The sequence below is a fragment of the Pedobacter sp. UYP24 genome (assembly GCF_054057295.1).
Window position 1 is genome coordinate 115,343 of the sequence record NZ_JBSRZD010000004.1, and the last position, 57,671, is coordinate 173,013.

Sequence of the window (57,671 nt, forward strand, 5' to 3'; positions counted from 1 at the left end):
ACATTATTGCTATTGTAAGATTATATTACTTTAAGTGACTTTATTATTTATTAATGATATTTTTTATAAAAAAACAGACCTCATAACAAGTAATTTATTGAAATGAAAATTTAGTTCAATGAATGAATTTAAATAATAATAAAAGAGTTTTATATCCTTTGTAAAAATATTCCTTATATTTGTTCAATGGGAATTTTTTCAAAAACTTGTGAATATGGGATGCGTGCCGTATTTTTTATTGCTCATAAAACTGAATCAGGTGGAAAAGTGGGTCTAAAGGATATTGCAAATGGAATTAGTTCTCCGGAACACTTTCTTGCTAAAATTCTTCAAGATTTGTGTAGAAAAGGTATCGTTCAATCTGCAAAGGGCCCGAATGGAGGCTTTTATATTGATTCTGATAGCCGTAAACTGCGTTTGTCCGAGGTGGTAGAAGCCGTTGATGGCAACAGTTTATTTACTGGTTGCGGACTAGGTTTAAAATATTGCTCCGAAGTAAATCCTTGTCCTTTACATAATCAATTTAAAGCAATCCGGAATCAACTTCATCAAATGCTGTTAAATACTTCCATTGAAGAATTTAATGACGACCTTAATTTGGGAATAACAGCTTTAAAAAAGTAATTATACCTATATGAAAAAAGCATAATTAGATGTGATATATTTTATGAAAAAAAAAGTGTTTAAACTAGTAATGGTATCGGTGATATTGATATTCGGGCCTATTCACCCAATTTCCGCTCAACCATTTTCTCAATCTGCAATTAACGGTGTATCGTCGTCTGCATTATCGCTTATGTTGTGTTTTTTTGTATTATTACTTTTGGTCGTTACACTGTATCTTCATAACCAAACCAATAAAATTTCAGAGTATACAAGCAAAAAAGCATCATTTGATGAGAATCGGTTTCAAGAATATGTAAGCAAACTAAGCAGCAAGCAAATTGATGGCTATTTTAAGTTTCAAATAAGTAACCGTAAAAATCAAACCCGAGGCATTAAATCAGGAAGCATCAAAGCGTCGATCTTTATTCTGTTGCTAGGTTACGGCGGTAATGTAACAGCTCAAACAGTAAAACCGACCGGATCATTATTTGCTGGAGGAGGTATTATTATAACCCTTATTTTAATAATAATCCCGATAATTGCCGGCATTATTTTTATGATCGTCAAGATTAGGAGCGTTATAAGAACCTATCAAGACAAACAAAATCTCAATGAGGGTAAAAAACTAGCCGATTATTTAAGAAATGTTGATCCTGACGAATTAGAGCGGCAATTATTAAAACGAAAGCAGGCGTTAGACTTCGCTTTAACGAACAGTGAATTATCTGGAAGTAATATAGCGGATGATGACAGGGGATTAGTAAGTAGTGTGAATAGTACTATTGAACTCCCCATTGTTTCATCGAAAAAAAGAGCGGTAAAACGTCCGCAAATAGACCCGGCATTATCAAAATTAATAATCTGGTTTATCGGAACTGCCACATTTTGGCTACTATTTGGAACAACTGTAGGCGAATATTTAGGAATAAAATTTGTATCGCCAGATGTTGATCAAGTTAGCTGGTTAAGCTTTGGCCGTTTACGACCAGTACATACCAATGCGGTATTTTGGGGGTGGGCCTCATTGGCCATGCTTGGTTTGGGTTATTATATAGTTCCCCGTGTTGGAAATGCACCTCTCGCAAGCGTAAAAGCTGGCTGGTGGACGCTTTATTTGATTAATACAGCAATTGTCACCGGCAGTTTACTGCTTATGGCGGGCATTAATAACGGAGGCGGAGAATATCGGGAATATATCTGGCCGGTTCAGCTTCTTTTTGGAATAGCCTTGGTGATAACCCTTATAAATTTTTTGCAAACCATTGCCAAACGAAAAACGAAGGAAATTTATATTTCCAATTGGTATATCGTTGCTTCGGTGATGTTTGCTATTGTTATCTCCATTGTAGCATATGTACCAGCCTGGCAAAATGGATTAGGGGAAACCATAATTCAGGGGTACTATATGCATCAGGGAGTTGGCATGTGGTTTATGCTGTTTACATTGGGAATCGTGTATTATTTTCTTCCGCAACAGCTAAACAAACCTATTTATTCCTATAGTTTAGGAATCTTAGCCTTTTGGGCACAGATTCTTTTTTACACTGTTATCGGAACACATCATTTTGTTTTCAGTTCCATTCCTTGGTGGCTTCAAACCACAGCCATTATAGGCAGTGTTGGAATGATAATACCAGTTGCAGCTGGCACGGCTAATTTCATATTAACATTTAACGGTGCCTGGTACAAAATTCCGTCTAGCTACACTCTTCCCTTCTTTCTGGTGGGCATTATTTTCTATTTTACCGGTTCTCTCCAAGGCACCGCTGAGGCATTCCGTTCAACAAATCTGATGTGGCATTTTACCGATTTTACCGTAGCACACTCGCATATAACCATGTATGGTATTATCTGTTTCTTTTTATGGGCGGCTATTTATGCCTTACTTCCACGGTTAACGGGTAGAGAAGCTCCTCAAATAACTATCGGAACACACTTTTGGTTAGCACTAATTGGATTGATGTTTTACACAATCCCGTTAATGTATGGGAGCACCTTAAAAGGTTTAATGTGGATTGATGGAAAGCCTTTTATCGATAGCGTTGTTTTTATGGCCCCTTTCTGGTTATGGCGAGCAATTGGCGGTAGCCTTATGTGGCTATCTCATTTATTTTTCGCCTATAATATTTACAAAATGATACCGGTCACTACCACCATTGATGTGCAAGAAGTGGCAATTGAAAAGCTAAATGAATCTTATTCTGCTACAGAGCCTAATTTATAGAACGTAAAGCATATGGAATTTTTTAATAATCATACAAAATTATTTACAACGGCACTTCTCTTATTTTTGGTACTAACCCTATTTGTTTGTATTATGCCAGCTTTAAATAACCAGCTTATTAATGAGCCGTTGCCCAATGCCATCGCTCTAAGCGATGAAGCTGTGATGGGAAAAGCAGTATTTATTTCAAACGGTTGTGTTGCATGCCATACACAGCAGGTTCGTAATATTGATATGGATAAAATTTGGGGGGAACGGCCCAGCGTTGCAGCCGATTACGCAGATAATCACCGTCCGGATTTTTGGCGAAATACCGGTACGCTCATGGGGACCGAGCGTACCGGGCCAGATTTAGCAAACATTGGTCAGCGGCAACCAAGTATTGACTGGCACTTGGCCCATCTTTTTAATCCACGGATGGTGGTTAAAGAATCCATAATGCCACGATATTCGTGGCTATTTACCATAAAAGATAAGCTGGAAAAAGGTGATGTTGAAGTTAACATTCCTGTAGAATACCTGGATGGCCAGAAAGGTAGAGTAGTTGCCACCGCCGATGTACTTAACCTGGTAGCTTACCTAAAAGAATTAAAACAGCCAGAGCTACCCAAAGGCACACCGGAACCTGATTTTCTATACAAGAAAAAAGCTGGTTTAAATGAAGGTGGGAAGGCGGATGCAGAACCTGAATTAAATGGAGCTCTGTTATACGCAAATAATTGCCAAAGTTGTCACCAAACAAATGGCGAAGGGCTAAAAGGAGCATTCCCTCCGTTAAAAGGAAGTAAAATTGTTTTAGATGATAATCCACAATTGATGATAGATATTATTTTGCATGGTTACAATCCCCGAGAAGAATTCGGCGAAATGCCGGCGGTGGCAACAAACAACCATCTTAAACCCCAAGAAATAGCCGCTATTATGAATCATGAAAAAACCAGTTGGGGAAATAATGCAAAGAAAGTTACTACTAAAGAAGTGGAAAAAATTATTGATTTGTTAAAGGCTCAAAAGACAGCCAAATAACCTTATTGAAATATGAAAAGAGTTATTATGTTTCTGATATTTTCTACGGCAGGTGGCTGGCTTTATGCTTGCGAAGTGTGCCAAAAACAGCAGCCTAAAATATTGCAGGGTATTACCCATGGGGGCGGACCTGAAAGTCAATGGGATTATGTAATTGTATGGGCAGGATTACTTCTTGTGCTGCTCACCATCTTCTATTCTTTAAAATTTATTATCCGCCCAAGCGAGAAATCAACAGCCCATATTAAACAAACCATACTAAATAGTTAAGGTTATGGAAGAAAATAGCAAAATATATATATTCATTGATGAAGAGGCAAAACCTATAGCCGAACTCATGTCGCCAGTGAATTTTGAACTGGATACCTCTAAACTGATTGACGGCAAGCATACCCTTAAAATCGTGAGTAAGGATCCTACAGGTAAAGAAGGTATACGAGTTGTTCCTTTTGAAGTACGCAATGGCCCATCCATTGCTATAGAAGGCATAAAGGAAAATGCAGTTGTTGATGGCGTAATTCCTATTATGATAAATGCTTACGGAAAAGGCAATTCGAAAAATTTTATGATTGTGGGCAGTGAAACACCGCAAAGCATACCCTTTTGGATTTTTATTTTATTGATCTCTTTCATTGCTTGGTCAATCTTTTATAATATAGATTCTTCGTCTATTAATTTGTTTAAATAACCTTAGTTAGGGAAGAGAATTCAGTTTTAAATTATGAAACCAGACATTAAAAACTTCGACGATATCGTTCTTTTTGTAAATTCTTTTTACGTAAAAGTGCAGCATGATGATTTAATAGGCCCGATATTTAAGCATGTAATTTTAAATTGGCAGCCTCATTTAGAAAAAATGTATATGTTCTGGAATGCTGCTTTGTTTGGAGTTCCTGGATTCAAGGGCAACCCTTTTGCTCGGCATGCTCCGCTTCCAATCAATACAGAACACTTTAATCGCTGGTTAAAGCTATTTAAGGATACTGTTGACGAAACATTTGCTGGAGAGATGGCAGAGGAAGCGAAAAATCGAGCCGGATTAATGGCTGATATGTTTTTAAAACGCTTACATACTATGTCTAATGGGTCCAATAACGTAATTGTTTAGTGTTGAGTAGAAACACATTCGACAAATAGTAAAGGGTAGAAATATTTGGTGAGTGAAATATTGATTTTATGGAAGATACATATTCGAATGAGCGTAAAAAGAATATTAGCATTTGGGTTACTTACCTTGGAGAGGAACATCTCATCAAAACCTTTCCAAACGAATACCGCAGTTTGATGATGCTCATCGTAGATAATCTTCTTGTAGAAGATTTTGGGGATTGTTTAGGTATGGGAAAATGTGGAACATGCTTAATTAAAATAGATCATATTATTACTGAATTATCCTTTTATGAGCGAAATGAACAAACCACTATTAGTAAAACCAAAATTAAAGATGCAAACTGCCGCCTGTCTTGTCAGATAATTATTAATGAGAGGCTAAACGGTCTGAAAATTACTGTTCTATAATGAAGAAAAATCAAAAAGTGAAAAACTACTTGACAATCGTAATAGTCTCTTTCAGACTATCCCGCAATAAGAATAATAACACCCCCGCTATCTAAGTATTCCGGATAGCCCAAATGTCTAATTCCTTCTTTCGCTAATTCTGTTTGTGAAATCAATGCTGGTATTACGCCTTCAAATAATGCGATAATTGTTGCCGCTGTCCAGTAAATGATTTTGTCTTTCTTCATTCTTTTCTCATGTTTCTTTTAACAAAGATGAGGGAAAGTAGGTGGATCATAAAGGGGGTATAAGGACAACCTGCGGTACGATGAGGTAATTTATTAGGCTGAAAATTCAATAAAAAAGCAGTTCCTTCCCCTTCGGCACTTTCAATCCATATTTTTCCTTTAGCCGCTCGATCAGGTTGTGGCAAAGTATAGGCCAAGCCCTGTAGACCTTCGGAGCATACTTTAAATTCCCCAAAATTGCAATCCCCTACTTTCCCATAGGGGTTTTTCAGATAATCGGTATAGGTGATCAGGCCAACGGGATTGCTTTTTGCGTTCACAACAACCAGGTAATGGCCGGGCTGTAATCTTTCGGCAAGTAAGCCATATCCTCCTGATGGATACGGTAGGATAATCTATTTTTATGATATGGCTAATATTCATGCAGCTAATACTTAAAACAATATTGGCACAAGCTACGCTTATCCGAAAAAGAGGTACTGGTATACCCGAAACAGAAATAAGCACGCCCACCCCAAAGCATGAGCGCTGCGCTATTCCTCAGTTTTCATTGAAATTACCAGTTTCCTTTTTCGAGCGTTTGCGAAACGCAAAATTTTACAACACATCTCACCAGACGCTGGGAATGGAGATATTATTTTCGGAATAGCTAATGAATTTATGACAACTTAAGCAGCTGATTTGACAGTGCTTATGTATAGTGCTTCTGTGTAAGCTTTTACCTTAAATCATCTACAAAATAGACCCAAAAGGACGAGCTGCAGCGCATGGCCTCGCTTAGATTTATCTACAAAATATGTATCAGCCCGAAAGAAAAACATGTTGCAATGGGATAAAAAAAAAGATTACCAACGAAATTAATTAGACATTTACATAAAAAGAACATGACGAAAATTGACCCGATAATAGCCGTAAAAAATGTGGAAGTCAGTTCTAAATGGTATCGATCAATATTTGGATGTAGAAGCAAGCACGGGGGAAGGGAGTTTGATGTACTGATATCTGAAAATGCTGAAATTCTGATCTGTCTTCATAAATGGGGCGAACATGGGCATCCTACAATGGCAGATCCGGGTATCACTCCCAGTAATGGGATGATCCTTTACTTTAGGACTGAAAACATGAATGCTATCCGTCAGAATGTCGAAAAAACAGGGGGTATTATTGAACAGGACATTCACTTAAATCCAAACTCAACAAAAATGGAATTTTCAATTAGAGACCCGGACGGGTACTATCTGACCATAACCGAATTCCATAGGTACGAGGGTTAAAATAAGCCCTATTTAATAGAATGGATGTGCAGGCGGTTACGGATTGCAAACTTTTGGTGAATTGCTAAAATTCCTACTGAATTTAGCCGGGCATTACAACGAGCCTATAATTTGGTTTCGTTCAGCATAGGGCTTGCGCTAGCATTAACCTGATACGTAACGATCTTATCATCCTGATCAACCTCGACTATCCTATAGCCTTTATAAGACGTTCCCCAGTTTCCTCCGATATGTGCGTCAAAGAAATGAGGTAGCTTACCTGTATAGAAAACTGAGTCAAGGCTATGGTCGTGACCATGAAAAACGGCCTTTACATTTGGATAGCTGTGTAATAAACTGACTGTATGCGGACAATCTACAAAAGGGCTTTCAGGTACCCAAAAATGTGGCGGTATATGCAAGACAACAAAAACGGTTTTAAGTGCAGTTAACTTATCCAACTCTCTTTTCAGAAAGGTTTTATCCGGACACAAGTATTTCCCTTTGGTATCTGAAGTGTTGGCCAACACAAATCCCACCTCGTGTTTTACAAATGAAAAGTTATCCTCATAGCCAAACACACGTTTCCAATGCACGGTATCAGCCAAATCATGGTTTCCGGGCAGCGCATAAAATGGCACTTTCAGCTTATCATAGTGCTCTTTTTTAACGACTTCAAGTAATTCTGGCCTATCGTGAACCAGATCGCCATTTACAATCACAAAATCCAGCGGATTTCGGTCGTGCGCTTCATTTAACCAGCTCACCATATTATTATGATCTTTCGTAAATTCGGTATCCGGCTGACCATAATGCCCATCAGATACAATTGCAAAGCGTAAACGGCTTTTCCGATTTTCATCTTTGAGATGAGCAGGTTCAGCAGCAAACAAGGAAATTGCGGGTAAGCTAGTCAGCACTGCACCTGCAATACTGCTTTTAATAAATGATCTTCTGTTGGACATAATAAAATAAAAATAATTAAAAAAGCTCCAACATCCGTCAGAGCTTTTATTATTAACTAAACCGAAATCTATAAATACTAACCAAATATTTATAGCGCGAAGATAAGGTCGCACTATTAAAATTAGGTTAATAGAAAATCAATATTATGCTGGTCAACTTTTTGGCAGTAATAAGTGCATTGAGTGATCATATCTTATTCCATTTTATCTAACTAAAGCATCAGATAGCCCCTCTAATACAGCTAACGCCTCCGCCAATTTTTCTGCCGGTGTTGCTATTTTATATATTTAGTTTAATCCTGAACCAAAATCCCTTCTTATAAACCCGTGCTATTATCATAATAATCTAAAGCGCTATAATTATAATAATCAAACGTACTAAAATTATAATAATCGAATGTGACCTGAACGGCAAGATTAAAAATCGAAAAACCACAACAGGGAAGCGTAGAGAAACATGATACGTATTGCCTTACTCTCCCCAGGCAGTAACCAGGATTTGTCTTTGGCCTCCCTTGTTGCGATGTTCGCATAAGTAGATGCCTTGCCAAGTGCCGAATGCTAGTCTGCCATTTCGAATAGGTATGGTAACTGAGGCGCCAAGCAGAGCCGCTTTAAGGTGTGCTGGCATATCGTCAGATCCTTCATAATCATGTTCGTAATCGGGGTCATTCTCTGGGGCGACCTTGTTAAAATAGGCTTCAAAATCGATGCGAACAGTCGGGTCTGCATTCTCATTTATGGTAAGCGACGCTGAAGTATGTTGTATGAAAACCTGACATATACCCACCTTAATTTCCCCGAGTTGCGGCAATGCCCTTTCCACTTCTTCGGTAATCAAATGGAAGCCCCTTCTGCGTTCTTTTAACAATATGCCTTGCTGATAGATCTTCATCTTGGAGTGAATTTAAGTTTATAAATGCCTGACTTTAGCTCGTAAATTTTGAAGTTCTCCTGGTTACCAAGGCTTTTTACCTGCGCGATAGTACCTTCCATTTTACCTGATTCTTCCATTGGAATTTGCAGTGTTGCACTTGTGTTCGGGGGCACTGTGATTTCGTATTGGAGTGAGCCATTTTCTCTTTTCCAATATGTTTTGATCAGTCCGGCGGGTGCTTGGGTTGTGGCCTTTGCCCAGTTCATCTGGTTCGCTTTTAGCATCGGTGGTCTGATGATAAAATGCTGCATCCCCGCTTTATTCGTATCTTTTTTTATACCGGCCACACCATCTATATACCATGCACCGGGATATAAATAAGAGCTATGCAATAAAGAATGACCCGGTAAATCCTTCTCCCACATTTCCCAAATGGTAGTTGCGTCATTTTCTTTCATGTAACCCCAACTTGGGTAGGTAGTTTGTGCCGTCATAGAGTAAATGAGGTCATCGCGACCAGCGTCTCTTAATACTTTAAATAGCATCGCTCCTCCCGTAATGCCTACATTAATATGTCCTTTTCTATTGACCAATATTTCTGTTTCCAGCCGCTTCATAATTACTGGTCTTAAATTAGCCGGCATCACATCGCCTAATAATGCTGCAGCAAGATTGCCCATAGATTTGTCTGAGTAGCTATGGTCATCTGAATTGTAAAACTTGACATGAACCGCAGTACTGGTTGCATCGGCTTGTTTTTCCCATTCCTGTGCTTCGCTGGTTTTACCCAAAACTCTCGCAATCTTGGCGGCAGTGCGGTAATTGAAAACCATATAGCAGTTGTTTAAAAATAAGGTTTGAGGTTTATTGTTATTCATGCCCTCCGCATTTGCTCCAGGCCATAACCAATCGCCCAGAAAGTCCCAGTCGCCTCCAAAGCGTACCAACATATCATCTTTCGATTGACTTTTCAAAAATTCAAGCCAGTCGCCAATCAACTCAAAATTTTTGCTTAATATTCTCTGGTCTCCCTCCTGTTGGTATATAAACCAAGGAAGTGATACGACAATACCTCCCCAAGCAGGACCACCTCCACCCATATAAGTTGGGGCCGTATGCGGAAGAATACCTTTGTGTAAAGGTCTGCCACTCATCATGCCTTTATGTGCCCAGGCCGTATCGTACATATTACCTACTACCGATTCTGATCCTTTCACGTCCCGCCAGTCTTCCATCCACTTGGTGTAAAAGGCACCCATTTTATAATTTTGCATTCCAGTTTCGCAGGTGGCATGTGCATCTCCCCCGTAACCCAGGCGTTCGCGCTGCGGACAATCCACAATATATCCGCCTATAGAAAGGTTTTGAAATGTCCACTTAATGGTGTTGTACATCCAGTTCTGCAGTGGGTCTGAGCACTCAAATGTGGTTGCTTCTTTATAATTTGTCCTAACCATCCAGCCTTTAATATCGGATAGCGCAGGCTTATTCTTTAAACCTTTTATAGTTATCCAGCGACCGGAGCTGTAATTGAAACGATTTTTAAATATGCCTTTGCCTGTTTTACCGATGATATATGCGCTATGGAGGTTAAACGTCATGTCATCCTGCTCGCGCTCAGAGTACTGGAAGTCAATCCTGTCGCCCGGATTTCCAGCAAGCACCACACTGGTCCAGCCAGCGAAATTTACCCCCATATCAACCCGGTAGCTGCCATCTCCCCTAGCTATTACTGAAATTGGATTGATCTCGTCGAATAATTTATTGGCCTCTACCTGCTGTGCAGACAATAATAGATTGGGCCGATAAACAATTGCTTTTTTCCAGTCGCTTTCATCGGTGGTTATTGCATTCCAATCCGGTTTTTCTTTATTGCTATCGTAAAGTTCTCCGCCCATCTTGGCGAAGTCCCATGTACCCAATAGCTTATTTGGACTTTCATGAGTAAGCCATGTCTCATCCGTTTTAATCAACTGGTTAGCTACTTTCGCTTGAGCGATAACGATCGGAGTATTTGGCCTGCTCTTATCAATATAGGGACCGAAGATGGACCATGAGGTACCCAGCCAAATTGCAATACTATTCTTACCCGGTTTTAAAAGTTTTGCTATAGGGTAAGTAATATATCGTGCCCGCTTGGCATGATCAGACACCCCGGGTGACAACACGTCTTCATTAACTTTTCTGCCGTTTACATACAATTCATGGTACCCAACTGAGGCAACAAAAATATTTGCACTGGCAGGCACTGATTTAAGTGTAAATGTTTTGCGCAGCCAGGGATCCCATATATTGCAATCGCCTTGCTTAGGATCAAAAATTTGGTCGGTACCGATCCATTTGGCTTGCCAGTTAGACTGACTAAATAAACCTGTGGTCCAGAAAGCCGATTCGCTCCATTTGGAGACAATTCCATTTTCATCCTTAACACGAACCCTCCAATGGTAGGATTTATCAGATTGTAAAGTTTTGCCATTATAGGCAATCAGTTGCATTTGGCTTGTATTTACCCAACCCGAATTCCAAATATCCCCATTACCAGCACCCAGATCTTTTAAACTGCTGCTTACGATGATCTGATAGGCAGTTTGTGCCTGCCCATATTTGGTTTCGTCGCTAGCCTTCATTGTCCAGCTAAACCTGGGTTTCAATTCATCCAACCCTACTGGGTTTTCCCGGTATTCGCAACGCAACAAGCCTGGTGTTAAGCTTGCTAATTGCCCAGTTGCTTTGGCTGTTGCAGTTGCAGTAGCTGTTGCAGTAGCTGTTGCGGTTGCTGAAAACAAAGAAAATGCAATGGTTAATAAACACATGAATTTGCTTACAGGGGAACTCAGTTTCATACTATTGGTTTAAGATTGGTTACAATAAAGCTATGTAATTGAAAAATAGAAACCACTAAATTATTGTATGAAAAGACAATGCCATTTATTCCTTTAGGCTTGGTAAGTGTATACGCGGGAATATCGGGAACAGTAAATATTATTAAATAATTAATTTCATTAAATTTATCCCATGAAATTTAAATTGATCATCGCTGTATTGCTAACGGTAGCTTTTCAAAGCTGCCAAAATGAGAATAAGAGTACTAAACAGGCAAATGTTGCCCCTGCACCAGCTGAAATACAGAACATTGAGTTTAAACTTCAGAGCACCTTTCCTCATGATACACTATCTTTTACAGAAGGTTTCTTTATACACAATGGCCAGTTTCTGGAAAGTACAGGATCCCCAAGTGATCGTCCCAAGGCTAAATCACAAATTGGCATATTAAATACAAAAACCGGTAAACTCGACGTAAAAGTTGAATTGGATAAATCCATTTACTTCGGAGAAGGTATAGTAATCTTAAAAAATAAATTGTACCAGTTAACTTACAAAAATCAGCAGGGCTTTATCTATGATGCCAAAACTTTTAAAAGATTAGGTGATTTTAAATACGCCAACCCGGAGGGATGGGGCTTGACAACCGATGGCACCAATATAATCATGAGTGATGGCAGCAGCAGTCTTACCTATCTTGATCCAGAAAACCTAAAGCCTACAAAAATACTTACCGTAAAAAAATATGGCGAACCGGTAACCATGATTAATGAACTTGAATTTATTGATGGATACATTTATGCCAATCTATGGCTTACAAATTATATAGTAAAGATTGATCCGGCAACGGGAAATATTGTAGGAAATATGGACCTAAGCCCTATTGTGAATGTAGAACGGACAGATAACCCAAGGGCGATGGAGATGAATGGGATTGCTTACGATGAGGCCACCAAGAAAACCTACTTTACGGGCAAGATGTGGTCTAAGGTTTACGAACTGAAATTTTAACACGGTTCTCTTTTAAAAGCAAACGGCTTAATGCCTTTTACCCCAGGATTTTTAATATTGAACAGATTACCCGATTGCGGGTATTGCTGTAATTGATCGGGGCTTAAATTTTCTGATGCTGTGGTAACAACCAACTGATCCAGATTCTCTCCAACAAAACAACAATTGGTAACGTGGAGCGCCGGAATGTTTATTGTTTTAAGGAGTATGCCCGTTTTGGGATTCCAGCGACTAATAGCAGCACCGCCGTACAAAGCTATCCAAAGCATTCCTTCTTCATCAATGGTTATACCATCGGGTAATCCCATCTCTTCAGGAATTGTAATCGCCACTTGTCCGTTTACAATTGTTCCTTCAGCTATATTGTAATCAAAACTTTTAACAATGCGGGTTAGTGTATCTGTAAAATACATTCTGGTATAATCTGCCGACCATACTAATCCGTTTGGAATAGTAAGGTCGCTCAGCATTTTAGTGACGCTTAAGTCCCCATCTATTCTATAAAGACTACCGCAACCATCTGCACAATGGATGTCCATAACCCCTACAAAAAGTCGCCCTTTGTTATCGCAATGACCATCATTACACCTGCGGTCGGCCAAATCTTCCTCTAGTGGCAAAAGCATGGTTGTAAGCTGGCTGTTAAGACTAAAACTCATGAGCCCTCCTTGTGTACCAAGAATCAATTCATTTTCTTTACCCTCAACAATCAAAGACACCCGCCTTCCCAAATCCCACTGAACAACCTTTTTGGTGCTTAAAGTTACCTCCTGAAGTAAGTTTGCTTCTATGTCTACCCAAAATATACTTTTTCTTCCGGCATGCCAAAACGGAGATTCGCCCAAGGTATTTTGAGCCCTTACAAGTGTAGTTAAAGTAGTTTCCATCTTAAAATGGAGAGAGGCTTACTGCGCTCCATCCGCCATCAACAACAAGTGTCTGTCCTGTTATCTGACTGGCTTGCGGAGATGTAAGGAACAATACCGCGTTAGCAACGTCCTCTACTGTTCCTGCCCTACCCATAGGGGTAATTCTGGACCATGTGCTTTTGTAATCCTCATCTTCCAAAGTACGTTCTGTAAGTGTAGCACCGGGCGCAACAGTATTAACGGTAATTCCATAAGATGAAAGCTCTATAACCAGGTTTTTGGCTAGCATTTGCAAACCAGCCTTAGTCATAGCGTATGCTGCCAGGTCCTTATGGGCTTGCTGACCGGTTACTGAAGACATGAACAAAATACTTCCTCCGGAAGATTGTTTAATCATTTGCCTTGCACCACGCTGCGCCAGAAAGAAGCTTCCCTGCAAGTTCACATTCATTACGCTTTGAAAAGCTTCAGGCTCGTAAGTAAGAAAATCTCCAAAAAGAGTTATACCGGCATTAGCTACAATAATATTGACTTTCCCAAAAGCAGATACCGCTTCATCTACAAGGTGCTGTACCAATTCTATGTTTCCTGCATCACCTGCTATTGGCCGTACTTTATCTGGGTATATCCTATTGATATTTAATGCAGCATCATAGACTAGCGCTGCATCACTATCGTTGATAACTACCTGCGCGCCATTTTTAGCAAGCTCAAGCGCAATCTGGTATCCTATACCTTTGCCTGCACCGGTTACAATGGCAACCTTACCCTGAAAATTAGTTTGTTCCATAAATTGTATCGTATCAATGTGAATCTTTAACTACATCACTTCCTGAACTTCCTTTTAAAAAATCGAAGTCAGCACCTAAATGTGCTTGCTCTACATGCATCTGATAAAGATGGGTATATCCCCTTGGCGTTATCTTATCCGGTGCCAACCATTTAGCCTTTCGCATTGCAATTTCTTCATCTGTTACTTCTAAGTTGATGGTTCCTGCCAGCACATCGAGCGTAATTACATCTCCATTTTGCACAATGGCAAGTGTGCCTCCAATTGCAGCCTCAGGCGATACATGCAAAATAACAGTACCGTAACCCGTTCCGCTCATTCTGCCGTCTGAGATGCGAACCATATCTCTCACCCCTTTGTCGAGTAATTTTTTAGGAATGGACATATTGCCAACTTCCGGCATGCCGGGATATCCACGCGGTCCAACATTCTTCAAAACCAATATATCTCCTTCTTCTACATCAAGGTTTGGATCATCAATTTTATCTTTATAATCCTCAATATTCTCAAATACCACAGCTTTTCCTGTATGCTTTAGCAAAGATGAAGTAGCAGCAGATGGTTTGATTACCGCTCCGTTTTCACAAATGTTTCCTTTGATAACAGTGATGCCCGCAACCTCATTAAATGGCTTCTCCAAGGAGCCAATCACATCTCTGTTATAACAATTGCTATCGCGATAATTATCGGCCATTGGCTTGCCTGTAACTGTAATGGTTTCATAATGCAAATGCCGTTCTAGTTCTTTCATTAAGGCAGGGAGTCCTCCTGCATAGTAGAAATCTTCCATAAAGTATTTACCAGAGGGTTTTAGGTTAGCCATAAGAGGAACACCCCGTTCAGATGTATTAAAATCGTCGATGTTTAGTTCTACGCCTATCCGTGCGGCAATCGCCAACAAATGGATGATAAAATTTGTAGAACCGCCTATGGCTGCATTTACTGTTATCGCATTATCAAAAGCTGCTCTGGTCAATATATCTGATGGTTTTAATCCTTCTTTAACCATATGTACAATTCGATTGCCAGACAAATGAGCCAGTGCTTTTCGTCGGGAATCCGCGGCTGGTATAGCTGCATTGTCAGCCAGTGACATCCCTAAGGCTTCTACCATACAAGCCATGGTAGAGGCCGTTCCCATCACCGCACAGTGTCCCCTGCTTCTCGCTAAGCACGATTCTGCCACATATAACTCTTCTTCGCTCATTAAACCAGAGCGATTATCTTCAAAGAAATTCCATATATCTGATGTACCGATGTCATTACCCCGGTACTTACCCGTTAACATTGGACCTCCAGAAACCACTATTGTAGGGATATTTACACTACAAGCGCCCATTAGCAATGCGGGAGTAGTTTTGTCGCAACCGCAAAGCAATACGACGCCGTCCAGCGGATTGGCACGAATGGATTCTTCCACATCCATGCTTACCAGGTTGCGGTAAAGCATAGCTGTAGGTTTCATCAAGGTTTCACCAAGGGACATTACAGGGAACTCAACCGGAAAACCACCTGCTTCATAGATGCCGTTCTTTACAGATTCTGCAAGCTCACGAAAATGTGCATTGCATGGGGTAAGTTCAGACCAGGTGTTGCATATTCCTATAACAGGCTTACCCTCCAATTGATGGGCAGGAATCCCCTGGTTTTTCATCCAGGCGCGATAGATGAAACCATCTTTTCCTTTTTTACCAAACCAGCCCTGACTTCTGAGTTGTTTTTTATCCATTTTAGATCGATACTTGGTTAAGTTGCCTAATGTAATAATATCATTTAAAACTTATAGCCAATAGCGATAGTCATAGTCAGCATTTTTGTTTCCAAATTACTTCCGTTAATAGACGACCTGCTAAATACCGGCCTCAAAGTATAAGCACCTCTAAAATCAGCATAAACATGAGATTTTTGATCCCCTGCCTGTACACCAAAAAGTATATTGTTGTTTATTAGCCGTACATCGTTGAGTTCTCCATTTTCATTTGATGCCTTGTATCCATCTCCATCAGTATTTTTAGCATATCTTAACTTTGTTTTGCTGTGAATAGACATAGCTGGAGCTAAGCCGGCATATGCGGCAAGCCAAGTCCGAGCTGTTGATGGGAAGAAATTATAGTTTATCGTAACAGGAACTTCCAGATAGTCCGTCACATAAACAAACCTGTTTCTCGCATTTCTCGAGCCGTTGTCATCCACAACAACCACGTAATCATTTCGTTCAGAATACATCATACCTCTTGTGCTATAAAGAATTTCTGCTCCTATAGAAAATCCTTTAGTAAGCAGGAACTCTGCAGTAAGTCCAGCCATACCGGAAGACCTCACATCCCTTGTGTAATACTCATAGCGGGTACCGTTGGCATCATCAAACGGAGGAATAGTACTGGTGAATAATGATACGTTTACGCCTGCCTTAACCCCTAATCGGATCGGCTTGTCCTGTGCCTTTGTACAAAGGCTTAGCAGCACGAATGCTGCCGTGATTAATTTTTTCATTTGAGTTTATATTTAGTTTCATTGTGTGTGTCATAAATATAATTAAAAAAGAAACTAATTTCTTTCAAACTGATGAATCTTTTATGTCTTGTTTTTGTTATAGTATTAAGAATGAAGTCAAAATCCACGTCTCAGAAATCGATATACAGTGCACTTATCGCCAATTTATTAATTGCAATTACCAAGTTTGTGGCTGGAACGCTAAGTGGCAGCGCTGCCATGATCTCTGAAGGGATACATTCTGTGGTTGATACGGTAAATCAATTGTTACTTTTATTTGGTATACACCAGAGCAAAAAACCGGCTGATGCTTTGAGGCCATTTGGCTATGGCAAGGAACTCTATTTCTGGTCTTTCATCGTTTCTATTTTGATATTTGGGCTGGGTGGTGGTTTATCGATCTATCAAGGTATAACACACATCATCCATCCTGAAGAATTAAGAGATCCTACCTGGAATTATGTAGTATTGGCTTTATCAGTAATTTTTGAAGGTTCTTCACTCTACATCGCCTGGAAGGAATTTAATAAAACAAGGGGGACAGACAGCTTGTGGAAAGCAATTATAAAAAGTAAAAATCCTGCAAATTTTTTAGTACTTTTTGAAGATGGAGGCGCTGTGTTAGGCTTGTGCATAGTAGCCATATGTTTATTTATTGGGCACTATTACACCCTCCCATATATGGACGGACTAGCCTCCTTACTTGTTGGGCTACTGCTGGTTGCAATTTCCATTATTCTAGCCAGGGAAAGCAGAAGCTTGCTAATGGGAGAAGGGATCGCCCCTGAAACCCAGCAGAAAATCATCGCACTTGCACAAAAGGACGATTCAGTAATCCAGGCAAGGCACATTTTATCTACTTACCAGTCGCCGGAAGAGGTTGTACTGATGCTCATTATTGCTTTTAGAGATGATCTGGACACAGAAGACATTAATGAGGCCATCATACGAATCAGGAAAAGTATTAAAAAGGCATTTCCCCTGGTTAGCTTTATAATTATTCAGCCCGAAGCGGTCAGACCTTAATGGAGAAAGCGGTTGTTCCACTTTCGGTGGCTTTTAAAGAGAAATCAAACCCATGGTTTAAAAGAATTTCCCTTACCAATGTAAGTCCAATACCCTGCCCATCTTTTTTTGTACTAAAGAAGGGGCTAAAAAGCTGCTCACTAAGCGCTGCCGAAATTCCTATTCCATTGTCTTCTATGATAAGCATCCTTTTTAACGGATCAAGTTTAAAAATAATAATGACATTGTTACTTATAGCTTCCATGGCATTCTTAACCACATTGATAAGCACCTGTTAGTTTGGAACCAACACTATATAGTTGACAAACAACGAAATAACTAAAAAATAGTTTTATTAGAACGTCCGATATCGAACATTTGGTTTGATATCGGACATCCAAAACTAACTAACTAAAAACTTCTAATTTGATTTGCACTCTTGCCTGTTTAGCAGCAGCAATCATGTGCTCTAAAGAAGCTTCAGTTTCAGGCCATTTGCGTTTTCAGTCCACAGTCTGAGTTTACCCATAGATTTTGTGCCGGCAATAAGTCGGCGGCCCTTTCCAAAAGAGATACCATTTCTTCTGTACTCGGTACACGCAGTGAGTGAATATTTTATACACCTGGTCCAATCTCATTGGGGCACAGCTACATCCATTGCAGCAATATGTTCAATTATGCATACATCAGCTTTTGAAGGATTACAGGTTTTGTCTTGTTGCAGTAATAATTTCTCCGGTCTTGTTATCCTGAACAAATCCAATCAGTTCAAAATCGTCTACCTTAGATCCCGCCTCAAAATCAAGCGTTAACAATGATGAATTGTTAAGCAATGGTTTTATAGCTAACTCTTTTACAATTTGAACATGTGATAAGCTAAGTCCGCGGTTTTCGCCTCTTTGCACTTTGGAGAAACCATTTTTCTGTACCAATGCTACATTTACATTGTAATTATTTCCCAAATAACTGGTCTCAAAAACCACTTTGATCAAATTATTTTCTATAGTTGCCTTTATTGAAGGTTGCGCACTTTTTTTATTCGCCAAGTTAACTTTTAAACTATTACGAAGCATCTTTTCATCAGAACCAACAAACGCAGCTTTACCATTTACTACGATTTGAGGTGTATAAACTTGCCGTTCGTGCAAAAAATTGGAATATAGGTATTGTCGGGCAGACCAGTCGGCATTGCTAAATGGATCCTTCCAACCAAGGCGGTTCCAATAATCTACATGGAAGGCAAGAATGAAAACCTGCTGACCCCTGTATTCCTTCGCAATTCTGCTGACCAGTGCATCTGCCGGAGGACAACTGGAGCAACCTTCAGAAGTAAACAGTTCCACAACCGCAAAGCCTGGAGACTCAGTTTTTACATTTTTTTTATTTGATAAACCAGATGCAATTCCGAACAATGCGAAAAGTGATACTGTGGCTATAATGATTCCTATTTTCATGTTGTCATGTATAATTAACTGATAGAACCCTTTAAAGTCCTGAATAATAGTCGTAACCATGCTCTGCCCAGTAGTCTTTTGGCCTACTGTTGCTAAAAGACATAGTGCCAATTCTCTTGAGATTTTTAATTCCGTATTTCACAGGAATGATTAAACGTAGCGGTGCACCATGTTCGTTAGCCAATGGCTTACCATTCATTTCATAGGCCAACAAAGTTTGAGGATGAAGCGCGGATTGCATTTCCAAACCAATGTAGTATTTCCCATTGGGGGTTTGCAGCCCCATATATTGTTTTTTAATTTCTTCGTCCAGTTTAAAATGGTTCAAAAAATCGCTCAACTTAACACCACCCCAATGCTGGATTTGGTCCCATCCTTCTACACATTTAAAATCGTAAATGATCTCTGTTTTCGGGAGAGATTTGATTTCCGCCAAATTAACATTCAAGCTTTCTCCGTTTTTTATCAGTACACTCAACTTCCATTTTTGTGGATCAAAATCTGTATCTTCCTCTATTCCGATTAAACTATTTACGCGCACTTGTTTAGCAGCCATTTCGGTAGGATAGGTTTTCACCAGGTGATTATTACTGAAGAAATTTCTAAAGAAAAGTTCTGTCTTATTCAATGCCTTCCTTAACGGCACCCGTGTACCACCTGTAATTCCAAGAGTCTCTTTTGGAGTCTTTAAAAGCCATTCCCAGCTAGCAATAGCGCCAGTGCTGGCAGCAAAGAAAACACCAAAAGAAATGAAATTCCGTCTCTTGATCTTTTGGTCCACCGTAAGTGGAATTTTTGAACTTTCCTTAGATTTGTTTTCCATCGCTATTATTTGTTTGGGAGTTTTCAACTGCAATTTCTTGTTCAGTTTCTTCAACTGTTTCCACTACCTCAAATCCGGACACTACAGATCGAAAGTTATTCCATCCGGCAAGGACCACCTGCAAAACGTGGATGAGAAAAAATAAAACATAACCTATTGTGAGCGCAAAATGAAGAATTCTTGCTACATGATAACCTCCGCATAACCAGCAAATCCAATAAAACTGAACAGGTTTATATATGGCCAGACCGGTAAATACTGAACCGAAGCCCATCAAAATAATTGCCGTATACGCAATTCGTTGTGCAGCATTGTATTTTTTTTGGGGAGGAACAGTTGTCCTGATGTGCAGATCATGAAGCAAAACCTGCCAGGCTTCTTTAAATGAACCCCTTTTTGGCAGAAGTTCCCGCCATGCTCCAGATAGGACAGTATAGCCAATGTAAAGCAGCCCATTTATGAAAAAGAACCACATAAACAAAAAATGAAATGCCATTCCTTCTGCCAATCTCCGAGAAATATGAAAATAATCATAGAACCATTTAGGAAAGAATTTGAATAGGCTAAACCCAAAAATAGATATTCCATAGGCATCATTTGCCCAATAGATGAACAAACCACTCCAAATCATAACCGATAATACAGGGAAATTTACCCAGTGCGTCCAGCGCATCAGCAAAGGATGCTTTTCTTTAATTACTTTCATAGGTTGCAGTTGATCCCATTCATTATACCGTTAGACGATATTACCAATAATTCCTTACAAACAAATTTATATTAACATGTTATGCGCATAAAATCGTTACGAATTGATTTTGTTTTATATGAGCTGGATATGTCCTTGTACAATTTCTGGGTGTTTTCGGCCTTCTAGGGGTATGTTCTGGGTGAATACACCGAGCCAACACCCATCAAACACCCAGAACACACCCATTAAACACCGATTTTTATGCATTTCATATCGAAGAAAACCTTTTTGTCGTGACTGTGGATTCTACAAAAATGCAATTGGAAAGTCTTTTAAAAAAAAAGAGCATGTCCTAGCGTTTGGGCATACTCTTTTTTTATATGTATATTTTGAGTTAGGCTGCCACCCGCTGCAAAATAACCTTGCAAGGAAATTTAGAAGTAACCTGCACATGATGTTTCTTATGAAGGGGAATTTGAAAGTAATCTCCGGCTATTAAACTAAAGGCTTCCTGCTCTACGTAAATATCACAGCTACCTTCCAGGATCAAAAATCTTTCATACTCATGATCATGAACTTCTTGTGGTGCCATAGATCTAACCCAAACGATAGCTGAAATTGCCTCAGGCGTATAACTCATAACTTTTGCAAAGACATCTTCAAAGTCAGCAGGGGCCCGCATATCATCTCTTATAAGCCATTCTCCGTAATCCTCAGGCTTTGAGTTTTCATCCAATAATGGAGCAATAGCAATAGTTTCTCCTGATTTAATTCGTGTTGAATAATCGATTGTTGCCAATAAAAAAGGCCTGATGATGGGATCAGGATCAATTGAATAACTAAGTGCAAACTTTTCAAGCGCAACTTCAATCGCTACAATTTCTTTATGTATCTCAGGATGAACTGAGGCTAGGAGCTCGATAGTTGAATTCTGCTCTGCAGTGGTTTCATTTAAGACATACAATTCCAGTAACCCTGAATCAATCACTTCTTTCCAGTCTTTCATAGTGTTGAGGAGAAAAATCGTGCAAGGATAGTTATGATCATTTAAGGATTATGTTTTTTTATTGGTATTTACAAATGTAAAGATAATGTAATTACGAAAGATTACTGTTATCGGATGTTGAAAGATTACGCTTCTTCCCTGATTTCAATACCAGAGTACCCAATATACCTGCTAATATCGAAGCGATAAGTATCCCGTACTTAGCCTGATCTACAAACTCAGGATTTTTAAAAGCTAATCCGCTGATAAAAAGTGACATCGTAAACCCAATACCCCCAAGTAGTGCCACTCCAATAATGTGCCTCCAGTTTGCGCCTTCAGGCAACATACCCATTCCTGTTTTTACCATCAACCAGGTGAAGAATAAGATACCAATAAACTTACCTGCAACAAGCCCTACTGTTACACCAATTGAAACTGGGTTGATGACTGATGTAAGAAAATCAGCACCAATCACAATCCCAGAATTAGCTAGTGCAAACAATGGCATGATACCGAAAGCTACCCATGGGTGTAAAGCATGTTCAATTTTTTGCAATGGCGTTTCAGCAGCCATACTAAGATTTTTAACATGCTGAATAGTCTGATGTTGTTGAGGAGTAGTTAAAGTACTATTACTTGGAATCTCCTGCTCAAACTCCTGTGTTAATTTCTTGAGATTATCTGAATAAACTACTTCGTTGATCCTTGTGGCTGCAGGGATTGTAAAGGCCACGAGTACTCCTGCAATTGTAGCATGAACACCAGACAACAAAAAGCCAATCCATACACCAAATCCTATGATGAGATAAAACATACTGTTCCTTACACCAAGCCTGTTACCTGCAATAAGAACAATCAGAAAAATACCCGCAATACCCAAAGCTGTGAAGTTGACACCTGAGGTGTAGAAAAAAGCTATTACTAATACTGCACCCAAATCGTCCGCAACGGCAAGGGCAGATAGAAATACTTTGACGGAAGAGGGAATATGTTTCCCTGCCATAGAGAGTAATGCTAGCGCAAAAGCAATATCTGTAGCCATTGGAATACCCCAGCCATGATCTGCGTCTGTCCCTGCATTAATTGCAAAATAGATCAAAGCTGGCACAATCATTCCACCTAAAGCTGCACTCATCGGTAACAATGCTTTCCTGAAGGACGACAGTTCTCCATTCATAAATTCCCTTTTAAGCTCAAGTCCGATGACAAAAAAGAAAATAGCCATAAGCCCGTCGTTTATCCAAACATGCAAAGGAAGACTAAGAACAGAAGTATTGAACCCCACAGAAAAGTCAATTTCCCATAAGTGATGATATGCATTATGCCATGATGAATTGGCCCAAATGATAGCTATGATCACTGTAATTAACAAAACAATTCCGCTAGTATATTCCAAATGTATAAACCTGCTAACCGGAGCTATGATCTTTTCTATGGGGGATTTGTTATTCATGGTTATTGATTAACATCAGAAACAAAAATAAGATAAAAGGACGGAAAAATAGCGCGCATCATCGCGCATGTTCCTCTGCCTCCAATTCTTTAATATATTGCACTTTGAGATGATCATACAGAGAATGCTTATCTATTACAATAGCAACAACACTTGAAATCATACCTGCTAGAATCAGGTGGAAGATTACACCATGTCTATTTGTCATTTCCAACACAAGAATTGCAGACGTAAATGGTGATCTCGTAACACCAGTTAAAAAGCTCACCATTCCTGCCAAAATCAGTAGATTGGTATTTGATTCTGATAACTGGAACCAGCCCGAAATCAAAGAACCAAGACTTGCACCAGCTCCTAATGCGGGTGCAAATATACCACCTGCAGCACCAGTTGTAAAGGATAGTAACGGCCCAACAATTCTTAGCACTGGTGTATACCACGCAACGTATTTATCCTGTGTGAACAGCGTTTTTTGCATGATGTCTTTACCGGACCCAAGAATATCATAACTTACAAAAGTAGCTAGAACCCCCATGGCAAGCGCACAACAACAAATGTAAAGTACATGCTGATGGGTAAACTTAAACTTGGCCTTCCATTGGAAAATGATTAGGATAAGCTTTGACATGATGCTACCCAACAAGCCAGAAATAATGGCTACCAGTGCAACACCCAAAAATATATAACCCGAAAGCCCTAGTATCTTTGGATAACCAAGATAAAGGTAAGGCCCTAATATACCCTGAGCAGTTAAACCTGCAATTATTACTGACGAGAAAATTGCTGTTTTAAAATAACTAAAATGTGTTTTGGTCAATTCCTCTATAGCAAATACAATTCCTCCTAGAGGGGTATTAAATGCAGCAGCTAAACCAGCTGCAGCTCCAGTTACAATCATATTTCGTTTTGCTACTTTGGGCCACCATGGCGGTAAAAGCTCATTAACCTTTCTGAATACTGAGGCCGCTATTTGTATGGTAGGTCCTTCCCTTCCTATTGCTCCACCACCAATGGCCATAACAAGACTGGATAATATTTTTACCAGCATAACTTTTAAACTTAGTAAACGAACAACCTGGTGATCGGTTTTCGGTCCTGTGATCTGTATGGCAGCAACTACCTGTGGTATACCACTACCCCTTGAAAACGGAGCAAATCGTTTGGTAAGCCACCAGGCAAGAAGAAAGCAGACTGGCATTAAGATAAATAAAAACCAGGCATGCTGGTGATATATGTATTCCGTAAGAGTTTCTGCCAATAAAAACAGTTTTGTATAAGCTACCGCAATCAGACCGGTAATCACAGAAGCTATCCAAAATGGAATGGCTTGTAAAACGTTCTTTTTATACCCCTGGTTATTAATTCTGTCAAATGCATTTTTGAAGTAAACACGGGTATTGAAAATAAGGTTACTCATAGATTTAACTGGTTTTGATGTTTACCCGGCATAAGATCTGCGGGAGAGATCTCCCTGAATAAAAGGGCTAATACTTCAATTTGTTATTCAGAAAGTGTCGCTAATGTACTAAAAATATTCTCGTAAATTTTCATGGTTACTCAAACTAGCAATCTGAAAGTCATACCCAGATTGAAAAAAAAACATTACTTTTAATCTAATACTTATGAGAAAAATCTTTACACTTTTTAGCCTGCTTGTTTTTTGCTTACCTTATCTTTCCTCAGCGCAACTGGATAGCATAAAAACCTCAGGCGATACATTATCCAAAAGGCAACTGACTGATGGATTGAATAAAGTTAGCCAACTTGCTGCCGAAAGATTTTCCGATTCACTAAAGCGCACAGAGTTACAGCGACAATTTAGTATTCTTGGAGATGGACAGAATACAAAGCGGGCAGCACTTCTCATCGAGCTTAACTTACTAAAAAAGGGAGATTCTCTTCACAAAGTTCGCCAAAGGCAACAGGTAGATTCCTTAAGAAAATTTGTAAAAGGAGCCCCAGTAGTTTATCAGAGAGATACACTTTTTAGAATCTACACGAGACAAGGCAGTTTTTCAGCGGCCGATCGGGCCGAGGCGGTGAGTAAAAGAATATCAGGATTGGAAGATGATCCACTTTTCCAAACAGATTCCATTAAAATAGTGAGCTCAGAGCAGACCACCGACCTAGTTTTCAAAACCAGTTTACTGATTTCAATTTCAGATGAGGATGCACTTTGGAAAGAAACAAGCCAGAAAAAGCTTGCATCAACAATCCGATCCAAAATAGGAAAGGCAGTTCTAGATTATCAACACGAGACCAGCTGGCAGGTATTAATAAAAGAAATTTTACTGAGCTTGCTTGTTGTTGGGTTGGTCATCATTTTATTAAAAGGAATTAACAGGCTTTTTAACTGGATTACGCTAAAGATCCATAGCTATGAGGGAAAGTTTAAAGACGGTATCCGAATACGGAATTATGAATTGCTGAATGCCGAGCGCCAGTATAATTTTATTGGAACAGTAATTGGTATTCTAAAATGGGCAATCATCATCCTTGTCGTTTACCTTGCATTACCGGTACTTTTCGGAATATTTCCTTTTACCAGGGATATTTCTGTGAATTTACTGGGCTATATTGTCAACCCACTTAAGAAAATTGGTATTGCAGTTTCAGACTACATTCCAAATATGATCACTATTTTGGTTTTGATCATTATTTTCAGGTACCTGCTCCGTTTCATTAATTTTATCAAAACTGAGGTGGAAAGGGGTAAACTCCAAATTCCGGGCTTTTATGCAGACTGGGCAAATCCTACGTACCAAATCACCAGGGCTTTATTGCTAGCCTTTATGCTCGTAGTGATTTTTCCATATTTACCAGGTCATGACTCTGATATATTTAAAGGGGTATCTGTATTTATGGGTGTATTGTTCACATTTGGTTCTGCTGGAGCGCTTAGCAATGTAGTAGCAGGATTGGTCCTAACTTATATGCGAGCATTTAAAATTGGGGACCGGGTTAAAATTGGTGAAGTTACTGGTGATGTGATGGAAAAGACACTTTTAGTTACCAGGGTACGCACTATACAGAACGAGATCATTTCTATACCCAACTCTACAGTAATGGGTAACCATACCACAAACTACAGTGAAGAGGCAGGCAGTATTGGTCTGATCATTCACACTACGGTCACCATCGGCTATGATGTGCCCTGGAGGCAAGTTCATCAGCTTCTGATAGATGCTGCTCTTAAAACCCAACTTATAGAACAGGAACCCCAACCATATGTTTATCAAACTAGCCTTGATGATTATTATGTGAGCTATCGGATAAACGCCTATACAAAAAACCCTAACAAGCAGGCAGCAATTTATTCATCACTGCATTCAAATATTCAGGACCATTTTAATGCAGCAGGTGTAGAAATCATGTCTCCGCATTATAAAGCAATACGTGATGGAAATGCAACAACGATCCCTCCAGTATTATGAACGAAATATTAAAATCTATTAAAAATTTCATTTCTTACCGGTTTAGCCTTAATGAAGATAGTGCCCGGGAATCTGAGACCATTGAATCTATACGAAAAAATGTAGAATTTAAAGGAGCAAATCTTTGGACACTGATCTTCGCAATTTTCATAGCGTCAATTGGTTTAAACGTAAATTCTACAGCTGTAATTATTGGAGCTATGCTCGTATCCCCTTTAATGGGACCTATTATGGGGGTAGGTCTTGGTATCGGTATTAACGACTTTGAACTCGTCAAAAAAGGAGTTAGAAACATCGTCATCGCGACGATCTTCAGTATCGCAACTTCAACTTTGTATTTCTGGATTACACCGCTTCATGATGCCTCTTCTGAAATCCTTGCTCGTACCTCCCCTTCCATTTGGGATGTTTTTATTGCAGGCTTTGGCGGTCTTGCAGGCATCATTGCTGTTACCAGGATAGAAAAAAGCAACGTTGTACCCGGTGTGGCTATTGCAACAGCTTTAATGCCGCCATTATGTACAGCAGGTTTCGGATTGGCATCTGGAAATATTTACTTTTTTATGGGTGCCATGTATCTTTATTTCATTAATAGCATTTTCATCTGTGTGGCTACCTACCTGATCGTTCGCTATCTGAAATTTCACAAGAAAGAATTCGCTGATAAAGCTGATGAAAAGCGAGTAAGCCGCTACATTTTAATAGTTGTCCTTATTACGGCAGCTCCAAGCGTATATTTGGCTTACCGCATTGTTGACCGAAGCATATTTGAAAATAGTGCCCGATTATTTATACAAAAAGAAATAAATTACAAAGATACACAGGTCATTAGCAAGAGCTATAACTACAGCCGAAAGGGAAATGAGATTGATTTGCTGCTTTTAGGTACAGAATTGAATCCGATGCAGCTAGATTCACTTCAAAAAAAACTCCCTGCGTATAAACTTGGAAACACGAAACTGGTAATCCGGCAGGGTCTAAATGCTAAAAATGAGTTAGATATGTCGCAAATAAAAGCCAGTATTCTTGAAGCAGTCTACCAAAGCGATTCCACCCTACAAAAAGGAAATAGCTATGAAGCCATTGACCTGCCCATACCTGATCTTCGGGAAGAATTGAAATCACTTTATCCGGATTTAAGGCAATACACAATTAATAATGTAGTCTTAAAGCGACTTGATGTTAACAAACTCGATACTGTGACAATGGCTGTAACTACTTTTTCAAAGCCCATTTCGAAATCCGAGACAAACCGGCTAAAGCTTTGGCTTAAAAGCCGTATCAAAACTGATTCATTACAATTAATTGTAAGCGATTAAGAGGGATTTTAATGGATTACCAATAAAAATAAATACGATTTCGCATTCTAAAATAACCCAATGAACACTCAGGAAATTATCGCCATCACCATCGTACTAACGGCAATATTTGCTTATATTAATCACAGATTTATCAAATGGCCACCAACAATTGGGATCATGGTACTTTCACTGGTTTCCTCTTTAATCTTGGTATGCTTTGGCAATTCACAATCTATACTTTCAGAAAAAGCAATTCAACTGGCAACATCAGTAGATTTCCAGGAAGTATTGATGAATTTTATGCTAAGCTTTTTACTTTTTGCTGGTGCCATTCACATTGATGCAAGCAAGCTAAAAAAACAACTATTGCCGGTAACTGTTTTGGCCACTGTTGGGATACTAATTTCAACCGTTGTAGTGGGATGCCTGGTCTGGTGGGTATTTGATTTATTTCGTTTTCCAATACCCCTAATTTACTGCTTATTATTTGGCGCACTCATCTCTCCTACTGACCCTATTGCTGTTCTGGGCCTATTAAAAGCTGCAAATATTCCAAAGTCCCTTGAACTTAAAATCTCAGGAGAGTCTTTATTTAACGATGGTGTTGCCGTTGTAGTTTTTGTAAGTTTGGCAGAAATAGCCCGCTCTACATCTGGAAATGTCTCAGTGCTTTCAATAACCGGACTATTTTTGGAAGAAGCACTTGGGGGACTAATTTTTGGTGCACTGCTTGGATACATCGGTTACTGGGCACTACGTTCTATCGACGACTATAAAGTTGAAGTACTCATTACCCTAGCAATAGTTATGGGAGGTTATTTCATCGCAGGGCGTCTTCACGTATCAGGACCTCTAGCTATGGTAATAGCCGGTCTTATTACTGGAAATAAGTCTAAAAGAGAAAGTATGTCTGATATGACCAGAGATTATTTAGGTAAATTCTGGGAATTGATTGATGAGATATTAAATGCAGTTCTTTTCCTATTTATAGGATTGGAAATGCTTATCATAAAAGCTACGCCAACCATCTTTATTATAGGATTGATCAGTATTTTGATTGTGCTTTTAGCACGATGGATCTCAGTGATTTTACCGATAACGTTTTTACAATATAAAATTGAATTCGAAAAACACGCAGTGGCCATGCTCACCTGGGGTGGTCTTAGGGGTGGTATTTCCGTGGCTTTAGCACTTTCACTTAGCCCTTCTATGTATAGAGATCAATTTGTGCTGATCACGTATGTTATTGTAGTATTTTCAATTCTTGTTCAGGGAATGACAGTAGGAAAACTAGCTAGGTGGTTAAAGGTTTAGCCCCTTTTATACCAAAATCAAGTGTTCTTATTGGAAAAGGAATCATAATTCCATTTTTATCGTAAGCTTTTTTAATGCAAATGATTGCCTGACTTTGAACCTCAAGAAAATTAACCTGCTCAGATATATTTATCCATAATCTAATAACATAGTTAATGGAACTGTTCCCGAATTCAGTATAGAACATAGTTACTTCCTCATCCTTAGCAAGGCCTTCAATATCTTTAACAGCATCTAGCGTAATTTCTTTTACACTTTCCAGGTCTTCGCCATAAGAAACGCCGATTGTTAAATCTACACGCCGCTTACCAAGCAGCGTATAATTCTCTATCGGATTCTGGAAAACATCTTTATTGGGAATAATTACCATTTGTCCCTGATAGGTACGGATAACAGTATCTCTGAGGTTAATATCCTCCACCTTCCCCATATAATCCTTTATCTTAACAATATCGCCCACATATAATGGTTTCCTTATGGAAATAAAGATGCCAGACATGAAGTTAGCTGCGATATCCTGAAAAGCAAAAGCGAGAGCTAATCCTAAAATTCCAGCGCCTGCAAGTATTGAGGTAACAGCTTTGTCCAATTGAAGAACGCTGAGAGAAATAAAGATGACAATTCCAAGTAGAAAAATATAAATAAGCGAACTGAAAAGATTATCCAGTGTCTCATTATGAACAAAACGACGGATTAATCGCCTCAATAAATTTCTTATATATTTTGCAATGAAAAACCCAAAAACCAACACAAAAGCTGCAAGTGCAATATTTGGTAAAAGCTTTATTAGCTCCTTAGCCCATATAATCAGTTTATCAGTAATCAACTGATAAGCGTTATTAATATCCATATTTAAAATGTTTAGTTACTACATAATTAACCTTACACCGCCTAGTTCTGATACGCGGTAAGGAAATTCGTTCCCAGGGGAGCCAATGAACATAAAATTTTTCGGAATATCCCAGCGTTTGGATAGCATTTCAATAATATCTGGCCCAAATTGTCCCTCAATTTCAACAAAATCAATATCTATATCCGGATAGGCACGATCTAATACTTCAATATCCCTTTCTAAATTCTTATTATCACTATTGGCATCCAAAATATGTACAATCTTAATTTTTTTGGTCACTTCATTTTCTTCTACATAAATCATAACTCGGTTTAAAATGGCAACATTATCTCCACGAGTAAAAAACACCAGTTCTTTTGAATTCATTTCTACAAGTGCACGGTGCAGTCTCACATTGTTTAATATTAGTTTACGTAGCGGCTTACTTAGATGTGTAACTATGTAAATCAGCCACTTTACCAAAAGTGCCCTATTCAACATAATAAGAATTAATGCCATCGAAGGTATTAGATACCTAATAAATACGTAGAATGATGGCAAGTTTAACTCCATGTTTCCCAAAAATGCAGCAACAATAAATGCTATGGCTACTATAACGGAAAGCACGGCTGCCCTTTCAGGCCTTGGGAGTCGTCTTCTTTTGGCTTTCAGGAGTAGGTTACCCAAACCAAAAAGAGCCATTACTGCCAAAAACGAGAAAGTATATACACCAGCCAAATTTGCCAGATTACCCTTTGTTACCAACAAAATAGATACGCATAAGAGGAAAAACCCAATAACAATCCGGTAACTGACACCTCGTGCATTCTTTTTCAACAAAAAATTAGGAAGAATTCTATCTAGCGCAATACGTTCTGCTAAGCCTGTAACACCTACATAAGAAGTAAGTACCGCACCACCCAGTACCAAAACTGCATCAATAGAAATGATGTAGCTTAACCATTTGCCCCCGGCTGTCTCACCAATAAAGGACAATAATGATTCCTGATGGTCGCTGATAGATAAAATAGGAATTATACTCAATGCAAGAAGGGCAATAACAGGATTAAAGAAACTAACTACCCACCACATATTGCGCAGCGTTTTAGGAAATACTCCAGGCTGCTGTTCCTCTACAAAATTTGCTGAACTTTCAAAACCAGAGATACCAAGCATTGCTGCAGAAAAGCCTAAAAAAAGAGCAGTTATTATTCCTCCAGAACGGACTGGAGCATGCCAATTCAACTTAAATACATCCAAGCCATTATTAAATAGAAACCATCCGCAGGTAACTACCAGCAGAGTTAAGGAGACAAGATGTATAATAAAAATGACTACGGCCACAATAGCGGATTCACCAATTCCAATAATGGTGAGCGCCATAAAAATAAACAAGACTATAATAGTTGCTATTATTAGCGGCAAAGCATGGACAATGTCATGCAGATAAAACATCGCTTCGTAAGCAGATATTACAGCTGTTGCCATATAAGAAAGTATAGTTAGGCATGCAGCAAAAGAAGCTGTACGTTTGGTTGTAGTATTGAGCAGGACATTATATGCTCCGCCGTTTAACGGCAATGCACCAACTACTTCCCCATAAATTTTTCTAAACAGGAATAACACCAATGCCACAATCAAGAGGGAAATCCATGCATATTGGCCTGCATAAGCAATTGTTAATGCAGATACATACAAACAAGAAGAAGAAATATCATTTCCGCAAATGGAGGTAGCCTGTAACTGCGTTAATTTTTTATGTATTGCGGTAGAAGTTTGGTTCATACGAATGAATTCTTTGCAGAATAGTACAAGTTCAACACATTAGACAGCAAAAATGTTTCAAACTAAAAACCTGGTAACAATTTGATTTGTATTACTATCAAGTATATTATAAATTATCGTTGCATTGTGATAGTCCAAAACACGTTTAACTATACTAAGTCCTATGCCACTACCAGAAACCTGATGACTATTGTTACCACGGTAAAAAGTTGTAAATAGGGTACGCGGATCTTCAATTTCAGGAGTTTTTCCAGTATTAGTTAAAAGTAATTCTATTTCTCCGTTGTTTTGTCTGATAAGACATTCAACTGTATGGTTATCAGAATAAACGTAAGCATTTTTAAATAAATTTGATAGGGCTATTTTTAATAAAGTTTCATCTCCCATTATCTCCAAATCGGTTTCATTTACTGTATTGTTCTCTATTTCAAACTTTAATTTAAAATCGTGATATATTTTTGATAGTTCTGTTGTAGTACTAAATATGATTTCATCTAATCTTAATTTTACAAAAGAAAAATTGTGTTCACGACTATTAATGTCAGCCAGAGCAACCAGAGAACTAATAACTTCCGAAAGTTGAAAGGTATCATTAAAAATGCTTGTCAGGCTTAATTTGATAGATGGATCTATATTCGTGCGGTTCAATAGATTTTCAAGTTGAGCTGCTATGCGTGCAACAGGTGTGCGAAGTTCATGTGAGGCATTTCCTGTAAACTCCTTTTGTCGGTCATAGGCGTTATCTATCCTGTCCATCATCTGGTTAAAGGAACCTGCCAATGTATTTATTTCATCCTCTCGTTCTTCTTTGGACAGCCTTATTTTTAAATTACTATCTGTAATCTCTTGTATCTTTCTCCGGAAGTTATCAAGTGGCTCCAATGCTTTTTTGCTCAGGCTAAATGAAAGTATCCATACAACTATTAGTCCTGTAACAAATAGCACAAACAGGACATACTTTAGATGGTTAAGTTTATTTTTGTCATAGTTGTCGTCTGCAGATATCAATACATAATAACCATCGTTCCCGCTTTTATAGTAAAATCCCAATACCACATTGGGATTAACGTTTCTTAACACAAGCCGTTTCTTTTTTAATAGGTCCAGATCAGCATATGTCAATTTTATGGTTGGTGCAACTGTACTGCTGTACAACAATTTTTTCGTTTCATTATATATTTGAATCTTTTCAAAATGCAGGTTATTTACACTGTTTTTATCAATGATCTTATGCATGTCATAATGAACCTCTTGCGTTTCTATCAGAAGTTTGACAGTTGTTTGAGCTTTTTCTGTTAATTCTGCTATTAACTCTTCTCGTCTCATATCCGCAAATAGGTAGTATACAATCAACATGACTGTTGCTAAAACAACTGAGAATAAGGAACTGAATATAAATGAAAATCGCTGTTTTAAATTCATTTGAGGTAATACCCAAAACCAGCACGCGTGTGCACTAATGCTCTGCTGTGCCCTTTATCTATTTTATTTCTTAAATAATTAATGTAAACTTCGATCGTATTTGTTCCTGTTTCAAAATTTATGTCCCATACTTTAGCAGCAATGGTTTGTTTGGAAACAGGCTTCCCCTCCTCCAAAGCCAATAATTCAATTAATTTATATTCTTTTGGGGTGAGGGATATTTCTTTACCTGCCCGGCTTACTTTCATCTCGCCGGTATGAATAACCAGATCATCAATAGTAATGATCCTCCTGCTATCCTGTTGCGAATAACTTCTCCGAAACAGAGCTTTAATACGTGCTGACAGTTCTTCCAGGTGAAATGGTTTAACGAGATAATCATCAGCTCCAGCTTCAAATGCAAGGATCTTATTTTCTACGTCACTATAAGCAGTAAGCATCAAAATAGGTATTACCCCATTAGTAGTTCTAATTTTCTTACATACGTCAATGCCATTAAGCAAAGGGACATTCACATCTAAAATGTAAAGGTTATAATTATCCATTTGCAGCTGTTTAAAAAATAAAGCACCGTCAAATACAATATCACAAAAAAGATCCTGGCTTTCCAAAAAGATCTTTAGCTCGTTTGCCATCTTATGGTCGTCTTCTAACAACAAGATCTTATACATAACATTTTAGTAATGTATTGTAAAATATGAAAAATTTAGCTTAATTCTAGAGCAGCTTTACTATTTGCAGCATCTTCTCTTTCATTTTCGGATAAGTATTTAAATTTCATATCCACACTCACGATTAAAAAGTAAATTATACTGAATACCAATGATAGCAAAACGCTAAATAAAATGGATACCTTGGCAATGTCCTGAAATGCGGGTTGTTTAAATGCAAGCATGGTTGTAAATATTGACATAGTAAAACCTATTCCAGCCAATGTTCCCATACCGAAAAGTTGTTTCCATTCTACATTTTTGGGTAACTTTGCTATTTTAACAGCTACAAGTAAGCGGCTAAATAAAAATATCCCAAAAGGCTTTCCGATAACCAAACCCGCAATGATTCCCAAACCAACAGTGCTGCTGAATGAAGCCGTAATATCCGATGGTAACAATATCGCAGTATTTGCCAATGCAAATAATGGTAATATTAAAAAATTAACGTAGCGGTGTATCGATCTTTCGATTTTTGGCAACTCGCCAACAGGCGTGGCAAAGGCTACTAAGACGCCAACTATACTAGCTTCAATTCCCGAATTAAAAAAGCAATACCACATTAGTAATGATAAAACAATTTGAAGTGGTCCAAATTTCATTTTTAAATAATTGCAGGCTAGCAGCCCCAAATAAAATACCGTACCTATGCCTAAAAACAACCAACTAATATGTCCGCCATAAAATAAGGCGATGACTACAATGGCTCCCATATCATCAATTATGGCCAATGCCATTAACAATATTTTTAATCCAACCGGAATGCGGCTACCCAATAATGAAGCTATGCCGACAGAAAATGCTATATCAGTGGCAGTGGGTATCCCCCATCCTTTTGAATAACCAGTGTGCAGGTTAAAAAGCAGGAAGATCAACGCTGGAACGATCATGCCCCCAAGTGCTGCCCCAAACGGCAAGACTGCCTTTTTAAAAGATGACAGCTCTCCACTGATCAGTTCTCTTTTAATTTCCATTCCAGCCATTAAAAAGAAGAATGCCATCATGAAATTGTTAATCCAGCTTAGCAAGTTTTCAGGAAGATGAATTGGGAATGAGGTGGACAGCCATACTTTATTCCAAAGATCCTTATAATAAGGGGCAAACCCAGAGTTAGCCAGATATATTGAAATTAAGGTACAAGCTATAAGCATAATACCAGTAAAGCGACTATCGTTGATCAATATCCTTAGGGGATTGATCGCTTTTTTTAATATCCTTTCCATGATCCTCTATTATCAGTTTATTAATGGCCGATAGTATCAGTGCTATCGGCCATACATTATATGGTTTATTGAAGGCGATTTTTAATCAACATAACCCATTACACCCATTTCAGGAATATCCAAACCTCCCACTTCATCAGCTGCAGCAACCCTAATTGGTGTAATTTTATTGGATACTTTAAAGAACAGGTACATCACTACAAATACAAAAATACAGCAGGTGAGTACGCCAATACATTGAGCGGTTAGCTGAGTGCCATCACCATAGAATAAACCTTTAACTGTTCCTTTTACTCCATTCCAACCATCACCATAAGAACCATCAGCAAATAAACCCACCGCTACTACACCCCATGCACCATTTACACCATGAACCGCGAATGCACCAACCGGATCGTCAATTTTAAAAATATAATCCATCAAATAAATGGTAAGTACTACCAGAACGCCGGCGATGGCCCCAATAATGACTGATGATATAGAGTTAACAAATGCGCATGGTGCTGTAATAGCTACCAGACCAGCAAGCATACCGTTGGCAAGCATACCAGGGTCTGGTTTTTTCTTTTGTATATATAAAATGATTAGCACAGCCAGGGTACCGGCAGTACCAGCCATCATGGTATTTACAGCCACTATAGCAATACGGAAATCTCCACCAGCTAAAGTGGAACCAGGATTAAAACCAAACCAACCCAAGGCTAAAATAAACGTACCCAGCAAAGCCATTGGAATATTATGACCAGGGATAGTGTTTGGTGAGCCATCGGCATTAAATTTACCGATACGCGGACCTATAACTATGGCCCCGGCCAGTGCAGCTACACCACCAACAAGATGAACCACAGATGAACCTGCAAAATCGACTACGCCATGTCCAAATCCAAAATTAGCACCAAGTTGAGATAGCCATCCGCCACCCCATACCCAGTTGCCGTAAAGCGGATAAACAAACATGGAAATAAAAAAGCCAAAGATCAGGAAGGATTTAAATGACCATCTTTCTGCCATTGAACCCGTAGGAATGGTAGCAGTGGTATCCATAAAAACCATTTGAAACAAGAAAAGAGTAAATACACCTACATCGTAAACATCGCTATTAAGGAAGAATCCTACTGAACCTGCAATTCCGAAATCATGCCCGAACATGTGCACAATATACTCGTGACTAACTACACCTGGCGCTCCTCCAATGGTGGCAGCATTTAATGCCCCCCCAAACATGAAGGCAAAACCACATATCCAAAAGCCAAACATACCCACAGCATATACCATGAAGTTCATACCCATGGTGTGAGCTACGTTTTTCTTTCGGGTAAAGCCTGTTTCAACTAGTGCAAAACCTGCTTGCATAAACATTACCAGAAAACCTGCAAGCAGAGTCCACATGATGTTGATTGCAATTTTGTTGTGGCCAACGGCATCACCAATTTCGCCCATAGTTGGTGCACCTGCTTTTGCTGCTGTGACGTCATTAATTGTCCCTGTTTTGCTACCGGTTGCATCTTGGGCAAAAGAGCGAATGGGTTCCAAAAATACTAATGCTAGCATTAACACCATACCCAAGAGCAAATAGGTAGGAATTTTTTTGTGTAGAATTTCAATCTTCATATTTATGTGGTTTAGTTAAAAAATGCATGTGTTGCTTTGAATTTTTCAATGAATTAAAGCTAAATTAAGGTTTTACAAAACAAAAAGCTTAAAAAAACCTTAGAATTCAATAAAAAAACAAAAAAAACATTTTAAAAACAAATAGAATCAATATTATAACTAATTTAATAAATAAAATCTATAAATATTGTTAGATTTTATAGGTAAAAAATTTAAATAAATACAAAAAACATACTAATAAAAATATAAATGTGGCAAAAATTAAATTTACAACGACTAATCGACTAATAAAATCAGAAATTCCTATTTTATTTAATTAGAAATCATAAATAATTACACATTCTCTCTTGTAGAAAAAATCATTATATTACATTTTCAAATCGACCATAACTATATCAAATTTTAAGTATGATTAAAAACTATCTGCTATTTTCTCTTGCTCTCATTTGTTTTGCCTGTAATAGCGAACAGAAGGTTAAAACAGTAACAACTGGCTTTGTAAAAGTTAACAAAAGCGCATTTGAAGTAGATGGCAAGCCTTATTACTACTTGGGAACCAATTTCTGGTATGGTATGAACCTAGGTTCTAAGGGTGCAGGAGGCAACAGAACACGATTAATTAGGGAATTGGACCGTCTTTCCGGGATGAGTGTGCGAAATCTGCGTGTTGTTGCTGGAAGCGAAGGACCAGATAATGAACCTTGGAGAATGCTTCCATCACTACAAACTGCCCCTGGAAAATATAATAAGGATGTGATAGAAGGTCTTGATTTTCTTTTAAGTGAGATGAAAAAAAGAGATATGAAAGCAGTTATGTGTCTGAATGATTTTTGGCCATGGTCTGGCGGAATGGGACAGTATTTAGTTTGGGTGGGTGCTGCCGACTCTATTCCATACCCACCACCACACCCTAATGGTGATTGGGGTAAGTACGCTGAATTTACCGCTAAATTTTATTCTAATCAAAAAGCTGTTGAGACCTTTAATAAGCATATTGAGTTTATTGTAAACCGGATTAACTCCGTTTCTAAAATCGCTTATAAAAATGATCCAACTATTATGGCTTGGGAGTTAGCCAATGAGCCCCGGGGTGTAGATAATATCCCTGACTTCTTAAAATGGATAGATGCAACCGCAGGTTTTATAAAAAAACTGGATCATAACCATCTGGTGACAACCGGAAGTGAAGGTAAAACATCCAATGATGTAGCATCTGGCACCAACCTTGAAAAAGATCATTCAAGTAAATATATTGATTATACTACCATCCACATTTGGGTGCAAAATTGGAATTTTTATGACCCGGAAAGGGCCAATGAAACTTTTCAGCCATCGGTTGATTACGCGGTAAATTATATTAAAGAACATATAGCAATTGCTAAAAAGCTTAATAAACCATTGGTCTTAGAGGAGTTCGGCATTTCAAGAGATTTGAATAGCCATGAATCAACAACACCAACATCAATAAGAGATAAATACTATGCTAGAATTTTTGAAGAGGTGTTTAACCGCTCCAATAAAAAGGACAATGAGCTTGCTGGAGTTAATTTCTGGGCATGGGCTGGCGAAGGGCGTCCAAGAATCCCTAAAGGCTTTTGGAAAGCCGGTGATGATTTTATAGGTGATCCTCCACATGAAGCACAGGGATGGTACTCCGTTTTTGATACGGATACCAGTACCATTAGTGTTATCAAGAAATATGCTCAAAAAATGGATAACATAGGTAAGAGGTAAAACCTTTCTAACCTATTTATTTTTCACTTAGGCCAATTCCAATTAATTAAATCATTTTCTCCCGATTGTGTATATCCAAAGAAATTCCATCTATCTGGGGTTATATTAATGGCGACAAATATAAAAATACCCAGTTCCTAGTAGGTGAGCTAGTGGATAAGGGGATTTGGAAAACCAGAAAGCATCAACCTTAGTTTCACTACACTAGCTGGAAGTTATAATGTTAGAATGTTTTGATAATTAATTATTGAATGAGGAGTGCCTGGATGGCGCTCCTTTTTTATGTATACACGATTTTTCAAACACCAAAAAGTAAATATTTTAAATTTTATTTATTAAGAGGTCAACTAAAAAAGTAAATTTAAAAATTAGCTTAAAGAATTATGATTATAGAACCTAGAATTCGTGGATTTATATGTTTAACAGCACATCCAAAAGGATGTGAGCAAAACGTATTAAACCAGATTAACTACATTAAATCAAAAGGTGCAATTGATGGCCCTAAAAAAGTTTTAGTGATAGGCGCATCAACAGGCTTCGGCTTAGCGTCAAGAATTACAAGTGCATTTGGATCAGAAGCATCCACTATTGGTGTTTATTTTGAAAAACCACCTAAAGAAGGAAAAACAGCTTCCCCAGGTTGGTATAACACTGCTGCCTTTGAAACAGAAGCCATTAAGGCTGGCTTATATGCAAAAAGCATCAACGGCGATGCTTTCTCCAACGAAATAAAGCAACAAACTGTTGAATTAATCAAAGCCGACTTAGGGCAGGTAGATTTAGTGATCTATAGTCTTGCTTCACCTGTGAGAACCAATCCAACAACAGGAATTACACACCGTTCTACTTTAAAGCCTATAGGTGGTAGTTTTTCTGATAAGACTGTAGATTTTCATACTGGAGTCGTTTCTGAGGTTTCTATCGACCCTGCAAATGAAGAAGAAATTGAGAATACAGTAGCCGTAATGGGTGGCGAAGATTGGGAGATGTGGATAGACTTGTTAAAAGCTGAAAATTTATTAACTAATGGCTTTACCACTGTTGCTTATTCCTATATTGGTCCGGCTTTAACCGAAGCTGTATACCGGAAAGGCACAATTGGACATGCAAAAGATCACCTGGAATCTACAGCATTTACCATTGATGATAAATTAAAGGAAATTAATGGTCGTGCGTATGTTTCTGTTAATAAGGCTTTAGTTACACAAGCTAGTTCAGCGATTCCTGTTATTCCGCTATACATTTCATTGTTGTATAAAATAATGAAGTCAAAAGGTATCCACGAGGGTTGCATAGCACAAATCCAACGATTGTTTAGCGAAAGATTATACTGTGGATCAAAGGTTCCCGTTGATGAGAAAGGTCGCATTCGAATTGACGATTGGGAGATGAGAGCGGATGTTCAAGAAAGAGTAGCCTCCTTGTGGAACGAAGTAACTACAGAAACTTTATCATCGATTGGAGATTTAGAAGGCTACAAAACTGAATTCTTAAAACTTTTCGGATTTGGTATGCCAGCCGTAGATTACAGCGCAGATACAGACGAAATGATTAATGTACCTGGCTTGGTTGAACCAAAATAGGCTAATCTACTTCTGTATTTTTTATACTTTTTGTTTGGTATAATTTAATACTCAAGGCTTTTACCCGGGTCTTACATGGCTCTTATATGGGCGGCATAGAAATAGGACTTACATAGGACTTGAGAAGAGGTAAACCCCTATTCAACCCCTATGTAACCCTTTTAAACCCCTATATGTGTACCAGTCATATAAAACGATGGTAAAACGCAGCTGCAACGACTAAAAACGCATTATTTTAATTCTATTTTAAAACTCATTACTTTCCAGGAAGGTATACTTGATGGTTTGGCAATAACTAAGGCATCATCTTCTTGTGTCCATTTAAGTTTTTCATTGCTCCCTAAAAGTTTAATGCCAGCTATCTTTTTTTCATTGAGCTTTGAACTTTTACCTAATGATGTGATACGAATATCATCTTTAGGGGTATCCATACAAAATGCAAAAAGACTATTACCTTTAGTAGTGAAACGAATATCTGTTGATTGATAGGCGTGGGTATCACTCAAACCACCAAATGGACCTTTCGCCTGATTAGATTTGATGGTTGATGGTCCCTCACCATAAATTTTCCAGGGACGCGTGCCATATATTCCCTCGTTATTAACAGGCATCCACGCGGCAATTTGCTCAACAATAGTGAGCACATCCGGCTCAAGGTCACCTTCGGGAGTTTGCACTACGTTGATCAACAGGTTACCATTTTTACTCACAATATCAATCAGCATTTGTATAATTTCAGTGCCGGTTCTGTACTGTTGACCTGTTCTATAGTACCAGTCACCAATTGATGTATCCGTTTGCCATGGGTAAGGACTGATAGAATCCAATACACCACGCTCCACATCCTGTGCCCACTTACCTTCAGATGCTTCTTTGCAGTTATATACGGCTGTAGGCTTGCCGTCAGTATAAGTGATGTTTCCGTTGTAGAAATTAGCGAGCATGCTCCTACCCACTTCTTCAAATGGCAATTTGCTGTCAGAGTAAAGCAAATCAGGATGGTAAGTATCCACCAATTCTTTTACATCTGCATACCATTCTTTCATCCACTCAGGATTAGTAGTTAACCAACCGTTATCTCCGGCGGCAGCCTTAGTATGATACAGATTCGCATATTGTGGGTCATTACCATCGTATGGTACCCCTTTATACTCCCCTGCTACATCTGCCTTATGTGCAGACTGGTACCAGGTGTAACTGGCAGCCAAATGTTCTGATACGCCAAATTTAAGACCTTCTTTTTTGGCTGCTTTTTGCCAAAGACCAACCACGTCTTTGTGCGGACCCATGTTTACAGAATTCCAAGGATGAATTTTGGAATTCCACAGGAAAAAATTATCATGGTGGCTGCCCATACTGACAAAGTATTTAGCACCTGCTTTTTTGTATAGTGCCATCAATTTTTCAGGATTCCACTTTTCTGCCTTCCACAATGGGATAATATCTTTATATCCAAATTTAGAGGGTGTACCGTAATGAGCCACATGATACTTATTTTGCTGACTGCCTTCTTCATACATGTTTTTTGCATACCAATCTCCCTGTCGCGGTACTGCCTGCGGCCCCCAATGTGCCCAGATACCAAACTTAGCATCTCTAAACCATTCAGGATATTTATACTCTTTTAAGGATTCGTCTGTTGGCTTAAATGGTCCTTTGTTAATAGATAACTGCTGGGCATTCCCTGTTGCATTCAGTAGCAAACCAGCGACTCCTGTAATAATTAACGTGTTTAATATTTTAGATTTCATATTGAATTTATATATGGTTAGGAAATCCAAATTAAGGTGATTCTTCTATGTTTAGAACCTAGAAATTATCTAATGATTAAGGAATATTACCATCCAATTGGTTTTAATTTTTGGCTATCCGAAATCCTAAATCATCAATTTTAAAACTGGATGGATGGCTACGCCTACGATTAGTGGCCATACAACCCCTTTCTTGATCACACCAGCCCCCACCCCGAAAAATACGGTAGGAACTATACACCTCTTCATCATAAATATCTGAACACCATTCCCAAACGTTACCTAACATATCATAAAGTCCCCATTGGTTAGGCATTTTTAATCCAACTTCATGTGTCATCCCTCCTGAATTTTCTTTATACCATGCTATCTCGTCCAGCTCATCGTAACGTGGACCAATTGTCCCGGCTTTACAGGCATATTCCCACTCTGCTTCTGTTGGTAAACGATACCCGTTGGCATCGGGATTAAATATCACATCTTCCTTTTCATCAAATATATAACAGGCTGTTAAACCAGTATTATTAGAAAGTATATTACAAAAATATATGGCATCTCTCCATGAAACCATTTCCACCGGATGTTTCTTTCCTTTAAAGGCACTAGGCGATTGGCCTGTTATTTGGCGGTAAATTTGCTGGCATACAGGATATTTGGCAATAAAAAAAGGTTTTATATCAACTTTCCATGTGCTTTTAATTCTGTCATCTCTTAAGATGATTTCCCCACCAGGAATTTCTACCATTTCGTAATTAAGAATGTCAAAATCATGATCCATGTTTATTTTAATTTCTGGTTTAAATGTGTTGGGTATTTATTAGCTTGTGATATGAATCGATAAATTTTATCAAATCGTTATTTGTTATACTGTCTTTAATGTTGCCATATTGATCTATTTTACCTTTAATTCCTTGAATTAATAATGTAGTGTCAACCGTAAATTTTGCCATAAGGGTTTTCATTATGAGCTGTAATTCTTGGTGCCCTTTTTCTCCACTCGCAGAAGCTGTAATAAGTCCAGTTGGTTTATTGGAAAAAATTGTTGTTGAAACACACCATTCAATGGCATTTTTAAGTCCGCTTGGAATGCTGAAGATGTATTCAGGTGTGCAGATTAAAACTCCATCAGAGGTTTCAATTTCTTTTCTAAAGTCTAAAATTGCAGTAGGTGTATGGTTAATGGAAAGTTCAGGGTCGAAATGAGGGAGTGTTTTTAAGTCATTAAAAACAGTCACCTTAAAAAATTTTGAAGTCTTTCTAGTAAATTTATCAATGAGTTTTTGATTTGATGAAGCTTGACTGGCACTTCCGTTTATTATAAAAATCTTCTTCATATAAATGAGGTTTACTAAATTACAGTTTGTATGCTAGTCTTACATTCAACTTTTTAACTGCGCATACTTTGCTTGATCCGTTCTCGATGCTGTTCTCCCCATGCGTTAAGTTCGTATAATACGTTTTTTAAAGTCAAACTGTATTCAGTTGCTTCGTAGATGATGGTTACTGGTATTGTAGGATACACAGTCCTTTTAATAAATTCATTCTGTTCAAGATCCTTTAACTCATTAGCCAATACCTTTGGAGATATGCCACTTACAGCATTCTGAATTTCGTTGAAACGCTTTGATTTTTGTACAAGGCTTAAAACTACAGGTAGTTTCCAACGGCCATGGAGTACATATAGTGCATCAAGAACGTTTTTGAGCGAACTCTCGCACTCTTTTTTTGCAGGAATTTCAGCTGTTTTCATAGCCAAAGGTAAACACTTTCCTAAAAGGAACCGCTTTCCTTTAGGTAAGTACTAACTTATAGATAGTTAAATGGGCTAGCTTTGTTCTAAACAATAAATAAGCTAATAAGCTTAAACTTAATTGAATTTTTATGAAACAAATCCTCCATTTAACCTCAAGCATCCAGGGAAATCAGTCTTATAGTATTAAGCTGGGTAATGCCATCGTGGAAAGAGTACAAGAGAAGTATCCAGACAGTACTGTCGAAGAAGTTAACTTAGTTGACCTTGAAATTCCACATTTAAATCCTGTTATTCTACGATCTATGTTTACTCCTGGAGATCAACTGACAGCCGAAGAAATAGAATCACTTCGGTACTCAGATGAAGCCGTGAGGCAATTAATGGCAGCGGATATCATCATTATCGGTGCGCCGCTTTACAATTTTACGATACATACGGCATTAAAAGCATGGATTGATCATATCACCAGAGCCGGAGTAACATTTGGGTATGGCGCAAATGGACCTATTGGTCTGGTAACTGGTAAAAAGGTTTATGTAGCGATGTCTTCAGGCGGTATCTATTCAGAAGGACCGGGCAAACCTAACGACTTTGTTGCGCCTTATCTAAAAGCTTTCCTTGGTTTTTTAGGCATGACCGATTTAGTGGTATTCCGTGCCGAAGGTTTGAAAACACCTGTAGTAAAGGAACATGCGTTGGCCAATGCCATTGACAGTATAGTAATCGAGTAAGTTGCTAGCGAAGCGTGATTTCCAAGCCAGGACTCACAGAATTCGTGTTTCCCTTAGTTAAACGAACGATGAAATCATTTGAATAAATACCTTAGTCCAAACTGCATCTGGTAGGTAGAATTAGTAGTTATATCGGTTTTAAAAGTCTGGGTCAACAGTTTGCCGCCAGAGCTTGCAAACTGAAAAGTTGGAACGATATTACCGTCAGGCACTACTTGCTCCAGATTGCTGGGGATTAGTATAGCGCTCGAAACCACCTGTTTTCTTAAGCCCCAGTTTCTATTAAGCATGTTTCCTGCATTGATAATATCAATACTGAATTGTACCCCATGTCTCTTGCCATGCCCCACTATAGTTAACTCCTGCATCAGCCGAATATCGAATTGGTTCCTCCAGGGTATTAATCCTGCATTTCGCTCTGCATATTTGCCTTTACGAGTCCGCAGGTACCTGTCCTGATCCAAGTAACTAAAAAAAGCTTCCGTTTGCTGCTCACGGCTGTAAGTAAAGGTCTTTCCAGAAACGGTGGTAGTCAAAGGTGAGAACTGGATCTCGGAAGCGTCTTTTGGCACATAAATAAGTGAACGGTTGGTACGGTCGCCAATAAAGTCTCTACCGTATGTGTAAGAAAAACGGCCTTCACTAACGCCCTGATAAACTAAACCGCCATAAAACTTAAGGTGCTTACTGTATTGTTTAACAAATCCTAATGTTGAAACGATCCGGCCTGTTGGCACATAGGCAGCATAGCCCAATTCAGGGTGGTTAATTCCATTAGCAGTTGGTGTAGCATTCAGCGCAGAAAGGGTCTGATCGCCGTCTCCATCATTATAATTTTTAGCCGAATTCCTAGAGTAAGCGAATGAAAAATTAATACCATTTGCGACCTGTTTCTCAACCCTGGCAGTGCTGGAGAAATAATACCCTTTTGACGAATTACCCACTACAACAGCATTTAGTGGTGAATTTCCCTGCGGATCATACTGTCCAAATGTATTTAAGGGATTGACAAACTTTAATTGATTCTGGAAAGGATATACTAGCCTATGATCGGCGTAACCCGGAATATTCAGTATAGATGGCTCCGATAGATTTATATCTTTAAACAATATTCCTCTGATGTCCCTGCTGTAAAGAACTTCGACAATGCCTTTTAATCCTCCTGGTAACACCACATCAATTCCCAGTGTTGACTTCCAGCTTTGTGGCATTTTAAAATCCCGAGCTAATACACTGGTTACAGAAGGTAATACAGCAGTTTGATCGGTAACGTATTGACTTTGTTCATCCGCATGAAATGTAAATGGGGTATTTTGAATGCCTTGCCATGTCTGTGTCAATTGGTAAACTCCCGAATAACGGGCTTGTGAGATGATCCATACAAAAGGGATTCTTCCGGTAAAAATACCCGATCCAAGCCTGAGCCTAATATTTTTATCTGAATTAAGGTCATAAGTCATAACTGCACGTGGCGCTGTCAGCAGCGCAGGTTTAGGTAGCTGGCCAGTATTTAAGTGTTGGCCACCAGCAAATTCCAGTGAGGCGAGCACTTTATTTTCAGGCAATGGCCTGGGAAATAATGGAAAATCAATCCTTATTCCGGCCGTTAGACTCAACTGATCATTTAACATGACGCTGTATTGCATAAAGGCAGCCGTAGAAAGATAGTTAAAGCTATATTCAGGGATTACTGACCGATTATTCTGAGGATACGTCAGCGCATAATCCAATGGCTTGTTTCCCAAAGCAAAATCCTCCCATGATCGAAAGGTATAGTAACCCGTTCCGAAAGGCATGTAACTATTTTTAGTATTGCAGTAATCCAGCTGAAAGCCACCAGTCCAGATGCCTTTTCCATGTGTCCATTGTGCACGGTTGTTTAAAGAAACTAGGGATACATCCCGCACATTCCCATAACTGAAAGGCTCATAACCAAAGGATGTGAAAGGAATGCCATCCTTTAAAATGTCGACAAAAGGAAAATATTCGCTTTCGGATTCTCGGGGCTCATATTGTCGGGTATAGGAAGTGCGTAACGTATTGGTCAGCGTTGGTGAAAGTCTGCTATTCCATTCTCCAGCAATAGAATAAAAGTCTGACAAGGTTGTAAAGTTGGAATTGCTAAATGGAAGTGAATTTAATGCCCTGCGACCTGTACTTGCAGCAAATGGTACTAGCGGACTCCTTGACCCATTCACTAGCTCTGGCCTTTTGGCATGTAACTGATTATACCTAAGGCTAATCTTGTGGTTATCGCTTAGGTTCCAGTCTAACCGAAGCAAAGCTTTGGTACTTTTGTTCTTAAAATCATAGTCTTGATAAGGGCCAGTGTCATAATGATAGGTATTCCGCAGATAGTTGCTTATTTCATCTAATTCAGCAGAGGTGGGCCTTGCGATATTGCTGTTGCTCCCAAAAGGTTGTTCTAAAGTTGCTGCATTAAACGGTTGGGGCTGTAGCTTCTCAGTTTCCATTTCTAGGCTAAAAAAATAAAATAATTTATTTTTGATTACGGGTCCGCCCAGCCGGAAACCTTCCAGGTGATACATAACCTGTCTTTTATCGACCTGCTGATCAGCGGCCTTATAACCATAACTATCCTGATTTCTAAAATAACCATATAATGATCCTTCCATGGCGTTGCTACCAGAGCGGGTAATGATATTAATTGCACTTCCAATAAAACCTGACTCCCAAATGGAGTGATAAGGCGCTGCCTCTATTGACATTTCTGCAATGGCATCAAGAGCGATAGGCTGGGCGCCATTGCCCGGCAAGTTATCTCCTACCCCAAAGTTGTTATTGAATTCTGAGCCATCAACAGTAATGAAATTTTGCCGGTAATTCCCACCTGCAATTGCAGGCCCGAACGCCAAAGAACTTAGCTTAATATAATCCACCAGGCTTCGCCGGATACTCGGCACAATTTCCAGTTCTCTACTTCCAGTATAGAAAATGGGACCGCTTGTATTTTTCTTCAGCAGTTTCCCGCTGGAGATTGCCGTGATCTTAATTTCTGGGAGCTCATTTACCTCACTTTTCAGTACTATATTTAAAATAGATGGTTCACCAAGCCTAAAAAAAAGACCAGTTTCCTGGTATTTTTTAAAGCTTTGGTAATTCGCCTCTATCTGGTATGGGCCCCCTGGTTTTAAATCTGGGAGAAAAAAACTTCCGGATGAATTGGTACTGCAGCCATAAACCGTTCCAGTTGGTAAATGTATCAAGGTCAATAGCACTCCTTCTATCTTTGGTTGATGAATAGAACTTACTCTACCTGCCAAAGTAGTTTTCGTCGTTTGTCCGGCAGTAAAGGTGGACTTTGCTAGGGCCAATAAAACCAATAAGAAACAGCAGCAGTTCCGCATCTCATTTATACCATTTGTCTCATTAGCAGATCTTTTTTTGGAGTCGAACCCGTTTCTACACGGCCTGCGAATTCTTTACTGAATCCAATTGTTTGAATCAAAGCAGCGCCTCCGATAAGGAGGGCTGCTTTTTCAATAAAATCTCTACACGAATCCATATTGGGTTTACTTGTAATTAAAAAGAGTATCTGGCACCAACCTGTATTTGGTACGGAGTACCTCCGGCTTTCGTTACCCCCACATTCTCGTTTACACGGTACTCATATTGTTGCTTCACTTGGTCAAATTTGGTTACTAGTAACAGGGTTTGATTGCCCAGATTATAGTTTACACCTTTTGTTTTATCCAGCAAGTTCGCGAAGTTAAATACATCCACACTCACAGTCAGTTTCTGACTTTTATACGTTTTAAAGTCCTTCATCAACCTTAAATCAAAAGTTCCTGAAAAAGGGTTCTCGCCACCATTACGATTGGCTATCTTACCTAAGCTTTCACGGATGTAATCTTTGGCCCTATTGTCGGGGTTGTTTAAAACCTTTTCCATCGAAGCCTTAACAGTTGCACTTGTTGCTGAATTATTTGGATCAAAAACAAAAGCTAGATCATTGTCTTCACCCGGCCCTCCAACAAAATCACCATTAAGATCTGCGTCAACGGTAAGGGAGTAACGCGAGCCACCAATACCTCTAAATGTTCCACTTAAAGAAAAACCCTTCCAGGTTGGTGTAGTACCATAGACTACAACTTTATTGCGATATTGATTATCAGAATAAGATATTTCTGATAGGTCTCTTGGATCAGATTTTACCGGCCTGAAGGTAGAAGTATTGGCCACATTTCCATTGTAAGAAGAATTATCCCTAGCATCATTTAAGGTATAACTCACATTAATATAGCCATCTTTCAGGTAGCGGAAACTCGCATCCAAAATCATAGCTTTCTGCTTTAAATTTGCCCCATTAGTTAGCATCAGCACACGTCCTACTTCATTGGTCTTCCTTCCCAGCACATTATTGGTAATTCCATTGGCAGTGATAGTAGATGCAGGTACAAATACACCTCTGTTTTCTTCGTTGGCCAGCCTGAAGTAAGGGTTGTCTGCTAGATTTCGGTCAAGATAGACGTAATTATTTTTGGTATAACTGTACAATAAATTCACTCCAAGTCTCAATCTGTCGCCGATGATCTTATTATAGCTCAGGTTCGTTTTGAAAATGGAAGGCATTTTTAAATTCGGATCATTCAAATTGATTGTGGATACATAAGGTACACCAGCAATGATTCCTGGAGCTGTAGATGGGTCTCTTCTGTAAGATGGAAAGTCTGGTACCGGAACAAGACTGGTTCCTGAAGCCGGACGGGAAACGTCAATTGATGCAACCTTTGTTCCGCTGTTTTGAATATTATTCACTTGTGCATAGTTTACAGGGTTAGCAGAAAAAAGTCCTCCGCCCAATCTGATGATGTCTTTCTTCTCTCCTTTAATGTCCCAGGTTAATTGTAAGCGCGGCTGTATTTTTCCGGCATCTGTAATCTTACTATCTGTTCTAAGACCCAAAGTGCGCTCTACGACTGGATTATAATCTGCTTGGGTAAGAAAACTGGTTACATCATAACGTACACCAAACATTGCATTTAGATTCGGGATGATATCAAATTCAACCTGACCAAAAGCAGATGCATTTAAAATGTATTGCTGCACGGATGGTTCTCCGTTAATAGGGGCTTCTCTGGCATATCTGGACGGATTCAGGTTATTGAATTCCGCCAGATTATTGAAGATAAAACGACCATTTTGCTCACTTGAAATATAGGTATCCAGATAGGTCAGCGTATTGTCGGTTCCGAAAGTGAATTTGTACTTCTCCACACTATAATAAGATGTATTTACAAGTTGATACTGATTCTCCAGGTTGTTCTCTGGAAAGAAACGTTGTCCACCAAGCTGAACAGTTTTGCTACCAAGAGTTCCATTAGGCAGAGTGGAACGCACATTAACAATTGCTCTTGGAATATTTGCTACAGGAAGCTCACTGTTTGGTACATAATTTCTTGTTGCCGATTGCACCTGCACCTTAAATTCGTTTAAAAAGGTTGGTGTTAACTGAGACCTTAGGGATAACAGCGTACTGTTTTCCCTTGACTTGAAATCTCCATATACCTCAAAAAGGTTAATGTTAGAGTTGTCACTATTGCTCACGGGATTATTCCAGTCACTATAGTTATTTCTCAAAGTTAACCGGTGTTTATCATTAATTTGCCAATCTAAACGGGCAAAAAAGGTATTTGCCAGCGTTTTACGTTTGAACTCGCCTACCTGCGGACCACTTCCTAATCCATATTTAGCTCTACCAATATTCACCACACTATCTAGCGCTCCTTTACTGATGCCCAAACTGATCGCATCATCATTATCACGGATATCGGCAATAAAAAATGGAATGCTTTCATCTTGACGGTCCAACGCAGTAAAGAAGTGGAGCTTATCTTTGATTAATGCACCACCTAAACTGAATCCATACTGATTGGTAGTAAATTTTTGTTCTCTTTTTACACCACGAATATCATAAGGACTGGCCAAAAAATCCGAACGGTAGTAGTCAAAAACAGATCCGGTTAGGGTATTTGTACCAGATTTTGTAACTGCACTTACTGTACCACCACCTTCTCTGCCTTTGTACACATCGTACACATTGGTCGCTACTTCAAATTCACGGATGGCTTCCAGCGATAAAGAATAAGGACCACTTCCTATGGCTCCTGAGGTTAGATTGTTACGGGCACTGGCACCATCTATCAGGTAGTTAGTAGAAGAGGCACGTTGGCCACTGATACTGGTTCCATTGGTGGTGGGTGCAAGTGCTGATAAATTATTAAAATTTCTGTTTTGAGTAGGCAGTTGCTGAATATTTTGGGAAGTGATCGCTGTACTGGATCCTAACCGATCAATACGTTTTGCTAGTGCATTACTGCTTACCTGTACTTCATTAAGCTGGTTTGTGGTTTCAGATAATTTGAAATCTGCCACAATATGATCTCCTTGATTCAATGCGAAATCTGTCTTCACTTGCTTTGGAAATCCGATATAAGTTACCGTTAAAGTATAGGGTTTACCGAGAGGCAACTGGATAAGTGCATAGGACCCATCTTTACTAGTTGCAGTAACAGTTCGAAACCCTGTTGATTCATTGCGAAGAACTATAGATGCGCCGGGAATGCCTGTACCTTTTTCATCCGTAACTTTTCCGTTTACGGAGGCATCGGTGGATTGTCCGTAAGACTGAACTGCAATCAGGAGGAATACAGAAATGGCACTAAATTTTTGAGCGGAAATAAACACTTTTCCGATCTTACTTATTAAAAAATGGTAATAATGTTGCATATTTAATTGTTTTTATTGATTTCTAGAAGTTAATTAAATCGAATCAAACTGCTTCAGTTTGATGGAGAGCCGGTGGTGGGCAAACACTTCCGGCTTTTTTAGGGTTGTACTTAGCTCATCTTGACGTATTTAAGGTTAATAATTTATCGGTTAATTGGTAATTCATTCCTGTTTTAAGTACAAGCTGCCGGAGTATGGTATTCAAGTCATAATGACGGAGTTCAATACTGTATTTCCGTGTTATGTGATTGTTATCGCTTTTAACATTCACATCTATATTGTATTGTCTGGAAAGCTCCTGGCCAATCTGGTTAAGTGTAAGCCCGTCCAGATACATTGACCTGTTGGCTCGCCAGCTACTCATCAGGGAAACATCTGCATTAAAGATCAGCGTCTTGCCTGATTTAGCATCCACATTAAGCACCTGATCTTTAGTCAGGCCTTTACTTAATCTTTTAACGGTACCCCCATTCTTATAATCAACTTTCACCTTCCCGCTCGCTACAGCAACTTTATAGGAATTCATTTCAGGATAACACCTGATGTTGAAAGAAGTGCCCAAAACAGTAGTAACATACAGGCCAGTACTGATACTAAAAGGTCTTAATTTATCCCGTTTTACTTTAAAAAAAGCTTCTCCATATTCCAATTTAAGCTTTCTTAACCCAGTTGCTTTAAAATCTGAGATCAACTGTATTTTGGTATCCGCATTCATCCAGATTAGTGTACCATCGGGAAGTGTGATTTTCTTCACCTCTCCTCTTACCGTCTGATAAGACTTCCAGAAAAGAGGTTGCTGTAACTGCTTTTGCGCAGCGTTGCGCGCCAAAAAAGCACCCGTACCAAGTACCATCATCAGGCATGCAACACTCAACCACCTCAGTATAGTTTGTTTATTTTTACCAGACTTTTTTCGAATTGCCCTTTCAATTCTTACAAAAATTTCCTGTTCCACCGTTGATGATGATGCTTCAGAACCGACCGGATTGCCGGAGTTACTTTGGAGATGCGTATTGAACCAATCGTCTATCACCTGCTTTTCTTCTTCAGCAAGCCGCCCAAGTTGATAGTCCCTGAAATATTTGTTTAAAGACTTCTTCTTTACTTTCATTCTGATCTATTAGCGATCGAAAGCCAATAAAGTACTTTATTAGAAAGTTACCTTTGTGTTAAATTTATGAACAATGCAAAAAGTAAGGCAGGATAGGCGGCCGAATTTGTTTCCAATCGCTTACGCAATCTCCTCAACGCCTCAGAAATGTTGTTTTTTACTGTTTGTTCAGACAATGTGAGTTCGTGGGCAATGTGACGGATAGATTTGTCTTCATATCTACTAAGCACAAAACATTTGCGCATATTAAATGGCATATTAACCAGCTCATGGTCAATTTTTTGTTGCAGCTCTCTGGCAATAATCTGTTCATCAGGATGAGTCACCTTATGAAGATTGCCTATTAAAATCTCTTCTCCAGCAAGACAGATCTTCTTTTTTCGGAACAGAGAAATTACCTCATTTTTAGCCACACTGACCAAATAAGGTAAAATTGAAGATCCCACCACTAGCGTTTCCCTTTTCACCCATATTTCGATGAATGCATTCTGAACAACATCCTTAGTTTGATCCTCGTCTGAAAGAAGTTTAAAAATACTTTTGTACAATACTTCCCAATGCCGACTGAACAAACATTGGAATGCAAATTCATCGCCCGATTGGATGGCCTGAAAAAGTTCTTGGTCTGTTTTGTAGCTCATGATAGTGATCGCATCAAAATTAACGAACCACTATTAAGCCATTGTTAAATGCTTACTTTTTAGTATTATCTAATATCTTAAAAAGATCTAAACGTCTATCCTGCATATTCCTAACAGCCCCAAAATTGTGGAGTTCTTTTAGCAAATCAACATCTACATCTGCAATTAATGTTGTCTCTGCATTTGGTGTAGCTTCTGCCTTAATACCATTGCTTGGAAAAGAAAAGTCAGATGGGGTAAAAACTGCAGACTGTGCATACTGAATATCCATGTTATGAACCTTTGGTAAATTACCAACACTTCCTGCAATCGCTACATAGCATTCGTTCTCTATAGCTCTGGCTTGTGCACAGCTTCGCACACGTGTATATCCATTCTGAGTATCAGTCATAAAGGGTACGAAAAGAATTTGCATTCCCTGTTCAGCTAACAATCTGGGCAGTTCAGGAAATTCAACATCGTAACAGATCAAAATGCCGATCTTCCCGCAGTCGGTATCATAAGTGGCCAACGAGTCTCCTCCAACCATCCCCCATGCACTTTTCTCTGAAGGAGTTAGATGGATTTTGCGGTATATTTCATGAGAGCCGTCGCGGCGACAAAGAAACCCAACATTCTGTAGTACACCATTCTCCATATAAGGCATACTGCCCGTTATGATGTTAATGTTGTAACTAATGGCATATTCAACAAATTTATCCCGAAGTGGGATGGTAGACTTTGCGATCTCCCGCATTGCATCAGCCCCGCTTAAATGGTTATAAGCAGTCATTAAAGGGGCATTGAACAATTCTGGAAACAATATAAAATCACTTTGGTAGTCGCTCACAACGTCTACAAAGAACTCAATCTGTTCACACAAAGATTCCAGACTAGGGAAGGGACGCATTTGCCATTGTACCAATCCTAAACGGATTACAGACTTTTTTGAATTGATATGTACTGCCTCTTCATTATAATAAATATTGTTCCACTCCAACAAAGAAGCATACTCTAGCGATTGCGTGTCGCCAGGCAGATAGCCTTTCAAAATTTTCTTAACATGGAAATCATTTGCAAGCTGGAAAGATAAGGTAGGGTCATGAATTTCTTTTCCCTTAACCTTATTCAAATATTCTTTAGGACTTAAAGTACTTGCATATTCCTTATAAGCTGGTATGCGGCCACCTGCAATGATTGCCCTTAAGTTGTGTCTTTCGCATATCTCCTTGCGGGCATCATAGAGTCTTCTACCTATCCGCATGCCACGAAAATCTGGGTGTACAAAGAAGTCAATGCCATAAAGTACGTCTCCTTTAGGATTATGGGTGGAGAAGCTATAGTTTCCTGTAATCTGAACGTAGTTATGATTATTTCCAAACTGATCATAATTAACAATTATTGAAAGTGCACATCCTGCAATTGCTCCATTAACCAATATGCAGATTTGTCCTTCCGGAAATATTTCAACCAGCTTTGCTATATGTGATTCGCCCCAAACAGATGCGCCCTCCCATTCTGAATACGCTTCAATCATGGATGCTTTTAATCCGAGATAATCATCTTTGGTAAGCGTGCGTAACTCGATCTTCAGATCCTCGTTCTTTATTTCTTTGTCCATCATTTATAAAATATGGTGTTAAGCAATTGTGCGGTTACTAAAGAGGTAAATATACCCTTTTCAATCTGCTTTGATGGATTCTTGTAGCGCAGTTTTCTTCAATAGCACATTATTTTTTTAACTTTGCTTATCATTAATACACTCCAATGCTTACTAACGAAGAGCCCGTACTTCACGAAGATAAAACGTTTACCAATATAGATTATTCTGAAAAACGCCTCACTAATCGGGAATTTGTTAATTGTGAATTCATTAACTGCAATTTCGAGAAAAGCGACTTAAAGGGCAATGACTTTATGGACTGCAAGTTTAAACAATGTAATTTTTCAATGGCAATACTTTATGGAACCGGATTAAAGGACGTTGTTTTTACTGGCTGTAAAATATTAGGCGTAGACTTTACGCGTTGTAATAAATTTTTATTTTCTTTTGAATTTAACCAATGTTATCTGGATTACAGTACCTTTTATGGAGTAAAAGTTAAGAAGATCAATTTCACGGATTGTGCTTTAAAGGAAGTTGATTTTACCGAATGTGACCTTTCTGGTTCAGTTTTCAAGAACAGTGACTTGCTTGGAGCTAAATTTAGCGGAACTATTTTGGAAAAGACCGACTTTAGGACCGCTTTTAATTTTAGCATTGATCCTGAGATTAACAGGATGAAAAAGGCAAAGTTCGCAGTAAATAATTTGATTGGGCTATTGGACAATCACAACCTCGATATAGAATAGCAATAGCTGTAATCGCTATTGTGCACCCTGTTTTAAAAAGGAAACATGAAAGGATGAACCGGAAGCACCATCACTTTTTGCCCAAATCTTACCTTGTGCCTACCTACTATTTTTTAACGATACTGAGACCAACGCTAGGGCCTTCAAAATCCTGGACATTATTTGGAACGGCGGAACAGTTCGAAAATCTTTCTGTGTTTTTCAGGATGAATAGTTATTTTTGGTGGCTGTTCATTTATATGGTTAAAAACTTAACTGTTATTTTACAATATTATTTCGTATGCTTTTGTGTTATACTCCTGGTTGCTGCTTTTTATAATTGGTGATAAATACACCTGCAATGATGAGCATGGTTGCGATAATAATATCGGTGGTGATTGTCTCATGAAGGATAAGCCAACCTAGAAACAATGCGATTACCGTGTTAAAATAGGAAAGAATGGATACTTCTGTAGCTGTTACCTTCTTCAGCGCGTAATGGTAGCAAAAATATCCTATTACAGATCCAAATACTGCCAGATAAATAACAGCAAGTAAACTATTTGTGCTCCAGTTAATTACTTTTGTATCACTTGAAAAAATAAAGGCAAGCAGCAATTGTGCAAAAGTTGAAAATACAAACTGGTAGAATAGATCAAGAAAGATGTTTCCTGACTTGTAGGTGTTCTTTTTGCTATAAATGGTGCCTGCCGCCCAGCCACTAATAGCAAAGCAAAGACAAATGATTCCTGTACGGTAATGAGGATCCATCAAATCGGCCAAGCCATCTCTAAATATAAAGGCCACACCTGAAAAGCCAAGCATCACTCCTAAAAAACCTTTAATCGATGGTTTCTGCAAGCCAATTAAAACACTGACTAAGAACACAATAATGGGGTTTAGGGAATTTAGTAAGGATGTTAAACCGCTTGGAATGCTTTGTTCTGCAACTGTAGTCATTCCATTTGCAATTACTATCATTAAAATGGACACAAAAATCTGTCTGCGCAAGTGAGGCCATCCATTCCATTTCAATTCTTTTTTATAAAGCAGGACTACAAGCAAAATCAGCGAGGCTATTGCTTGCCTGATAGCTGTAACGAACCAGGGTGGTATGGTCTCTACCGCTACCCTGATACCAAGATAAGTGGTACCCCATACGATAGCCACGCCAAGAAGAGAAACGATAAGCCTTAGATCTAGCTTTTGTTTCATATTATTTGACTGGCTTTGAGAATTTGCTCCATTTCTTGCTGCAACTTTAAAGCTTCTTCTCTGGCGCGCGTTGCAAAGTCCTCTCCTTTTGACGCATAAATAATACCTCTTGAAGAATTGATCAGTAATCCGCATTCGCTATTTAAACCAAACTGGCATACATCGGCCAAACTTCCTCCCTGAGCACCAACGCCAGGAACGAGCAAGAAATGATAAGGCGCCAGTTTACGGATACTTTGAAATTCTGAAGCAATTGTAGCACCAACAACATACATCAGTTGTTCGCCATTTGCCCATTGTTGAGATACACGAATTACATCTTCATACAGTTTCCCAGTTTTTGTTTCGGAAAGCTGGAAATCATGGTTGCCTTCATTAGAAGTTAAAGCCAATAAAATAACCCACTTGTCTTTGTGGTTTAAAAATGGGCAAACAGAATCTTTGCCCATGTAGGGTGTAACAGTTATGGCATCGAAACCCATACCTGATTGCGCTTCATCAAAAAAAGCCCTGGCGTACATGGCCGAGGTATTCCCAATATCTCCCCTTTTTGCATCTGCAATTGTAAAAATATTTGTGGGAATGTATTTCCATGTTTCTGAAAGGGTTTCCCAACCCTTAACACCCATAGATTCATAAAAAGCTGTATTGGGTTTATAAGCAACACAAAGGTCTTTGGTAGCATCTATGATTTGCCTGTTAAATTCAAGAACAGGATTTTGATACTTTAATAAGTGTTTAGGTATGTTTTCCAATACTGGATCCAGACCTACACACAGGAAAGATTTCTTTTTCTTAATCTGTTCAAATAACTGTCTTTTATTCATTACAAACACTAATTAGTTGGCAAAGATGCCATTTTTGGTATAAAAATTGCATTGGATAATTAACTTTTTATCAAGATTTTTTTAAACATTTTTGTTTTTTTCTTGGAGATTAGTTTACAAATACATACAATTGCAACATAATTCCTTAAAAGTTTATCTGACCATTCCAGAAAATATTCGTAAAATCTTGTATTCCAACTATTTTTATAGCCGATTTTCTTGCTTTGACTGATAAATATTTTTTAAAAAATTCTCAACACCGAATATTATATAATGTTTAACAAAACAGAATTAAATGAAAAGCTCACAGCAGAACTGCGTGAGATAGCAAAAGCACAGGGTATTTTAAACGCAGACGAATTAAGAAAAGCCGAATTGGTTGAGATTATTGCGCAAATAACAGAGCAGGAAACTGTTGCTGAACCTACTGAAGCTATTGTAACTGAAAAACCAACTAAACTTAAGGCCGTTAAAGAAAGTACTGCCGAGAAGTCGACAAGAAAAAGGATCAGAATTCCAAAAGAAGAAGAATCAGCACCT

At 38.8% G+C, this 57,671-nt stretch carries 54 protein-coding genes (1 of these 54 cut by a window edge); 19 read left to right on the forward strand and 35 right to left on the reverse strand.

Features of this window, described 5'->3' with window-relative positions; translation table 11 throughout:
* Nucleotides 1-186 precede the first annotated feature (186 nt).
* From ACVWYN_RS10150 to ACVWYN_RS10180, 7 genes are all read left to right on the forward strand, one after another.
* Nucleotides 187-624: an RrF2 family transcriptional regulator gene (locus ACVWYN_RS10150; protein WP_457288743.1), complete on the forward strand. Its 438-nt coding sequence runs from the start codon at nucleotides 187-189 to the stop codon at nucleotides 622-624.
* 43 nt (nucleotides 625-667) lie between these two features.
* Nucleotides 668-2,830: a cbb3-type cytochrome c oxidase subunit I gene (locus ACVWYN_RS10155; protein WP_457288744.1), complete on the forward strand. Its 2,163-nt coding sequence runs from the start codon at nucleotides 668-670 to the stop codon at nucleotides 2,828-2,830.
* 12 nt (nucleotides 2,831-2,842) lie between these two features.
* The gene (locus tag ACVWYN_RS10160; protein WP_457288745.1) at nucleotides 2,843-3,856 is read left to right on the forward strand and encodes a cbb3-type cytochrome c oxidase subunit II; all 1,014 of its coding nucleotides are present in this window, start codon (nucleotides 2,843-2,845) and stop codon (nucleotides 3,854-3,856) included.
* 12 nt (nucleotides 3,857-3,868) lie between these two features.
* Nucleotides 3,869-4,126 (forward strand): hypothetical protein, encoded by a 258-nt coding sequence (locus tag ACVWYN_RS10165; RefSeq protein ID WP_457288746.1) that lies wholly within the window; start codon nucleotides 3,869-3,871, stop codon nucleotides 4,124-4,126.
* A 4-nt stretch (nucleotides 4,127-4,130) separates the two neighbouring features.
* Nucleotides 4,131-4,544: a cytochrome C gene (locus tag ACVWYN_RS10170; protein ID WP_457288747.1), complete on the forward strand. Its 414-nt coding sequence runs from the start codon at nucleotides 4,131-4,133 to the stop codon at nucleotides 4,542-4,544.
* Between the two features lie 33 nt (nucleotides 4,545-4,577).
* On the forward strand, nucleotides 4,578-4,964 hold the full coding sequence (locus tag ACVWYN_RS10175) for a group III truncated hemoglobin (protein WP_457288748.1): 387 nt from the start codon (nucleotides 4,578-4,580) through the stop codon (nucleotides 4,962-4,964).
* Between the two features lie 68 nt (nucleotides 4,965-5,032).
* Nucleotides 5,033-5,374: a 2Fe-2S iron-sulfur cluster-binding protein gene (locus tag ACVWYN_RS10180; protein ID WP_457288749.1), complete on the forward strand. Its 342-nt coding sequence runs from the start codon at nucleotides 5,033-5,035 to the stop codon at nucleotides 5,372-5,374.
* Nucleotides 5,375-5,430: 56 nt separating this feature from the next.
* On the opposite strand, the gene ACVWYN_RS10185 is transcribed toward ACVWYN_RS10180, so the two are convergent.
* The gene (locus ACVWYN_RS10185) at nucleotides 5,431-5,601 is read right to left on the reverse strand and encodes a hypothetical protein (protein ID WP_457288750.1); all 171 of its coding nucleotides are present in this window, start codon (nucleotides 5,599-5,601) and stop codon (nucleotides 5,431-5,433) included.
* Entirely contained in the window at nucleotides 5,598-5,921 is a 324-nt protein-coding gene (locus tag ACVWYN_RS10190) for a hypothetical protein (RefSeq protein WP_457288751.1), read from the reverse strand. Before ACVWYN_RS10190 ends, ACVWYN_RS10185 begins: the two co-directional genes overlap by 4 nt.
* Before the next feature lie 83 nt (nucleotides 5,922-6,004).
* Between ACVWYN_RS10190 and ACVWYN_RS10195 the strand changes: the two genes are divergently transcribed.
* Nucleotides 6,005-6,250, forward strand: coding sequence for a hypothetical protein (locus ACVWYN_RS10195; protein WP_457288752.1), 246 nt, complete (start codon nucleotides 6,005-6,007; stop codon nucleotides 6,248-6,250).
* Between the two features lie 235 nt (nucleotides 6,251-6,485).
* A complete protein-coding gene (locus ACVWYN_RS10200; RefSeq protein WP_457288753.1) occupies nucleotides 6,486-6,875 on the forward strand; it encodes a VOC family protein in 390 nt (129 codons plus the stop codon).
* Nucleotides 6,876-6,979: 104 nt separating this feature from the next.
* On the opposite strand, the gene ACVWYN_RS10205 is transcribed toward ACVWYN_RS10200, so the two are convergent.
* The 3 genes from ACVWYN_RS10205 to ACVWYN_RS10215 all read right to left on the reverse strand — a co-directional run bounded on the left by ACVWYN_RS10205 (nucleotide 6,980) and on the right by ACVWYN_RS10215 (nucleotide 11,539).
* The gene (locus ACVWYN_RS10205) at nucleotides 6,980-7,819 is read right to left on the reverse strand and encodes a metallophosphoesterase family protein (protein WP_457288754.1); all 840 of its coding nucleotides are present in this window, start codon (nucleotides 7,817-7,819) and stop codon (nucleotides 6,980-6,982) included.
* A gap of 472 nt (nucleotides 7,820-8,291) precedes the next feature.
* Nucleotides 8,292-8,714, reverse strand: a complete 423-nt coding sequence (locus ACVWYN_RS10210) for a secondary thiamine-phosphate synthase enzyme YjbQ (RefSeq protein ID WP_457288755.1) — start codon at nucleotides 8,712-8,714, stop codon at nucleotides 8,292-8,294.
* Nucleotides 8,711-11,539 carry a family 78 glycoside hydrolase catalytic domain gene (locus ACVWYN_RS10215; protein ID WP_457288756.1) on the reverse strand — a complete coding sequence of 943 codons (2,829 nt, stop codon included), beginning with the start codon at nucleotides 11,537-11,539 and terminating at the stop codon, nucleotides 8,711-8,713. The genes ACVWYN_RS10210 and ACVWYN_RS10215 overlap by 4 nt, the downstream gene beginning before the upstream one ends.
* Nucleotides 11,540-11,711: 172 nt before the next feature.
* Between ACVWYN_RS10215 and ACVWYN_RS10220 the strand changes: the two genes are divergently transcribed.
* The gene (locus tag ACVWYN_RS10220) at nucleotides 11,712-12,530 is read left to right on the forward strand and encodes a glutaminyl-peptide cyclotransferase (protein ID WP_457288757.1); all 819 of its coding nucleotides are present in this window, start codon (nucleotides 11,712-11,714) and stop codon (nucleotides 12,528-12,530) included.
* Here ACVWYN_RS10220 and ACVWYN_RS10225 read toward each other — a convergent pair.
* From ACVWYN_RS10225 to ACVWYN_RS10240, 4 genes are read right to left on the reverse strand one after another with little or no spacing between them, the layout of a single operon-like run.
* The gene (locus ACVWYN_RS10225; RefSeq protein ID WP_457288758.1) at nucleotides 12,527-13,417 is read right to left on the reverse strand and encodes an SMP-30/gluconolactonase/LRE family protein; all 891 of its coding nucleotides are present in this window, start codon (nucleotides 13,415-13,417) and stop codon (nucleotides 12,527-12,529) included. The two genes, ACVWYN_RS10220 and ACVWYN_RS10225, sit on opposite strands and share 4 nt — an antisense overlap.
* Nucleotide 13,418: 1 nt before the next feature.
* Nucleotides 13,419-14,189, reverse strand: coding sequence for an SDR family NAD(P)-dependent oxidoreductase (locus ACVWYN_RS10230; RefSeq protein ID WP_457288759.1), 771 nt, complete (start codon nucleotides 14,187-14,189; stop codon nucleotides 13,419-13,421).
* A 13-nt stretch (nucleotides 14,190-14,202) separates the two neighbouring features.
* Nucleotides 14,203-15,918: an IlvD/Edd family dehydratase gene (locus tag ACVWYN_RS10235; protein WP_457288760.1), complete on the reverse strand. Its 1,716-nt coding sequence runs from the start codon at nucleotides 15,916-15,918 to the stop codon at nucleotides 14,203-14,205.
* A 44-nt stretch (nucleotides 15,919-15,962) separates the two neighbouring features.
* Entirely contained in the window at nucleotides 15,963-16,682 is a 720-nt protein-coding gene (locus tag ACVWYN_RS10240) for a porin family protein (protein WP_457288761.1), read from the reverse strand.
* 111 nt (nucleotides 16,683-16,793) lie between these two features.
* On the opposite strand from ACVWYN_RS10240, the gene ACVWYN_RS10245 reads away from it, so the two are divergent.
* Nucleotides 16,794-17,708 carry a cation diffusion facilitator family transporter gene (locus tag ACVWYN_RS10245; protein ID WP_457288762.1) on the forward strand — a complete coding sequence of 305 codons (915 nt, stop codon included), beginning with the start codon at nucleotides 16,794-16,796 and terminating at the stop codon, nucleotides 17,706-17,708.
* Here ACVWYN_RS10245 and ACVWYN_RS10250 read toward each other — a convergent pair.
* The 8 genes from ACVWYN_RS10250 to ACVWYN_RS10285 all read right to left on the reverse strand — a co-directional run bounded on the left by ACVWYN_RS10250 (nucleotide 17,698) and on the right by ACVWYN_RS10285 (nucleotide 24,510).
* The gene (locus ACVWYN_RS10250) at nucleotides 17,698-17,979 is read right to left on the reverse strand and encodes an ATP-binding protein (protein ID WP_457288763.1); all 282 of its coding nucleotides are present in this window, start codon (nucleotides 17,977-17,979) and stop codon (nucleotides 17,698-17,700) included. The genes ACVWYN_RS10245 and ACVWYN_RS10250 overlap by 11 nt on opposite strands.
* Nucleotides 17,980-18,173: 194 nt before the next feature.
* Complete coding sequence (locus tag ACVWYN_RS10255; protein WP_457288764.1) at nucleotides 18,174-18,266, reverse strand: hypothetical protein; 93 nt, start codon at nucleotides 18,264-18,266, stop codon at nucleotides 18,174-18,176.
* A 122-nt stretch (nucleotides 18,267-18,388) separates the two neighbouring features.
* A complete protein-coding gene (locus ACVWYN_RS10260; RefSeq protein WP_457288765.1) occupies nucleotides 18,389-19,141 on the reverse strand; it encodes a DUF1223 domain-containing protein in 753 nt (250 codons plus the stop codon).
* 31 nt (nucleotides 19,142-19,172) lie between these two features.
* Nucleotides 19,173-19,964, reverse strand: a complete 792-nt coding sequence (locus ACVWYN_RS10265; protein ID WP_457288766.1) for a molybdopterin-dependent oxidoreductase — start codon at nucleotides 19,962-19,964, stop codon at nucleotides 19,173-19,175.
* Nucleotides 19,948-20,670, reverse strand: coding sequence for a cytochrome b/b6 domain-containing protein (locus tag ACVWYN_RS10270; protein WP_457288767.1), 723 nt, complete (start codon nucleotides 20,668-20,670; stop codon nucleotides 19,948-19,950). The genes ACVWYN_RS10265 and ACVWYN_RS10270 overlap by 17 nt, the downstream gene beginning before the upstream one ends.
* A 376-nt stretch (nucleotides 20,671-21,046) precedes the next feature.
* Nucleotides 21,047-21,658: a cupin domain-containing protein gene (locus ACVWYN_RS10275; RefSeq protein ID WP_457288768.1), complete on the reverse strand. Its 612-nt coding sequence runs from the start codon at nucleotides 21,656-21,658 to the stop codon at nucleotides 21,047-21,049.
* Nucleotides 21,659-21,749: 91 nt separating this feature from the next.
* The gene (nhaA, locus tag ACVWYN_RS10280) at nucleotides 21,750-23,093 is read right to left on the reverse strand and encodes a Na+/H+ antiporter NhaA (protein WP_457288769.1); all 1,344 of its coding nucleotides are present in this window, start codon (nucleotides 23,091-23,093) and stop codon (nucleotides 21,750-21,752) included.
* A 58-nt stretch (nucleotides 23,094-23,151) separates the two neighbouring features.
* The gene (locus tag ACVWYN_RS10285) at nucleotides 23,152-24,510 is read right to left on the reverse strand and encodes a chloride channel protein (RefSeq protein WP_457288770.1); all 1,359 of its coding nucleotides are present in this window, start codon (nucleotides 24,508-24,510) and stop codon (nucleotides 23,152-23,154) included.
* A gap of 205 nt (nucleotides 24,511-24,715) precedes the next feature.
* Here ACVWYN_RS10285 and ACVWYN_RS10290 point away from each other — a divergent pair, with 205 nt between their 5' ends.
* The 3 genes from ACVWYN_RS10290 to ACVWYN_RS10300 are packed head-to-tail and all read left to right on the forward strand — an operon-like array spanning nucleotide 24,716 to nucleotide 29,142.
* Nucleotides 24,716-26,527, forward strand: coding sequence for a mechanosensitive ion channel family protein (locus ACVWYN_RS10290; protein ID WP_457288771.1), 1,812 nt, complete (start codon nucleotides 24,716-24,718; stop codon nucleotides 26,525-26,527).
* Nucleotides 26,524-27,846, forward strand: a complete 1,323-nt coding sequence (locus ACVWYN_RS10295; RefSeq protein WP_457288772.1) for a TIGR00341 family protein — start codon at nucleotides 26,524-26,526, stop codon at nucleotides 27,844-27,846. The genes ACVWYN_RS10290 and ACVWYN_RS10295 overlap by 4 nt, the downstream gene beginning before the upstream one ends.
* A 60-nt stretch (nucleotides 27,847-27,906) precedes the next feature.
* Complete coding sequence (locus ACVWYN_RS10300; protein WP_457288773.1) at nucleotides 27,907-29,142, forward strand: cation:proton antiporter; 1,236 nt, start codon at nucleotides 27,907-27,909, stop codon at nucleotides 29,140-29,142.
* Here the strand turns inward: ACVWYN_RS10300 and ACVWYN_RS10305 are convergent.
* The 6 genes from ACVWYN_RS10305 to ACVWYN_RS10330 form a co-directional block, all read right to left on the reverse strand.
* On the reverse strand, nucleotides 29,123-29,992 hold the full coding sequence (locus ACVWYN_RS10305; protein ID WP_457288774.1) for a mechanosensitive ion channel family protein: 870 nt from the start codon (nucleotides 29,990-29,992) through the stop codon (nucleotides 29,123-29,125). The two genes, ACVWYN_RS10300 and ACVWYN_RS10305, sit on opposite strands and share 20 nt — an antisense overlap.
* A gap of 18 nt (nucleotides 29,993-30,010) precedes the next feature.
* The gene (locus tag ACVWYN_RS10310; protein ID WP_457288775.1) at nucleotides 30,011-31,759 is read right to left on the reverse strand and encodes an APC family permease; all 1,749 of its coding nucleotides are present in this window, start codon (nucleotides 31,757-31,759) and stop codon (nucleotides 30,011-30,013) included.
* A gap of 57 nt (nucleotides 31,760-31,816) precedes the next feature.
* On the reverse strand, nucleotides 31,817-33,181 hold the full coding sequence (locus tag ACVWYN_RS10315; RefSeq protein ID WP_457288776.1) for an ATP-binding protein: 1,365 nt from the start codon (nucleotides 33,179-33,181) through the stop codon (nucleotides 31,817-31,819).
* On the reverse strand, nucleotides 33,178-33,852 hold the full coding sequence (locus tag ACVWYN_RS10320; RefSeq protein WP_457288777.1) for a response regulator transcription factor: 675 nt from the start codon (nucleotides 33,850-33,852) through the stop codon (nucleotides 33,178-33,180). The genes ACVWYN_RS10315 and ACVWYN_RS10320 overlap by 4 nt, the downstream gene beginning before the upstream one ends.
* A gap of 35 nt (nucleotides 33,853-33,887) precedes the next feature.
* Complete coding sequence (nhaA, locus tag ACVWYN_RS10325) at nucleotides 33,888-35,114, reverse strand: Na+/H+ antiporter NhaA (protein WP_457288778.1); 1,227 nt, start codon at nucleotides 35,112-35,114, stop codon at nucleotides 33,888-33,890.
* 81 nt (nucleotides 35,115-35,195) lie between these two features.
* Nucleotides 35,196-36,725 (reverse strand): ammonium transporter, encoded by a 1,530-nt coding sequence (locus ACVWYN_RS10330; RefSeq protein WP_457288779.1) that lies wholly within the window; start codon nucleotides 36,723-36,725, stop codon nucleotides 35,196-35,198.
* A gap of 408 nt (nucleotides 36,726-37,133) precedes the next feature.
* Here ACVWYN_RS10330 and ACVWYN_RS10335 point away from each other — a divergent pair, with 408 nt between their 5' ends.
* On the forward strand, nucleotides 37,134-38,459 hold the full coding sequence (locus ACVWYN_RS10335; RefSeq protein ID WP_457288780.1) for a glycoside hydrolase 5 family protein: 1,326 nt from the start codon (nucleotides 37,134-37,136) through the stop codon (nucleotides 38,457-38,459).
* Between the two features lie 383 nt (nucleotides 38,460-38,842).
* The gene (fabV, locus tag ACVWYN_RS10340) at nucleotides 38,843-40,042 is read left to right on the forward strand and encodes an enoyl-ACP reductase FabV (protein ID WP_457288781.1); all 1,200 of its coding nucleotides are present in this window, start codon (nucleotides 38,843-38,845) and stop codon (nucleotides 40,040-40,042) included.
* Nucleotides 40,043-40,272: 230 nt separating this feature from the next.
* On the opposite strand, the gene ACVWYN_RS10345 is transcribed toward fabV, so the two are convergent.
* The 4 genes from ACVWYN_RS10345 to ACVWYN_RS10360 all read right to left on the reverse strand — a co-directional run bounded on the left by ACVWYN_RS10345 (nucleotide 40,273) and on the right by ACVWYN_RS10360 (nucleotide 43,543).
* The gene (locus ACVWYN_RS10345; protein ID WP_457288782.1) at nucleotides 40,273-41,793 is read right to left on the reverse strand and encodes an alpha-L-fucosidase; all 1,521 of its coding nucleotides are present in this window, start codon (nucleotides 41,791-41,793) and stop codon (nucleotides 40,273-40,275) included.
* A gap of 103 nt (nucleotides 41,794-41,896) precedes the next feature.
* Nucleotides 41,897-42,571 carry a formylglycine-generating enzyme family protein gene (locus ACVWYN_RS10350; protein ID WP_457288783.1) on the reverse strand — a complete coding sequence of 225 codons (675 nt, stop codon included), beginning with the start codon at nucleotides 42,569-42,571 and terminating at the stop codon, nucleotides 41,897-41,899.
* 19 nt (nucleotides 42,572-42,590) lie between these two features.
* Complete coding sequence (locus ACVWYN_RS10355; RefSeq protein WP_457288784.1) at nucleotides 42,591-43,127, reverse strand: NADPH-dependent FMN reductase; 537 nt, start codon at nucleotides 43,125-43,127, stop codon at nucleotides 42,591-42,593.
* A 53-nt stretch (nucleotides 43,128-43,180) separates the two neighbouring features.
* Nucleotides 43,181-43,543, reverse strand: coding sequence for a winged helix-turn-helix transcriptional regulator (locus ACVWYN_RS10360; protein ID WP_457288785.1), 363 nt, complete (start codon nucleotides 43,541-43,543; stop codon nucleotides 43,181-43,183).
* A gap of 131 nt (nucleotides 43,544-43,674) precedes the next feature.
* On the opposite strand from ACVWYN_RS10360, the gene ACVWYN_RS10365 reads away from it, so the two are divergent.
* The gene (locus ACVWYN_RS10365) at nucleotides 43,675-44,277 is read left to right on the forward strand and encodes an FMN-dependent NADH-azoreductase (protein ID WP_457288786.1); all 603 of its coding nucleotides are present in this window, start codon (nucleotides 43,675-43,677) and stop codon (nucleotides 44,275-44,277) included.
* Nucleotides 44,278-44,351: 74 nt separating this feature from the next.
* Here the strand turns inward: ACVWYN_RS10365 and ACVWYN_RS10370 are convergent, their stop codons facing one another.
* The 6 genes from ACVWYN_RS10370 to ACVWYN_RS10395 all read right to left on the reverse strand — a co-directional run bounded on the left by ACVWYN_RS10370 (nucleotide 44,352) and on the right by ACVWYN_RS10395 (nucleotide 54,382).
* Nucleotides 44,352-47,612, reverse strand: coding sequence for an outer membrane beta-barrel protein (locus ACVWYN_RS10370; protein WP_457288787.1), 3,261 nt, complete (start codon nucleotides 47,610-47,612; stop codon nucleotides 44,352-44,354).
* 38 nt (nucleotides 47,613-47,650) lie between these two features.
* Nucleotides 47,651-47,803 carry a hypothetical protein gene (locus ACVWYN_RS10375; protein WP_457288788.1) on the reverse strand — a complete coding sequence of 51 codons (153 nt, stop codon included), beginning with the start codon at nucleotides 47,801-47,803 and terminating at the stop codon, nucleotides 47,651-47,653.
* 17 nt (nucleotides 47,804-47,820) lie between these two features.
* Nucleotides 47,821-51,027, reverse strand: coding sequence for an outer membrane beta-barrel protein (locus ACVWYN_RS10380; protein WP_457288789.1), 3,207 nt, complete (start codon nucleotides 51,025-51,027; stop codon nucleotides 47,821-47,823).
* Between the two features lie 115 nt (nucleotides 51,028-51,142).
* Nucleotides 51,143-52,138 carry a FecR family protein gene (locus tag ACVWYN_RS10385; RefSeq protein WP_457288790.1) on the reverse strand — a complete coding sequence of 332 codons (996 nt, stop codon included), beginning with the start codon at nucleotides 52,136-52,138 and terminating at the stop codon, nucleotides 51,143-51,145.
* Nucleotides 52,139-52,185: 47 nt separating this feature from the next.
* The gene (locus ACVWYN_RS10390; protein WP_457288791.1) at nucleotides 52,186-52,779 is read right to left on the reverse strand and encodes an RNA polymerase sigma factor; all 594 of its coding nucleotides are present in this window, start codon (nucleotides 52,777-52,779) and stop codon (nucleotides 52,186-52,188) included.
* A gap of 52 nt (nucleotides 52,780-52,831) precedes the next feature.
* On the reverse strand, nucleotides 52,832-54,382 hold the full coding sequence (locus ACVWYN_RS10395; RefSeq protein ID WP_457288792.1) for a GNAT family N-acetyltransferase: 1,551 nt from the start codon (nucleotides 54,380-54,382) through the stop codon (nucleotides 52,832-52,834).
* Nucleotides 54,383-54,525: 143 nt separating this feature from the next.
* Here ACVWYN_RS10395 and ACVWYN_RS10400 point away from each other — a divergent pair, with 143 nt between their 5' ends.
* Nucleotides 54,526-55,110, forward strand: coding sequence for a pentapeptide repeat-containing protein (locus tag ACVWYN_RS10400; protein WP_457288793.1), 585 nt, complete (start codon nucleotides 54,526-54,528; stop codon nucleotides 55,108-55,110).
* A 291-nt stretch (nucleotides 55,111-55,401) separates the two neighbouring features.
* Here the strand turns inward: ACVWYN_RS10400 and ACVWYN_RS10405 are convergent, their stop codons facing one another.
* Together ACVWYN_RS10405 and pyrF are read right to left on the reverse strand one after the other, a co-directional pair.
* Nucleotides 55,402-56,304: a DMT family transporter gene (locus ACVWYN_RS10405; RefSeq protein ID WP_457288794.1), complete on the reverse strand. Its 903-nt coding sequence runs from the start codon at nucleotides 56,302-56,304 to the stop codon at nucleotides 55,402-55,404.
* Nucleotides 56,301-57,131: an orotidine-5'-phosphate decarboxylase gene (gene pyrF, locus ACVWYN_RS10410; RefSeq protein ID WP_457288795.1), complete on the reverse strand. Its 831-nt coding sequence runs from the start codon at nucleotides 57,129-57,131 to the stop codon at nucleotides 56,301-56,303. Before pyrF ends, ACVWYN_RS10405 begins: the two co-directional genes overlap by 4 nt.
* Nucleotides 57,132-57,404: 273 nt before the next feature.
* On the opposite strand from pyrF, the gene rho reads away from it, so the two are divergent.
* Nucleotides 57,405-57,671 carry the 5' end (the start) of a transcription termination factor Rho gene (gene rho, locus ACVWYN_RS10415; RefSeq protein ID WP_457288796.1) on the forward strand. The gene runs 1,434 nt beyond the window's last position, so the window shows 267 of its 1,701 coding nt (coding positions 1-267); it begins with the start codon at nucleotides 57,405-57,407; the stop codon falls past the right edge of the window.

Excerpts from the sequence above, each read along its gene's own strand:
- ACVWYN_RS10150 (WP_457288743.1), top strand. The coding sequence starts at position 187 with ATGGGAATTTTTTCAAAAACTTGTGAATATGGGATGCGTGCCGTATTT.
- ACVWYN_RS10295 (WP_457288772.1), top strand. The coding sequence starts at position 26,524 with ATGAACGAAATATTAAAATCTATTAAAAATTTCATTTCTTACCGGTTT.
- ACVWYN_RS10175 (WP_457288748.1), top strand. The coding sequence starts at position 4,578 with ATGAAACCAGACATTAAAAACTTCGACGATATCGTTCTTTTTGTAAAT.
- ACVWYN_RS10205 (WP_457288754.1), bottom strand. The coding sequence starts at position 7,819 with ATGTCCAACAGAAGATCATTTATTAAAAGCAGTATTGCAGGTGCAGTG.
- ACVWYN_RS10265 (WP_457288766.1), bottom strand. The coding sequence starts at position 19,964 with ATGGAAAACAAATCTAAGGAAAGTTCAAAAATTCCACTTACGGTGGAC.
- ACVWYN_RS10360 (WP_457288785.1), bottom strand. The coding sequence starts at position 43,543 with ATGAAAACAGCTGAAATTCCTGCAAAAAAAGAGTGCGAGAGTTCGCTC.
- ACVWYN_RS10240 (WP_457288761.1), bottom strand. The coding sequence starts at position 16,682 with ATGAAAAAATTAATCACGGCAGCATTCGTGCTGCTAAGCCTTTGTACA.
- nhaA (WP_457288769.1), bottom strand. The coding sequence starts at position 23,093 with ATGAATAACAAATCCCCCATAGAAAAGATCATAGCTCCGGTTAGCAGG.
- ACVWYN_RS10285 (WP_457288770.1), bottom strand. The coding sequence starts at position 24,510 with ATGAGTAACCTTATTTTCAATACCCGTGTTTACTTCAAAAATGCATTT.
- ACVWYN_RS10220 (WP_457288757.1), top strand. The coding sequence starts at position 11,712 with ATGAAATTTAAATTGATCATCGCTGTATTGCTAACGGTAGCTTTTCAA.
- ACVWYN_RS10260 (WP_457288765.1), bottom strand. The coding sequence starts at position 19,141 with ATGAAAATAGGAATCATTATAGCCACAGTATCACTTTTCGCATTGTTC.
- pyrF (WP_457288795.1), bottom strand. The coding sequence starts at position 57,131 with ATGAATAAAAGACAGTTATTTGAACAGATTAAGAAAAAGAAATCTTTC.
- ACVWYN_RS10375 (WP_457288788.1), bottom strand. The coding sequence starts at position 47,803 with ATGGATTCGTGTAGAGATTTTATTGAAAAAGCAGCCCTCCTTATCGGA.
- ACVWYN_RS10315 (WP_457288776.1), bottom strand. The coding sequence starts at position 33,181 with ATGAATTTAAAACAGCGATTTTCATTTATATTCAGTTCCTTATTCTCA.
- ACVWYN_RS10395 (WP_457288792.1), bottom strand. The coding sequence starts at position 54,382 with ATGATGGACAAAGAAATAAAGAACGAGGATCTGAAGATCGAGTTACGC.
- ACVWYN_RS10365 (WP_457288786.1), top strand. The coding sequence starts at position 43,675 with ATGAAACAAATCCTCCATTTAACCTCAAGCATCCAGGGAAATCAGTCT.
- ACVWYN_RS10405 (WP_457288794.1), bottom strand. The coding sequence starts at position 56,304 with ATGAAACAAAAGCTAGATCTAAGGCTTATCGTTTCTCTTCTTGGCGTG.
- ACVWYN_RS10230 (WP_457288759.1), bottom strand. The coding sequence starts at position 14,189 with ATGGAACAAACTAATTTTCAGGGTAAGGTTGCCATTGTAACCGGTGCA.
- ACVWYN_RS10215 (WP_457288756.1), bottom strand. The coding sequence starts at position 11,539 with ATGAAACTGAGTTCCCCTGTAAGCAAATTCATGTGTTTATTAACCATT.
- ACVWYN_RS10200 (WP_457288753.1), top strand. The coding sequence starts at position 6,486 with ATGACGAAAATTGACCCGATAATAGCCGTAAAAAATGTGGAAGTCAGT.
- ACVWYN_RS10385 (WP_457288790.1), bottom strand. The coding sequence starts at position 52,138 with ATGAAAGTAAAGAAGAAGTCTTTAAACAAATATTTCAGGGACTATCAA.
- ACVWYN_RS10245 (WP_457288762.1), top strand. The coding sequence starts at position 16,794 with ATGAAGTCAAAATCCACGTCTCAGAAATCGATATACAGTGCACTTATC.
- ACVWYN_RS10380 (WP_457288789.1), bottom strand. The coding sequence starts at position 51,027 with ATGCAACATTATTACCATTTTTTAATAAGTAAGATCGGAAAAGTGTTT.
- ACVWYN_RS10310 (WP_457288775.1), bottom strand. The coding sequence starts at position 31,759 with ATGAACCAAACTTCTACCGCAATACATAAAAAATTAACGCAGTTACAG.
- ACVWYN_RS10390 (WP_457288791.1), bottom strand. The coding sequence starts at position 52,779 with ATGAGCTACAAAACAGACCAAGAACTTTTTCAGGCCATCCAATCGGGC.
- ACVWYN_RS10255 (WP_457288764.1), bottom strand. The coding sequence starts at position 18,266 with ATGGTATCTCTTTTGGAAAGGGCCGCCGACTTATTGCCGGCACAAAAT.
- ACVWYN_RS10235 (WP_457288760.1), bottom strand. The coding sequence starts at position 15,918 with ATGGATAAAAAACAACTCAGAAGTCAGGGCTGGTTTGGTAAAAAAGGA.
- ACVWYN_RS10210 (WP_457288755.1), bottom strand. The coding sequence starts at position 8,714 with ATGAAGATCTATCAGCAAGGCATATTGTTAAAAGAACGCAGAAGGGGC.
- ACVWYN_RS10165 (WP_457288746.1), top strand. The coding sequence starts at position 3,869 with ATGAAAAGAGTTATTATGTTTCTGATATTTTCTACGGCAGGTGGCTGG.
- ACVWYN_RS10350 (WP_457288783.1), bottom strand. The coding sequence starts at position 42,571 with ATGGATCATGATTTTGACATTCTTAATTACGAAATGGTAGAAATTCCT.
- ACVWYN_RS10355 (WP_457288784.1), bottom strand. The coding sequence starts at position 43,127 with ATGAAGAAGATTTTTATAATAAACGGAAGTGCCAGTCAAGCTTCATCA.
- ACVWYN_RS10320 (WP_457288777.1), bottom strand. The coding sequence starts at position 33,852 with ATGTATAAGATCTTGTTGTTAGAAGACGACCATAAGATGGCAAACGAG.
- ACVWYN_RS10155 (WP_457288744.1), top strand. The coding sequence starts at position 668 with ATGAAAAAAAAAGTGTTTAAACTAGTAATGGTATCGGTGATATTGATA.
- fabV (WP_457288781.1), top strand. The coding sequence starts at position 38,843 with ATGATTATAGAACCTAGAATTCGTGGATTTATATGTTTAACAGCACAT.
- ACVWYN_RS10180 (WP_457288749.1), top strand. The coding sequence starts at position 5,033 with ATGGAAGATACATATTCGAATGAGCGTAAAAAGAATATTAGCATTTGG.
- ACVWYN_RS10270 (WP_457288767.1), bottom strand. The coding sequence starts at position 20,670 with ATGAAAGTAATTAAAGAAAAGCATCCTTTGCTGATGCGCTGGACGCAC.
- ACVWYN_RS10195 (WP_457288752.1), top strand. The coding sequence starts at position 6,005 with ATGATATGGCTAATATTCATGCAGCTAATACTTAAAACAATATTGGCA.
- ACVWYN_RS10160 (WP_457288745.1), top strand. The coding sequence starts at position 2,843 with ATGGAATTTTTTAATAATCATACAAAATTATTTACAACGGCACTTCTC.
- ACVWYN_RS10335 (WP_457288780.1), top strand. The coding sequence starts at position 37,134 with ATGATTAAAAACTATCTGCTATTTTCTCTTGCTCTCATTTGTTTTGCC.
- ACVWYN_RS10185 (WP_457288750.1), bottom strand. The coding sequence starts at position 5,601 with ATGAAGAAAGACAAAATCATTTACTGGACAGCGGCAACAATTATCGCA.
- ACVWYN_RS10170 (WP_457288747.1), top strand. The coding sequence starts at position 4,131 with ATGGAAGAAAATAGCAAAATATATATATTCATTGATGAAGAGGCAAAA.
- ACVWYN_RS10290 (WP_457288771.1), top strand. The coding sequence starts at position 24,716 with ATGAGAAAAATCTTTACACTTTTTAGCCTGCTTGTTTTTTGCTTACCT.
- ACVWYN_RS10400 (WP_457288793.1), top strand. The coding sequence starts at position 54,526 with ATGCTTACTAACGAAGAGCCCGTACTTCACGAAGATAAAACGTTTACC.
- ACVWYN_RS10305 (WP_457288774.1), bottom strand. The coding sequence starts at position 29,992 with ATGGATATTAATAACGCTTATCAGTTGATTACTGATAAACTGATTATA.
- ACVWYN_RS10225 (WP_457288758.1), bottom strand. The coding sequence starts at position 13,417 with ATGGAAACTACTTTAACTACACTTGTAAGGGCTCAAAATACCTTGGGC.
- ACVWYN_RS10330 (WP_457288779.1), bottom strand. The coding sequence starts at position 36,725 with ATGAAGATTGAAATTCTACACAAAAAAATTCCTACCTATTTGCTCTTG.
- nhaA (WP_457288778.1), bottom strand. The coding sequence starts at position 35,114 with ATGGAAAGGATATTAAAAAAAGCGATCAATCCCCTAAGGATATTGATC.
- ACVWYN_RS10345 (WP_457288782.1), bottom strand. The coding sequence starts at position 41,793 with ATGAAATCTAAAATATTAAACACGTTAATTATTACAGGAGTCGCTGGT.
- ACVWYN_RS10275 (WP_457288768.1), bottom strand. The coding sequence starts at position 21,658 with ATGAAAGACTGGAAAGAAGTGATTGATTCAGGGTTACTGGAATTGTAT.
- ACVWYN_RS10300 (WP_457288773.1), top strand. The coding sequence starts at position 27,907 with ATGAACACTCAGGAAATTATCGCCATCACCATCGTACTAACGGCAATA.